General features: G+C 40.1%; 63 protein-coding genes and 1 pseudogene (2 of these 64 only partly in view). 23 read left to right on the forward strand and 41 right to left on the reverse strand.

Going from position 1 to position 56335, the window contains the following annotated elements:
* The 6 genes from K7887_RS17720 to K7887_RS17745 all read right to left on the reverse strand — a co-directional run.
* A protein-coding gene (locus tag K7887_RS17720) for a glutaredoxin family protein (protein ID WP_223490925.1) crosses the window boundary here: on the reverse strand, positions 1-134 show its 5' portion. It extends 106 nt beyond the left edge of the window; only the first 134 of its 240 coding nucleotides appear in the window; it begins with the start codon at positions 132-134; its stop codon lies off the left edge, out of view.
* 61 nt (positions 135-195) lie between these two features.
* Complete coding sequence (locus K7887_RS17725) at positions 196-828, reverse strand: response regulator transcription factor (RefSeq protein WP_223490926.1); 633 nt, start codon at positions 826-828, stop codon at positions 196-198.
* A 6-nt stretch (positions 829-834) separates the two neighbouring features.
* Positions 835-1878 (reverse strand): sensor histidine kinase, encoded by a 1044-nt coding sequence (locus K7887_RS17730; RefSeq protein ID WP_223490928.1) that lies wholly within the window; start codon positions 1876-1878, stop codon positions 835-837.
* Positions 1875-2600: a cell wall-active antibiotics response protein LiaF gene (gene liaF, locus K7887_RS17735; protein WP_223490930.1), complete on the reverse strand. Its 726-nt coding sequence runs from the start codon at positions 2598-2600 to the stop codon at positions 1875-1877. Before liaF ends, K7887_RS17730 begins: the two co-directional genes overlap by 4 nt.
* Positions 2601-2687: 87 nt before the next feature.
* On the reverse strand, positions 2688-3341 hold the full coding sequence (locus K7887_RS17740; RefSeq protein WP_223490931.1) for a PspA/IM30 family protein: 654 nt from the start codon (positions 3339-3341) through the stop codon (positions 2688-2690).
* 26 nt (positions 3342-3367) lie between these two features.
* Positions 3368-3715, reverse strand: coding sequence for a lmo0954 family membrane protein (locus tag K7887_RS17745; protein ID WP_223490933.1), 348 nt, complete (start codon positions 3713-3715; stop codon positions 3368-3370).
* A gap of 270 nt (positions 3716-3985) precedes the next feature.
* On the opposite strand from K7887_RS17745, the gene K7887_RS17750 reads away from it, so the two are divergent.
* Positions 3986-4960 (forward strand): S8 family peptidase, encoded by a 975-nt coding sequence (locus K7887_RS17750; RefSeq protein WP_223490935.1) that lies wholly within the window; start codon positions 3986-3988, stop codon positions 4958-4960.
* A 62-nt stretch (positions 4961-5022) separates the two neighbouring features.
* Here K7887_RS17750 and K7887_RS17755 read toward each other — a convergent pair whose 3' ends face one another.
* Positions 5023-5574, reverse strand: coding sequence for a DUF6944 family repetitive protein (locus tag K7887_RS17755; protein WP_223490936.1), 552 nt, complete (start codon positions 5572-5574; stop codon positions 5023-5025).
* Between the two features lie 22 nt (positions 5575-5596).
* A pseudogene (locus K7887_RS17760) lies at positions 5597-5722 on the reverse strand (multicopper oxidase domain-containing protein); the annotation flags it as partial.
* Positions 5723-5799: 77 nt separating this feature from the next.
* Between K7887_RS17760 and K7887_RS17765 the strand changes: the two are divergent.
* Positions 5800-7194 (forward strand): YjiH family protein, encoded by a 1395-nt coding sequence (locus K7887_RS17765; RefSeq protein WP_223490938.1) that lies wholly within the window; start codon positions 5800-5802, stop codon positions 7192-7194.
* Between the two features lie 61 nt (positions 7195-7255).
* On the opposite strand, the gene K7887_RS17770 is transcribed toward K7887_RS17765, so the two are convergent.
* Both K7887_RS17770 and K7887_RS17775 read right to left on the reverse strand, forming a co-directional pair.
* Positions 7256-8698 (reverse strand): DEAD/DEAH box helicase, encoded by a 1443-nt coding sequence (locus tag K7887_RS17770; RefSeq protein ID WP_399208648.1) that lies wholly within the window; start codon positions 8696-8698, stop codon positions 7256-7258.
* Between the two features lie 7 nt (positions 8699-8705).
* Complete coding sequence (locus K7887_RS17775; RefSeq protein WP_223493692.1) at positions 8706-9767, reverse strand: metallophosphoesterase; 1062 nt, start codon at positions 9765-9767, stop codon at positions 8706-8708.
* Positions 9768-10091: 324 nt separating this feature from the next.
* Here K7887_RS17775 and K7887_RS17780 point away from each other — a divergent pair.
* A protein-coding gene (locus K7887_RS17780; protein ID WP_223490159.1) for an IS3 family transposase occupies positions 10092-11449 on the forward strand; the annotation gives its coding sequence in 2 pieces (ribosomal slippage) (positions 10092-10563 and positions 10563-11449; 1359 coding nt in all).
* 705 nt (positions 11450-12154) lie between these two features.
* Here K7887_RS17780 and K7887_RS17785 read toward each other — a convergent pair.
* From K7887_RS17785 to K7887_RS17830, 10 genes are all read right to left on the reverse strand, one after another.
* A complete protein-coding gene (locus K7887_RS17785) occupies positions 12155-12424 on the reverse strand; it encodes a DUF3817 domain-containing protein (protein WP_263290308.1) in 270 nt (89 codons plus the stop codon).
* A 388-nt stretch (positions 12425-12812) separates the two neighbouring features.
* Positions 12813-13235 (reverse strand): hypothetical protein, encoded by a 423-nt coding sequence (locus tag K7887_RS17790; RefSeq protein WP_223490940.1) that lies wholly within the window; start codon positions 13233-13235, stop codon positions 12813-12815.
* Complete coding sequence (locus tag K7887_RS17795; RefSeq protein WP_223490942.1) at positions 13232-13537, reverse strand: antibiotic biosynthesis monooxygenase family protein; 306 nt, start codon at positions 13535-13537, stop codon at positions 13232-13234. Before K7887_RS17795 ends, K7887_RS17790 begins: the two co-directional genes overlap by 4 nt.
* A 100-nt stretch (positions 13538-13637) precedes the next feature.
* On the reverse strand, positions 13638-13775 hold the full coding sequence (gene sda / locus K7887_RS17800; RefSeq protein ID WP_223490943.1) for a sporulation histidine kinase inhibitor Sda: 138 nt from the start codon (positions 13773-13775) through the stop codon (positions 13638-13640).
* A gap of 380 nt (positions 13776-14155) precedes the next feature.
* The gene (locus K7887_RS17805; RefSeq protein WP_223490945.1) at positions 14156-14896 is read right to left on the reverse strand and encodes a LytR/AlgR family response regulator transcription factor; all 741 of its coding nucleotides are present in this window, start codon (positions 14894-14896) and stop codon (positions 14156-14158) included.
* A gap of 28 nt (positions 14897-14924) precedes the next feature.
* On the reverse strand, positions 14925-16586 hold the full coding sequence (locus tag K7887_RS17810; protein ID WP_223490947.1) for a sensor histidine kinase: 1662 nt from the start codon (positions 16584-16586) through the stop codon (positions 14925-14927).
* A gap of 566 nt (positions 16587-17152) precedes the next feature.
* Entirely contained in the window at positions 17153-18208 is a 1056-nt protein-coding gene (locus K7887_RS17815) for an alpha/beta fold hydrolase (RefSeq protein ID WP_223490948.1), read from the reverse strand.
* Entirely contained in the window at positions 18201-18644 is a 444-nt protein-coding gene (locus K7887_RS17820; RefSeq protein ID WP_223490950.1) for a hypothetical protein, read from the reverse strand. Before K7887_RS17820 ends, K7887_RS17815 begins: the two co-directional genes overlap by 8 nt.
* Positions 18645-18675: 31 nt before the next feature.
* Positions 18676-19452 carry an SDR family oxidoreductase gene (locus tag K7887_RS17825; protein ID WP_223493694.1) on the reverse strand — a complete coding sequence of 259 codons (777 nt, stop codon included), beginning with the start codon at positions 19450-19452 and terminating at the stop codon, positions 18676-18678.
* Positions 19453-19647: 195 nt separating this feature from the next.
* The gene (locus K7887_RS17830) at positions 19648-19845 is read right to left on the reverse strand and encodes a cold-shock protein (protein WP_010196375.1); all 198 of its coding nucleotides are present in this window, start codon (positions 19843-19845) and stop codon (positions 19648-19650) included.
* A 466-nt stretch (positions 19846-20311) separates the two neighbouring features.
* On the opposite strand from K7887_RS17830, the gene K7887_RS17835 reads away from it, so the two are divergent.
* Positions 20312-21472, forward strand: coding sequence for a dicarboxylate/amino acid:cation symporter (locus tag K7887_RS17835; RefSeq protein WP_223490951.1), 1161 nt, complete (start codon positions 20312-20314; stop codon positions 21470-21472).
* 57 nt (positions 21473-21529) lie between these two features.
* On the opposite strand, the gene K7887_RS17840 is transcribed toward K7887_RS17835, so the two are convergent.
* Positions 21530-21715 carry a hypothetical protein gene (locus K7887_RS17840; protein WP_223490953.1) on the reverse strand — a complete coding sequence of 62 codons (186 nt, stop codon included), beginning with the start codon at positions 21713-21715 and terminating at the stop codon, positions 21530-21532.
* Between the two features lie 500 nt (positions 21716-22215).
* Positions 22216-22401, reverse strand: a complete 186-nt coding sequence (locus K7887_RS17845) for an H-type small acid-soluble spore protein (RefSeq protein ID WP_223490954.1) — start codon at positions 22399-22401, stop codon at positions 22216-22218.
* 132 nt (positions 22402-22533) lie between these two features.
* On the opposite strand from K7887_RS17845, the gene K7887_RS17850 reads away from it, so the two are divergent.
* Positions 22534-22782, forward strand: coding sequence for an atypical membrane-integrating protein (Mistic protein) (locus K7887_RS17850; RefSeq protein WP_223490955.1), 249 nt, complete (start codon positions 22534-22536; stop codon positions 22780-22782).
* Positions 22783-23793, forward strand: a complete 1011-nt coding sequence (locus K7887_RS17855; RefSeq protein ID WP_223490956.1) for a potassium channel family protein — start codon at positions 22783-22785, stop codon at positions 23791-23793. It abuts the gene before it with no gap.
* On the opposite strand, the gene K7887_RS17860 is transcribed toward K7887_RS17855, so the two are convergent.
* The 3 genes from K7887_RS17860 to K7887_RS17870 form a co-directional block, all read right to left on the reverse strand.
* Positions 23790-24197: a YugN-like family protein gene (locus K7887_RS17860; RefSeq protein ID WP_088019340.1), complete on the reverse strand. Its 408-nt coding sequence runs from the start codon at positions 24195-24197 to the stop codon at positions 23790-23792. The genes K7887_RS17855 and K7887_RS17860 overlap by 4 nt on opposite strands.
* 293 nt (positions 24198-24490) lie before the next feature.
* The gene (locus K7887_RS17865; RefSeq protein WP_223490957.1) at positions 24491-25840 is read right to left on the reverse strand and encodes a glucose-6-phosphate isomerase; all 1350 of its coding nucleotides are present in this window, start codon (positions 25838-25840) and stop codon (positions 24491-24493) included.
* A gap of 190 nt (positions 25841-26030) precedes the next feature.
* Positions 26031-26279 (reverse strand): hypothetical protein, encoded by a 249-nt coding sequence (locus tag K7887_RS17870; RefSeq protein ID WP_223490958.1) that lies wholly within the window; start codon positions 26277-26279, stop codon positions 26031-26033.
* Between the two features lie 340 nt (positions 26280-26619).
* Here K7887_RS17870 and K7887_RS17875 point away from each other — a divergent pair, with 340 nt between their 5' ends.
* From K7887_RS17875 to mnhG, 7 genes are read left to right on the forward strand one after another with little or no spacing between them, the layout of a single operon-like run.
* On the forward strand, positions 26620-29031 hold the full coding sequence (locus tag K7887_RS17875; RefSeq protein WP_223490959.1) for a Na+/H+ antiporter subunit A: 2412 nt from the start codon (positions 26620-26622) through the stop codon (positions 29029-29031).
* Positions 29018-29440, forward strand: a complete 423-nt coding sequence (locus K7887_RS17880; protein ID WP_223490960.1) for a Na(+)/H(+) antiporter subunit B — start codon at positions 29018-29020, stop codon at positions 29438-29440. The genes K7887_RS17875 and K7887_RS17880 overlap by 14 nt, the downstream gene beginning before the upstream one ends.
* Positions 29440-29781, forward strand: coding sequence for a Na(+)/H(+) antiporter subunit C (locus K7887_RS17885; protein ID WP_060665572.1), 342 nt, complete (start codon positions 29440-29442; stop codon positions 29779-29781). Before K7887_RS17880 ends, K7887_RS17885 begins: the two co-directional genes overlap by 1 nt.
* Positions 29774-31255, forward strand: a complete 1482-nt coding sequence (locus K7887_RS17890) for a Na+/H+ antiporter subunit D (protein ID WP_223490961.1) — start codon at positions 29774-29776, stop codon at positions 31253-31255. The genes K7887_RS17885 and K7887_RS17890 overlap by 8 nt, the downstream gene beginning before the upstream one ends.
* Positions 31256-31261: 6 nt before the next feature.
* Positions 31262-31738, forward strand: a complete 477-nt coding sequence (locus tag K7887_RS17895) for a Na+/H+ antiporter subunit E (protein WP_088019347.1) — start codon at positions 31262-31264, stop codon at positions 31736-31738.
* A complete protein-coding gene (locus K7887_RS17900) occupies positions 31739-32035 on the forward strand; it encodes a Na(+)/H(+) antiporter subunit F1 (RefSeq protein ID WP_223490962.1) in 297 nt (98 codons plus the stop codon). It begins immediately after the preceding gene.
* Positions 32019-32411 (forward strand): monovalent cation/H(+) antiporter subunit G, encoded by a 393-nt coding sequence (mnhG, locus tag K7887_RS17905; RefSeq protein ID WP_223490964.1) that lies wholly within the window; start codon positions 32019-32021, stop codon positions 32409-32411. The genes K7887_RS17900 and mnhG overlap by 17 nt, the downstream gene beginning before the upstream one ends.
* Positions 32412-32458: 47 nt before the next feature.
* Here the strand turns inward: mnhG and K7887_RS17910 are convergent, their stop codons facing one another.
* Positions 32459-33622: an iron-containing alcohol dehydrogenase gene (locus K7887_RS17910; RefSeq protein ID WP_223490965.1), complete on the reverse strand. Its 1164-nt coding sequence runs from the start codon at positions 33620-33622 to the stop codon at positions 32459-32461.
* Positions 33623-33805: 183 nt separating this feature from the next.
* On the opposite strand from K7887_RS17910, the gene K7887_RS17915 reads away from it, so the two are divergent.
* Positions 33806-34039 (forward strand): DUF378 domain-containing protein, encoded by a 234-nt coding sequence (locus K7887_RS17915; protein ID WP_010196416.1) that lies wholly within the window; start codon positions 33806-33808, stop codon positions 34037-34039.
* Positions 34040-34633: 594 nt separating this feature from the next.
* On the opposite strand, the gene yugI is transcribed toward K7887_RS17915, so the two are convergent.
* Positions 34634-35041: a S1 domain-containing post-transcriptional regulator GSP13 gene (gene yugI / locus K7887_RS17920; RefSeq protein WP_010196422.1), complete on the reverse strand. Its 408-nt coding sequence runs from the start codon at positions 35039-35041 to the stop codon at positions 34634-34636.
* Between the two features lie 480 nt (positions 35042-35521).
* On the opposite strand from yugI, the gene K7887_RS17925 reads away from it, so the two are divergent.
* Positions 35522-35884 (forward strand): helix-turn-helix domain-containing protein, encoded by a 363-nt coding sequence (locus K7887_RS17925; protein WP_223490967.1) that lies wholly within the window; start codon positions 35522-35524, stop codon positions 35882-35884.
* A 124-nt stretch (positions 35885-36008) separates the two neighbouring features.
* On the opposite strand, the gene K7887_RS17930 is transcribed toward K7887_RS17925, so the two are convergent.
* The gene (locus tag K7887_RS17930) at positions 36009-37169 is read right to left on the reverse strand and encodes an aminotransferase (protein WP_223490968.1); all 1161 of its coding nucleotides are present in this window, start codon (positions 37167-37169) and stop codon (positions 36009-36011) included.
* On the reverse strand, positions 37166-37666 hold the full coding sequence (locus tag K7887_RS17935) for an Lrp/AsnC family transcriptional regulator (protein WP_263290309.1): 501 nt from the start codon (positions 37664-37666) through the stop codon (positions 37166-37168). The genes K7887_RS17930 and K7887_RS17935 overlap by 4 nt, the downstream gene beginning before the upstream one ends.
* A gap of 165 nt (positions 37667-37831) precedes the next feature.
* Between K7887_RS17935 and K7887_RS17945 the strand changes: the two genes are divergently transcribed.
* The gene (locus K7887_RS17945; RefSeq protein ID WP_223490971.1) at positions 37832-38665 is read left to right on the forward strand and encodes an alpha/beta fold hydrolase; all 834 of its coding nucleotides are present in this window, start codon (positions 37832-37834) and stop codon (positions 38663-38665) included.
* Positions 38666-38746: 81 nt separating this feature from the next.
* Here K7887_RS17945 and K7887_RS17950 read toward each other — a convergent pair whose 3' ends face one another.
* On the reverse strand, positions 38747-39010 hold the full coding sequence (locus K7887_RS17950) for a DUF1871 family protein (protein ID WP_223490973.1): 264 nt from the start codon (positions 39008-39010) through the stop codon (positions 38747-38749).
* 105 nt (positions 39011-39115) lie between these two features.
* Between K7887_RS17950 and K7887_RS17955 the strand changes: the two genes are divergently transcribed.
* Positions 39116-40285 carry a MalY/PatB family protein gene (locus K7887_RS17955; RefSeq protein WP_223490974.1) on the forward strand — a complete coding sequence of 390 codons (1170 nt, stop codon included), beginning with the start codon at positions 39116-39118 and terminating at the stop codon, positions 40283-40285.
* Positions 40286-40490: 205 nt separating this feature from the next.
* On the opposite strand, the gene K7887_RS17960 is transcribed toward K7887_RS17955, so the two are convergent.
* From K7887_RS17960 to K7887_RS17975, 4 genes are all read right to left on the reverse strand, one after another.
* Complete coding sequence (locus K7887_RS17960; protein ID WP_223490976.1) at positions 40491-41096, reverse strand: histidine phosphatase family protein; 606 nt, start codon at positions 41094-41096, stop codon at positions 40491-40493.
* 137 nt (positions 41097-41233) lie between these two features.
* Positions 41234-41809, reverse strand: coding sequence for a superoxide dismutase family protein (locus K7887_RS17965; RefSeq protein ID WP_223490978.1), 576 nt, complete (start codon positions 41807-41809; stop codon positions 41234-41236).
* A gap of 121 nt (positions 41810-41930) precedes the next feature.
* Positions 41931-42134, reverse strand: a complete 204-nt coding sequence (locus tag K7887_RS17970) for a hypothetical protein (RefSeq protein WP_223490979.1) — start codon at positions 42132-42134, stop codon at positions 41931-41933.
* 85 nt (positions 42135-42219) lie between these two features.
* Positions 42220-42981 (reverse strand): peptidylprolyl isomerase, encoded by a 762-nt coding sequence (locus tag K7887_RS17975; protein WP_223490980.1) that lies wholly within the window; start codon positions 42979-42981, stop codon positions 42220-42222.
* Positions 42982-43068: 87 nt separating this feature from the next.
* Between K7887_RS17975 and K7887_RS17980 the strand changes: the two genes are divergently transcribed.
* Positions 43069-43455 carry a kinase-associated lipoprotein KapB gene (locus tag K7887_RS17980; protein ID WP_317849220.1) on the forward strand — a complete coding sequence of 129 codons (387 nt, stop codon included), beginning with the start codon at positions 43069-43071 and terminating at the stop codon, positions 43453-43455.
* A 41-nt stretch (positions 43456-43496) separates the two neighbouring features.
* On the opposite strand, the gene kapD is transcribed toward K7887_RS17980, so the two are convergent.
* Positions 43497-44120, reverse strand: coding sequence for a 3'-5' exonuclease KapD (kapD, locus tag K7887_RS17985; protein ID WP_223490981.1), 624 nt, complete (start codon positions 44118-44120; stop codon positions 43497-43499).
* Between the two features lie 217 nt (positions 44121-44337).
* Here kapD and K7887_RS17990 point away from each other — a divergent pair, with 217 nt between their 5' ends.
* Positions 44338-45525 (forward strand): MFS transporter, encoded by a 1188-nt coding sequence (locus K7887_RS17990; RefSeq protein ID WP_264179318.1) that lies wholly within the window; start codon positions 44338-44340, stop codon positions 45523-45525.
* 73 nt (positions 45526-45598) lie between these two features.
* Entirely contained in the window at positions 45599-46300 is a 702-nt protein-coding gene (locus tag K7887_RS17995) for a DNA alkylation repair protein (protein WP_223490982.1), read from the forward strand.
* A gap of 34 nt (positions 46301-46334) precedes the next feature.
* Here the strand turns inward: K7887_RS17995 and K7887_RS18000 are convergent, their stop codons facing one another.
* Positions 46335-46718, reverse strand: coding sequence for a hotdog fold thioesterase (locus K7887_RS18000; RefSeq protein WP_223490983.1), 384 nt, complete (start codon positions 46716-46718; stop codon positions 46335-46337).
* 202 nt (positions 46719-46920) lie between these two features.
* Between K7887_RS18000 and K7887_RS18005 the strand changes: the two genes are divergently transcribed.
* Positions 46921-47235, forward strand: a complete 315-nt coding sequence (locus K7887_RS18005) for an ArsR/SmtB family transcription factor (protein ID WP_317849221.1) — start codon at positions 46921-46923, stop codon at positions 47233-47235.
* A gap of 56 nt (positions 47236-47291) precedes the next feature.
* Here the strand turns inward: K7887_RS18005 and K7887_RS18010 are convergent, their stop codons facing one another.
* Positions 47292-47924 (reverse strand): SIMPL domain-containing protein, encoded by a 633-nt coding sequence (locus K7887_RS18010; protein WP_223490984.1) that lies wholly within the window; start codon positions 47922-47924, stop codon positions 47292-47294.
* Between the two features lie 186 nt (positions 47925-48110).
* On the opposite strand from K7887_RS18010, the gene K7887_RS18015 reads away from it, so the two are divergent.
* Entirely contained in the window at positions 48111-48959 is an 849-nt protein-coding gene (locus K7887_RS18015; protein ID WP_223490986.1) for an SDR family oxidoreductase, read from the forward strand.
* A gap of 76 nt (positions 48960-49035) precedes the next feature.
* Positions 49036-49431, forward strand: coding sequence for a YuzC family spore coat inner layer protein (locus K7887_RS18020; RefSeq protein WP_223490988.1), 396 nt, complete (start codon positions 49036-49038; stop codon positions 49429-49431).
* 46 nt (positions 49432-49477) lie between these two features.
* On the opposite strand, the gene K7887_RS18025 is transcribed toward K7887_RS18020, so the two are convergent.
* The 4 genes from K7887_RS18025 to K7887_RS18040 form a co-directional block, all read right to left on the reverse strand.
* Positions 49478-52432, reverse strand: coding sequence for a carbohydrate binding domain-containing protein (locus K7887_RS18025; RefSeq protein WP_223490990.1), 2955 nt, complete (start codon positions 52430-52432; stop codon positions 49478-49480).
* A gap of 66 nt (positions 52433-52498) precedes the next feature.
* The gene (locus K7887_RS18030; RefSeq protein ID WP_223490992.1) at positions 52499-53833 is read right to left on the reverse strand and encodes a glycoside hydrolase family 30 protein; all 1335 of its coding nucleotides are present in this window, start codon (positions 53831-53833) and stop codon (positions 52499-52501) included.
* A gap of 334 nt (positions 53834-54167) precedes the next feature.
* On the reverse strand, positions 54168-55499 hold the full coding sequence (locus K7887_RS18035; RefSeq protein WP_223490994.1) for a GH1 family beta-glucosidase: 1332 nt from the start codon (positions 55497-55499) through the stop codon (positions 54168-54170).
* 40 nt (positions 55500-55539) lie between these two features.
* On the reverse strand, positions 55540-56335 hold the 3' portion of the coding sequence (locus tag K7887_RS18040; protein ID WP_010196480.1) for a carbohydrate ABC transporter permease. 35 nt of this gene lie beyond the right edge of the window; only the last 796 of its 831 coding nucleotides appear in the window; the start codon falls outside the window, past its right edge; its stop codon occupies positions 55540-55542.

Below are 56335 nucleotides of genomic sequence, written 5' to 3' on the forward strand. Positions count from 1 at the left end.
ACTTCCTCTTGGTAATCCCGGTTTGCCAGAAGATCTCTGACTTCAAAAGATACTTGATGCTCTTTTAGAAATTCCTTTACCAATTCACAATCTCTGCAGCCCGGTGCTGAGTAGACGATAAGTTGTTTGTTCATGTAAGAAGCCTCCCAAGATGAATTTTGTCTCTGTTATAAATAGTATCATAAAAAACACCCATTAGTTCACTAATGAGTGCTTAAATGCATAGATGACCGCCTGTGTCCTATCCTGCACTTGAAGTTTTGCTAGTATATTGCTTACATGTACCTTCACTGTCTTAAGTGCGATGAACAGCTCATCCGCTATTTCTTGATTTGTTTTTCCTTGTGTCATAAGAAGGAGTATCTCCATTTCCCTGTTGGTCAATTCCTCATGAGGAAGGATTTCAGTCTTCCTGCGCATCTTTTTCATCATTTTCCCTGCTACTTCCGGCTCCAAGATGGATTGTCCTTTATAAGTGGAACGAACTGCATTGGCTATTTCACTTGCTTTGGAAGTTTTCAGCATATAGCTGGTAGCTCCAGCCTCAAGTGCAGGATAGACTTTTTCATCATCAAGAAAGCTCGTAACAATAATGATTTTCGCTTCCGGCCATTGTTCCATGATTCTTCTGGTCGCTTCGATTCCGTCCATTTCCTTCATGACTAAGTCCATTAAAATAATATCAGGTTTATGTTCCAGTGCCAGCTCAATTGCAACAGACCCATCATCCGCTTCAGCAACAACTTCTATATCGGGTTGAGCTGACAGGTATGCCGTAACGCCGATCCTTACCATTTCATGATCATCTACAAACAACACTCTAATCATTTTAACTCAAGCCTCCTCTGCGTCTAGTTTGGGAACTTTCACTTCCAATCTTGTTCCCTCATTCTCTACACTTACTATTTTCAACGTACCGCCTAGCTCAACGGCACGTTCATGCATGTTTTGCAAACCATAAGAACCTGCCCTTGCCTGCTCGACATCAAAGCCTATTCCGTCATCCACTACGCGTAAAATAATGAAGTTCTCCCTTTGAATAAGTAATACCTCCACCGCATTGGCTTTGGAATGCCGTAATGTGTTGGATAATGTCTCCTGCAGGATTCTAAACAGATGATCCTCCACACCTTTATCTATAGAAAAACGTTCAATCTTCCAGGTGATGCTCATCGGAACTTTTTGGATTAGCTCTACTAATAATTCCTCTGCACCTTCTTGAAGCGTTTTTCCTTTTAATGCGACTGGTCGTAAATGAAGGAGTAATGCCCGCATCTCCAATTGAGATTGGTGAATCATTTCCTCCACTAATCGTAGTTGATTTGTTTCATTGTTTTCAGTGCCGGCTTCTTCCCTCGTTTCCGTTAATGCGGACATTAGCATCGAGGCCGCGAAGAGCTGCTGGCTGACGGAATCATGCAACTCTCTTGCCAGTCTGTTTCGTTCCTGTGAGACAATTTCCTGTATTCTATTCTCCAGATCTTCTGCCTTTTCGTTTGCAATCTTTTGGGAGATTTTTGCTTGTTCTTGTATCTGACTGTGCAGTTTCCATATGACTGTTTCCATTAGAACGATCTCTTGGGCATTGCTTTTTGAGACTTCTAAAACGCTTCTCCCTTGTTCCACAGCTTTTAGATCCTCGTAGACCGTATTAAGTTGCTTCTTCCAATACAGCCCCGAAAATAAGCCAAAGAGGATTCCCAAGCCAAGACTGACAATAGCTAAAAACAAAATGAACGGAAGATCCATCACTTTTAGTACCCAAAGAGCATCTAGACTGATTACCGGAAAAAAGAAATAAGTTATCGCGCCAATTACCAGGAAACTTATGAAAGAAATACAAGTTGCCCACAAAACTTGCCTTTGCAATATACTCATACCCTCTTCACCTCTATGCTGCCTACGAAGATCGAGGTGACGATTTTCACTCTATGTGTGGCTTCTTTATAATGTTCTGTTTGATAGTGTACAGTCTGGTTGAGGATGCTTTTCTCTTCTTTATCTAGAATGTGGATGGAACCCACCATCCCAGAGTGAACAATACTAAGTTCCAATTCGTAGGGAACCAATATCTGTATGTTTCCTATGACATTTCGAATAAAAATGATGGCTTCCCCTTTTGGCAGTACCGTATAACTTAAATCTATCTCCGTATCACTAATCCCACATTGAATATTCACATCATCCCATGTATAAGAGTGTTCAGGTGTTTTTTGGCTGCCAAACAGCTTGTTAGTAAACCACTTTTGCTCGTTTCTCACAATTTGCTCTTCCCGTTCAGGGAGTATGTTCGGCTGAATTTCTACAGGCTGTTTTTTGGCTTGCAGGAATTTGTACAAGAAATACAACACTGTTGCAAGCAGCAAGAAGTTGAATGTCATCATATTGAATACGGTAAAAATGATAGATAACAACCCAATGACAAATAATGCCTTTCCTATTAACCAATGCCATTTCTTCTTACCTACATATATTAGAAAACCAGAAAACAAAAAGGAAAAAATAAGGCCCGTATTGAAAAATAGGATTTCCAATAGAAAAATCAAGCTGGCCACCACTATAATAAAACTGAGATAATCAGATTTCATTTTGTTCAACATGCGCCTTATCCCTCCTTTTTTCTAGGATCCATCGTCTTCTACATCCCAAAAAGGCGCAACATGCACGCCTTTTTAGAATAGCAGTTTTCATTGTGAAAGAGAATGAGTTTTCTCTTCTGGTTGAGTAATTTCTTTTTCAAGCTGGGCAATGCGCGCATCAATAGTATTGTGATGATAGGCGGAATTCACTTGATGTTCTAATCGATCTAAATAGCTTTCCATTTCATTGAACTTGGTGTAGGAGTGTTCCGCTTTGTTCGCATCCACCACCTGATTCATACGATGTGTGGCACGGGCAACATTTTCCCTCCCCATTAATTCCATCCGCTTGATATACATATCCTTCAGGCGGTGCTTCATTTCTTCGTATTTTTGCTCAAGGTTAGTTAGATCCTCTGTAACCTTTTCTAAGGAAAGCTTCAATTTGTTGGCGCGCTCCTCATATTGTTGGTGCTCGCGTTTAGCAAATGCCTCCAGTTCTGTCTCACCAGCTTTTTCCGCAATGACCGCTTGGGAGTTGCGCTTCTCCGCTAGACTGCTTGCCTCGTGGTATTCCCTTATAAACTCTTCTTTAAGTAAATTCTGGCGTTCTACTAGCTTGCGCACTTTTTCTACTTCTTTTTCACAATCGCGTAAATACTGATTCAACAAAGCGATCGGATTTTTCTGCTCCTTTTTATCCAAAACCTCATGAAAATCTGCAGATATAGTCTGTTTAATTCTTGAAAATAAGTTGGCCATGATAATATTCCTCTCCTTATAATGTTTTATTTGTTCAATGAGTTCCACTGTTTTTCAAAATTAGTGAACGGGTCGCCAGCTTCAATGATGACGTTGTTTGCTTTCTCTTTGTTCCAGTTCTTATATACAACATATAAGATATACGCTGCTACAACTGCTAATACTGCCGGGACATTAGCGATTGAAAACGCGATGGCAATAAAAGCGATAAAGCCCCAAAGAATTTTTGTGCCAGTAGAATCCGTTTTTATGAATTCTTTAACCGCATAATAAGTGACTACCAAACTAACGGCCAATCCTAAAAGTGGACCAATGTTTGCAAGTAAAACAAAGAATGCGATAACACCTACTAAAAACAATCCAAATTTTTTCATTTGTTGTTCCTCCCTTCTATGTCTTTATCTTACCTCCGCAAGAGATTTCGTATAATGAGCCTGAGCCATATTTTAAGATAGGGCTTGGGGCTTAGTGCCGATAAGACCGATTTGAACAGTATTCACATCCATAGTTGATCCTCTTAGTCTATTAGCCACTTGAATTTTCAGAGGATTATTGATAGAATCTTCTGAAAGCAATACTTTAACACGCAACACCTTCTTTCTTTTTCACACTGTTTGAAAATAATGATTAGGAGGCGTTTTTGTATGCAAAAAGAGAAATTGGTCCATTTAATTCCTTACAAATTGGAAAACCAGTTATTTGAAACTCATCAAATCCCTGAAGGCATTGAACTTATCCAAGCACCGTCTATTTGGCAGGCTGGATATAAAGGGGAAGGTATGGTGGTAGCCGTCATCGATACTGGCTGCGATGCACAACACCCAGATCTCGAAGGTAGAATAATCGGGGGAAGAAACTTCACGGACGACGATAATGGAGATCCTGAAAACTTTACTGATTATAACGGCCATGGCACCCATGTTGCAGGCACGATTGCGGCAATCAATCCGGGTTCAGGTGTTATCGGGGTCGCCCCGGAGGCTAAGCTACTTATTCTCAAGGCACTTGGAGGCAAAAATGGGTCAGGCGAATATGAATGGATTATTAATGCAATCAACTATGCGGCTTCTCAAAATGTAGACATAATCTCTATGTCGCTCGGCGGACCTATCGATGTCACTGAACTTCACGATGCAATCAAAGCAGCCATTTCTTCTAACATTCTTGTCGTATGCGCTGCCGGTAATGAAGGAGACGGAAATCAATACACAGAAGAGTTTTCTTATCCTGCAGCCTATACAGAAGTCATCTCTGTCGGTTCTATCAATCTTCAACGTAAATCCTCTTACTTTACTAACTCGAATAACGAAATTGATCTTGTCGCGCCTGGTGAAAAAATCATTTCCACTATACCAGGAGGAAGATATGCTGTTTTCAGTGGTACATCCATGTCAGCCCCACATGTTGCTGGAGCGCTCGCCTTAATAAAGAAGCTTACAGAAAAGGAGTTTGGCCGAGTACTTTCCGAGCCTGAGCTATATGCCCAACTAATTAAAAGAACCATTCCCCTTGGCTATCCAAAAAGCCTTGAAGGCAATGGACTCCTCTATTTGACGACTCCACAGCTTTTGGCCGATTATCTACGACAAACCAATATTGCCGAAACCATTGGTGTGTAACATGAACGCATAACAACACAAATATTCCCCGATCCCAAATGATACATCACTGGATCGGGGAATTATTTTTTCCCTTCTAATGTTAAACCTACCGCCAAGAGAATGGTACCTAACGCTTGAATCCAACTTCCCGACGCAATGAGAACTTCATTGCTAACCTGGGAAAGACCAATCGCTTTTCTTTCTTCCTCGTTGAGTTCTCTCACTCCTCCAACTGCCTGTAAAGAGTTTCCTATCGCTTGGAGACTGTTCCCAATAACTATATAGGATTTGTCTGCACTCCCAAGTGCTGTTATAGCTCCCAAAGCTTGTATGAGATCGCCACTTATCACTAACCTTTCCTCGGTATCACCGGGAAAATCAATGATCAACCCTGCACTTACCATTATATTTCCTGTTGCTTGTATAATATTTCCTAGCTTTCCGTAGGTCAGTGTCGTTTCCGCATCCGCTTCAAGACCATTTCCTGTTGCTTGAAGTACGTTTCCAACCAAACCTAGCCCTTTTCTGCCGTTCTCATGAATTGGTAAAGAAGGGGTGCTCCCAATTGCCGCCACCACCGTACCTATCGCCTGTGTCCAGGACCCTACTAATTGTTTAGTACTTTCTCCCATATGCAATTCCGCCTATCTTTTTTTACCTTATCCCTATATACGGCTGCATCATTTCATAATCCTCATGCTCCAGCATATGACAATGCCACCCGTATAGTCCGGAATATGGACCAAATTGCAGAATAATTCTTGTGAATTTTTTAGGGTTGTATAAATATACGTAAAGTGTTATTTTTATTAATATTATAAACTATCATCCGAATTTTTCTAAAGGAGACAAAACGTATGAGTACACAATCTGCCAAACAAACAACTTATTCCAAACAAACAGAGGCACCAACTTATTCGATTTCACAAATCTTGAAATTTGCCGTTCCTTCTTTAATTGGAATTCTTCTTTTCCTGATACCGGTTTCTTTCAATGGAAATGTGACCATTGGACTTGGCATCATGGCGGACTGGGTATTGACTACCTTTGGTGGAGTAATTCCTACCTTCATGACAATCGTATTAGTAGCTTCCGCTGTGAGCAGTTTGCTAGTGAAGATTATTCCAGTATCTTTTATAAAAAAAGATAGTTTCTTAGACTCCTTATTAAACGTAGGAAGTATATGGCTTGCATTGCGTGTATTAGGTGCAGCATTTGCAGTAATGACGTTAACGAAAATCGGACCTGAAATGATTACGTCGGAATTCACAGGCGTCATTGTCCTATATGACCTTATCCCAGTACTTACTGTATGGTTTCTATTTGCAAGTCTCTTCATGCCGCTTCTGTTAGAGTTCGGTTTAATGGACTTCATTGGTACATTGGTTAGAAGAGTGATGCACCCTCTCTTCAAGCTGCCGGGACGTTCTTCCATTGATGCAATGGCTTCATGGATGGGGAGTGGGACAGTCGGGGTGCTGTTGACCACACAACAATACGAATCTGGCTATTATACGAAAAGAGAAGCGGCAGTCGTTGCCACCAACTTCTCCATCGCATCCATAGCTTTCAGCCTTGTCATTGCAAAATTTATTGGAATTGATCATATGTTTGTACCTTTCTACTTTACAGTGGTGGTTACTGGAATCATCGCAGCAGTTATTTGCCCGAGAATTCCACCTCTCTCCCGAAAAAAAGACACCTATTACGAGCCTGTTGGCCAGAAAATTGATGAGAAGGTACCAAACGGGGTTTCGAGTTTCCAATGGGGTCTGCAACAAGCCGTAGAAAAAGCAGGACAAGTGAAAAGTGCAAAGCAAGTTGTGAAAAAAGGAATATATAATGTCGTAGATATCTGGATGGCACTCATTCCACTTGTGATGGCTTTAGGAACAATTGCACTAGTGGTCGCAGAATTTACGGAAGTGTTCAACATTCTATCTTATCCATTCATCCCATTGCTTCAACTTTTGCAAATTCCAGAAGCCCAAGCTGCTGCACCAGCCATGATTGTAGGATTTGCGGATATGTTCCTTCCAGCAGTCATTGGAAGTGGAATAGAGTCTGAGCTTACGAGATTTGTTATTGCCGTTATGTCATTGACTCAGTTGATTTACATGTCGGAAATTGGAATTCTTTTGATAAAATCAAAAATCCCTCTGTCTATTTGGGAGCTGTTCATCATCTTCCTGCAACGAACCATCATAACATTGCCTATTGCAGCACTCATGGCTCATTTGTTTTTCTTCTAATAATAAAAATAAAAGCTCGCCATTTCCAAGGTTGGATTGGCGAGCATTTTTGTGTATTTGTTTAGTTCCGCGCCTCGTGCACTTTCAATTGCTTCCCTTTGACGGTGCGGTTTTTCATTTCTTTCAGAACGAGAGATCCCTTTCCATTCAAGATATCCACATATGTGTGATTTTCCTGGATGGTAATGATGCCAATATCTTCTGATGTGACGCCATCAATCTGACAAATGGTGCCTACGAAGTCCACCGCTCTAATTTTCTTTTTCTTACCGCCGTTAAAATAAAGTTTCATAATATTTCGCTCTAATTTGGCACCTTTGTCTTCTTTCTTTGTTGGTCTATTTTCCATTTTCACTAAAAAAGAAGTTTCAGCTCTTGCTACAGCATCCCGTTTTGGCGCTTCAGCTCTTGAAATTTCAATGCCAATAAAATCCTTAATTTCTTCTAGGTGATGATGTTCCCTATTTGAAATAAGGGTAATGGCCTTGCCAGATTTTCCAGCTCTAGCTGTTCGCCCGATACGGTGTACATATCGTTCTTTGTCAGAAGGAATATCGTAATTGATAACCAGGCTTATATCTTCAATGTCAATTCCTCTTGATGCCACATCCGTTGCGATCAGGTAACGGAATTCACCTCGTTTGAAAGCATTCATTACAGAAAACCTGTCTTCCTGTACCAGGCCGCCATGCAATTTCCCACAAGGATATCCCGCACGATAAAGTTTACGGTGAACCCTTTCCACTTCTTCTTGTGTAGCGCAAAAGACGATACAGCTATCTGGGTTTTCCACTACTGTAATATCTTTCAGCAAAACAAATTTCTCGCCTTCTTCCACCTCATACCAAACATGCTCTATTCGATCTGTCGTCAAACCACCGCTTTCTATTTCTATAAACACAGGGTTTGTCATGTATTGATTGGATAGTTGTTTAATGTCTTCCGGCAGGGTAGCAGAAAACAACATAGTTACCCTACTCTTGGGAAGCAGTTGGATGATTGCCTCCACTTGATCAATAAATCCCATGTTCAACATTTCGTCGGCTTCATCAATGACAAGATACTCAAGTCTGTTTACATCAAGCGTACCTTTTTCAAGGTGGTCCAGCACCCTACCAGGTGTACCTACCACTATATGAGACTTTTGTTTCAGTTCAAGCCTTTGCCTTTCAAAGGATTGTTTCCCGTAAATAGCGGTCGCCTTGATACGCTTGTAGCGGCCGATATTCGTCATATCGTCTTTCACCTGGGCTGCAAGCTCCCTAGTTGGTGTCAGTACCAATGCCTGTGGCTTATTTTCTTCCCAATGGACAAGTTCACATAAAGGGACCGCAAAAGCAGCTGTTTTCCCGCTTCCTGTTTGTGATTTAACAATGATATCTTCCTTTACTAGAGCTTTGGGAATCACTTCTTCTTGCACATTGGTGGGCTCTAGATAATTAAGGCTTTTCAAAGCCTTGACAATGTCTTCCCCTAAATTAAATTGCTGAAAAGTTCTATTCATTATTTTTTTACCCTTCTTTTTCTTCAAATTCTACGACAATCTCTAATACTTCTGATCTGCTACCAATCCTAAGTGGCGGACCCCAGAAACCGAACCCGGAGGAAACAAATGCATGCAACTGGCCTTTTTTCTTATAACCCCAATCCAATTCAAACAGCCTTCTGGTAATAAGGTGGTTTGGCGCCATCTGTCCTCTGTGGGTATGACCCGATACGATGATATCGATCCCATTTTCCTGCGCTTCTTCCAACTCTGCAGGCTGGTGATCCATAGCTATTAGAGGCAGAGATCCATCTAATTCGTTTACTAATTGATCAAACGACTTTCTTCTTGAATCTGTTTTATCTTTTCTACCTAACAGATAAAAGCTGTTTCCTATCTGAATCACTTCATCCATCAATATGCGGATATCCACCTTTTCCATTTCTTTAAGAAATGCCGGAATCTCTCTTCCGTAGTATTCATGGTTTCCAAGAACGCCATAAATACCGAGTGGAGCATGAAGCTGTTTCATGATAGCCCCCATGTTCTTCTTTTGGAAATGCTCCGGCTCATCATCAATAATATCGCCAGGCAGCAAAATGATATCGGGGTTGATGCGATTCATCATTTTCACAAGCCTTTTAGCATGGGCGATGCCCGATAACTTGCCGAAATGCATATCAGAAGCCACAGCTATACGAAGTTTTTTCATTTCGGTTTTTTTCGGTACGGTCACTTTGTATTTTCTGATTATCGGGCTATATGCATTGTAAAGGCCGGTGATGAAAATACCAGCAAGTATGATTGCGGTTACTGTCCCTACCACAACAATGGAAGTCTGTGCTTGAATACCCAATAAGCTAAGTACCCAGACCGCAAGATTTGCGATCGGAAATAACATCAGTCCGTACTGAATATATCCAAACCATATCGAACCTATAATAGATAACCAGGAGAGCGGTTTAACCATTCTGCCAAGGATATAGGCATACGATAAAATGGCAATAACTAGCCAATATAAAGCTTCTTGTTGGAACGAAAACATCGCTTTTAACCACACTAATCCGTTCCACCCAAGATAAAACATCAAGATATTATATAATGAAAAAAATGCAACGATCGATAATACCCGACCAACGTTCACGAAAGCAACTACTCCTTTGATACGTACAAGTATAGTCTACTCATTATAGCGAATAAAGCTGGGGAATGGGAAATCTGAACATCATAGAAACACTCTAAAAAAGCCGCCTCGTCTCTTTAACTCCATTACTTTTAGTTGATGGTTAAACGCCGCTGTTCCTTTTCGCAAATGGCTTCGCTTTCCACGGGGCGACCTTGAGCCTCCTCGCTTCGTACACTGCACCCCTATTGTTGGACACACGATCTAACAATAGGAGGTGTAGTCCGAATGACTATATTCACTAAGGAGGAAAAACTCCTTGCCGCAAGACGTTACTTGGATGAATTATATAGTTACCGTGAATTAGCTAAACAACTTGGAGTAGACGACTCTGTACTCCGATATTGGGTGATGTTAGTAAAGCACCACGGTGACCAAGCATTTGTGTTTCCCTATACAAACTATTCGCCAGCCTTTAAACTGAGGGTAATTCAAACTATAAAGGAATCGAATTATTCCATTCGAGAGGCGTCGGCGATTTTCCACATCCCAGATCCGTGTATGGTTCGTAGGTGGAAACGTAAGTGGGAGACATGTGGAGATGCCGCCTTTAACCCAAAAGAAAAGGGGCTATCTACTATGACTTCCAAACACAATAAAATATCCAATAACGACAAAGCTACCAACCCTTCCATGGAAGAGTTGAAAAAAGAATTAGAATATCTTCGTATGGAGAATGCGTATTTAAAAAAGCTGAAAGCCTTAGTTCAGGAAGAGAAATTACCAAAGAAATTAAAGCGAAAGTAATATATGAACTAAGGCATGCATTCCCTGTAAATCAATTGGCGAAGGTAGCTAATATATCTAGAAGTACCTACTATTTCATTGTTCAAAGCTGGGAACAACCTGACCCTGATCGTAAGTGGAAAAGACGTATTGCGTTCATATACCGTAAGCATCAAGGCCGTTTTGGTTATCGTCGTATTACCGATGTCCTACAGGAAAAAGGCTATATAATCAATAAAAAGAAAGTGTACCGTATTATGAGAGAACTAGGACTTCAATGCATCGTAAGGATGAAGAAGTACAAGTCTTATAAAGGAGAAATAGGAAAAGCTGCCGCAAACATCTTAGACCGTAATTTTAAGGCCGATAGGCCGAATCAGAAATGGGTCACTGACGTGACAGAGTTTAAGTTGTTTGGTCAGGAATTATATCTTTCTCCTATACTTGATTTGTTTAACGGCGAGATCATAACGTACACTATTCAATCAAGGCCCACTTATGATTTAGTAGGAAACATGTTAAAACAAGGATTAGAACGGCTAAATGAAGACGATAATCTTATCCTTCACTCTGACCAAGGGTGGCATTACAGAATGCCAAAATACAAAAGGACTTTAAACCAACATAATATTACCCAAAGTATGTCTAGAAAAGGAAACTGTTATGACAATGCAGTAATGGAGAACTTTTTCGGAATTTTAAAATCTGAATTATTGTACTTACAAGAATTTGATAGCGTCGCCCATTTTAAGGAGGAGCTAGAAGAGTACATCCATTACTACAACCACTTGAGAATAAAATCAAGGTTAAAACGGAAAAGTCCAGTAGCTTATCGAGCTAGTTTTGAGCAAGCTGCTTAGAATATATGTGTCCAGTTTTAAGGGTTCAGTTCATTCGCTGCGGGGTCTCAACATTGCCGCTACTCCCCCGTAGGAGTCTTCGCCATTTGCTCCAATCCACAGCTGAAAATTGCGTAAAACTTACGGTCATGCTTATTCAGTAATCTCGGTTAGATACCTTTTCATAAACCCTTTGATGAATGAAGCCATCTTGTTGATTGGAGTGGAAGGCGCGCAGACGCCCGCGGGAGGAAGGGACAGGTGAGACCCCGCAGGCGCAAGCCGAGGAGGCTCACGGACCGCCCGCAGGCAAGCGAAGCGCCTGGAACGGAAATCAACAGGATTTTAAACTTTCTTATCTTTCTTTTCACTAAAAAACTGACTCCCATCAGTACAGTCGGTTCACAAAAGAAGCTTTTAATCTCTTGGGACGTTTCTCGCTTATCGCATAGCTTGAAGTATTAGCCATGGCCGGATCGCTTCATCTTTGAAGATTTCAATGAAATTTCATTGTCACCAAGGTCTTCATATTGGTGATGAGGACCTCTCTCCTCCTTTTTCCTCGTCACTGAGGTCTTCATTACGGCTATGAGGACCTCTCTCCTCCTTTTTCCTCGTCACTGAGGTCTTCATCCCAACGAACAAGTATAGCTCTGAAGACTATTCCAGCATTCCATTATTTTGAAATTTCCTAAACACTAAAAAAACTGACTCCCATCACTAGAGTCAGTTCACAAAAGAAGATTTTTTTAAATAGTTATCAAATACAAAATTCCCGAATGGGATAAAAGCAACAACCACAGCCCCTGCCGCCCATTTTAAAGACCATCTTATTTTCCACGTGATATATGCAATGAATAAACAATAAGTGATGAATAAAAAGCCGTGTAAAGCTCCTACTACACTTACTGCTTGCGGGATGTCAAACCAATATTTTAATGGCATTGCTAAGAAAAGAAGGACAAGTAATGATCCCCCTTCTATTAAACCCATCATTCGAAATCTTCCCATAGTGTTTGTCATAATCTATCAGCCTTTCTTAATCAAACATGATTCCTTATATTATAAATCACTTCTATAGTCCCTCAGCCACATACCCATGACAATACTGTGAATATCCCATTTATCTTGTTCTTTTGGAATAAAACAATACAACTATCTGAACTACTAATGAAACCAAGATTGATAATGGAAAAAGGACCATGAATGAAGCTATGGAAGTTAGGCCCCCCCATTCTGGATTAGATAGATAAATATATACCGAATAAAGAGTGCAAACTGCGAAACCAATACAAATCCCATATAAGAACACCTTATACTTCTTCATATCTGTAAACCTCCACAAAAAGTAAAGACAGTGCCGTCAACACTGCCTTACTGAATCTTATTCACTTTCGCTATCTTGCTTATATTCATTAAGCGCCAGGATACCTTCATCCAAGTAGGATAAAAAGCTTATTTCTATTTCCTTGTCCAGCATTCCCACCATGTTTTCCTGAATTTTTTCAAAATTATAGATGATCATATCGGTTTTCAATCCTCTACTTACAAGTACACTGTTAAGCCACATCACATAGTCCACAAAGGTTTGGGTGTCACTGAGCTTATAAGCGGTGTGAAGGTACAAAAAGTGATAAAAATTGTCTTCAATGGTTCTCTCTTTTCCTTTTTCCCCAAACTTTTCCTCTAAGAAAGGAAAATCATTGTACATAGTTACCACGACTTTTTCCACAATCGGTCCTACGTCCAAGTCACCTATATCTGCTTTTATTTTTTGTACAGTTGATGACTGTGGTGGCATAATCATGTTGCCACCACCTTGAATTTTGTTATGGTTGGGATAATAGATGCAAGTTCTTGGTCTGGGTATTTCTTCTCGAGTTCATGAATTTTTTTATAATCTTCACTTCTAACCCATGAGATAAATTCTTCTTTGGAATCCCATTCCATGAAAACTGTAAGTTCACCTGCTTTATTTTCATTTTGTAGAAGAAGAAAGCGTTGAAAACCTTTCGCCTGTTCTACCATCCTAGATCTGTTGTGGTATATGGAAATAACTTCATCTGCTTTTTCAGATGGTACGATGAAAGTGGAATGAACAATGTACATACTTTATGTCTCCTTTAAATGTAATCATAAAGAAAAAAGATGCTGACTACTAACATCACATCTCTTTCCATCCTCTTCTATTTTATCGGTCTTTTCATTATTATATATTGGGTACAGGTATATCTATTTTTCTCCGCTTCATTTCATCCAATATCAGCTTTAAAAACTCTTCGTTCAAGTCATTTATTATCGCTGCTTCATATACTTCTATCAAAGATTCATCACTTAACAAATCCATTTAAAGCCCTCCCATATAACGGATATTTTAAGTATTGGATGTTTGCCACTTATTTAATTCTCAAAACGATTTGATTAATTTTTTGTTTATTTTAAATAAGATAGCCTATCATCATCTTTTTAAAATTCCCATCTTTTATATGTGAAGTAAAGGATTCGTCAATTATGTCTATTACCATAGATATCTTTATTTAGCATTCTAACGAAAATCGTTCCTCTTTGTCCAATTTTTCTTATACCTTTGAGCATTTCATTATTGCTTTTCGGTGCACTACTTTGCCATTTCAACCGTAAAGATTCAACATTTAAGAACATTATTGGAATTTTTATGAAAAATGAAATATTGCAAAAAAGAAAGCTCAAACCACGAAGTTCTAAAGGTTAAGATTTCGTGATTTGAGCCAATAGCTCCTGTACTTCATTGATTTTCAATTTTGAAATATGAGCATATTTCTCATGATTAGTAAAGTAGGCAAAATATGTTTCATTTTTAGGTGTAATATGCGATAACATTCTTAGGTTAACAATATAAGATCGATGTGTCCGATAAAAATTCTGATCCAACTGTTTATATATATCACTGATATTTTCATAGGTTTCAATGGACTGGTTGGTTGTATATATGATGCATTTCTTTCCTGACTTTTCAATAAAAATGATATCTTCAAAAGCTATGTAGTAGAAGGAACTATTGGAACGGACTGATAACCTTTTATTCTGATTATTTTTTTCGTCCGAATCCGCAGCCTCAGTAAGTAGCTGGGCTTTGGCACGTTCCAACGCTTTGTATAATCTGATTTTCTCAATCGGCTTTACAATATAGTCGACTGCCGAAATTGCAAATGCCTCCACTGCAAATTCGTTATAACCTGTCACAAAAATAAACTTTAATTTAGGAGAGAACTCAAGGCATTCTTTTATTGCATCCAAGCCACTTTTCTTTGGCATATTTATGTCCGCAATAACAAGTTCCACCTTGTTTTTCATCACACTATCAATTAATTCTTCACCGCTATTACACGTATCTATAATTTGAAACTCTTTCAGTTCTCCAATAAAAAACTCCAATATTTCAAGAGAATTCTGATTGTCATCAACAATAACTACATTTATTGGTTTCAATCGAAGAAAACCCCTTTCTTTCGATGTATTATATCGGCACCTTAACCCAGAAGGTACTCCCTGTTCCCTCTATGCTTGAAACGCCAACGGTCCCTTTCATTTCTAGAACATTCTGCTTTACAAGAGTCAAGCCTATACCTGTCCCTTCAACTCCTGGAATGGCATGGTTTACCCTGTAGAAAGGCTCAAAAATATTATCTTGGTGACTTTGAGGGATGCCAATCCCCGTATCTTTTACAAAGATAGCTAAGTACCTGCCATCCACTCTCCAATAAAGCGTGACAGTTCCATGCTTTTTATTGTACTTAATAGCATTATTTAATAGATTGACCATTACTTGTTGAAAACGTATAGGATCGATTTCAATCGTAATATCTTCCACATCTTTTTCAATGTAAAGGGATATCCCTTTTTCCTTTGCATTATTGCTAACGGAATGCAAGCTATCCCAAACAGCATCTTTTATTCGAATTGGTTTTACATTTGTTTTAATTGTTTCTGGATTTGTATCAATACGAATTAGTTCTAAAATGTTGTTAATTAGTTGCAGGAGATGCCTGCTTGAACTCAGAATTTTGGCAAGTCTTGATTTTTGCTTTTCTGTGAGTGGATCTTTTTGATCACTCTCTAAAACTTGACTGTATCCTATAATAGAATTTAACGGCGTCCTTAACTCATGACTGATCATTGCCAGGAAATTCGTTTTGGTTTTACTTTCTCTCTCTACTTCATTTTTTTCAATGATAAGTCGTAATTTTCTCTCATTTTCTTTTAAATGCAAGTTTGCTACTTCCAATGTTTCTGTGTTTTGGGTCAACTCGTCCACTTTTGTCATTCGATCCAGCACAATAGTTACCTGATGGCAAATGGAATGAATTAAATCAAGTTCTTCTGATGTAAAAGTGGAACGTTTTTTGGAACCGAAAGAAATGGTACCGACAAGTTCCCCAAATGATAGTAATGGTTCACACACATAAGCTTTAATTCCTAGCGGACGAATCAAATCTAATAGCTCATTTCCGCACTCATCCACATGCTCAAAAACCATTCTTTCTTTATTTTGTGCGACGGTACCACATACAGCTGTTCCCTTAACTAGAAACCTGAACTTTTCCGCCTCTTCTTTGCAAATTCCCTGATGGTTTGTTAATACTAGGCGATTCTGTTCCTTATCCCAACTATAATTAATATAGATATCTAGGTCCAATAAATTTGATAGCCTACAAAATAATGAATCTAAAAGTTGTTTCGGATCCTTGATGGAGGTCAACATGGCAGCAGATTCATTTAAAACGTTGAACTTTTCTTTGTGTCTGAAAAGAGCAGCTTCTGTCTCTTTCTGCCTATTTATATCCAAAAAGAGCATAGAAAAGTGGATTGCATCTATTGGGTAGATAATGACTTTAAACCACCGAACCGGATTTTCCGAAAGTTTCAATTCATGTTGTACAAAATTGCCTTCTTGTATTACACTGTATGTATATTTAAGCAATATATTAAATGCATCTTTTTTTAAAAGATCAGAGAGTAGCATTCCCGATACCGATTGATTGGTGAGTCCTAGTAAATCAATCGCCACCCCATCAATGACACTGACTTTGAGGTCAGAATCGAACAGGATAAATCCCTTAGATGCATCGAGCGATTCACGTTCACTTTGTATTAAACTATTAACACCGATTGTTTCCAACCTCCTTACTTAACTTTACTTATTGAAGGGGGTGCCACAAATCATATAAGAAACGTATAATTAGCAAGACTTACCTTCAAATAAGAAAGGTTAAAGGTAAGTGATGTGATCATCACATATACCTGTAATTTTTTGCAAGGAAATAGCACATTAGTACTTGTACTATATGCATTATAGCTTTTATACTCGATTATTTGAACCTTATGTTTCTCATATTCAATATGTATGCTTTGCTATTTTACATCTAAACACTATTGAACAACCACTCAAAACAGCACTTTTCATGTAGCTTTTCCCCTCCTTTCACACCGAAAAACCCTTATTTCACAAGCTTTTTTCTACTTTTTGATAAAGATACAAAAATATCATACTCTTTATTAAAATAATGTTTCTTACATGTAAACTTAACAATATTTACCGGAATTTACATACAAAAAAAGAGAAGCAAAAGCCCCCCTAATGGTTTTCTTTTAGACTTATTAGAAATTGCATAAAAACGGTTGCTCCTATCCCCATATATTCTATATACGGGTTCATATCCCATTTAGGGTTCTCATGTAAGACATTCATATTCTATCCCTCCCACTCTGTGAATCTATTGGTTCTGACCTTTCATGCAACCAATTATCCAGATATTCAGGTAGTTTGCCATTTTTAACAGATGTACCTGTATGTCCACCTGTTAAAATGTGAGATGTCTTATCAACACTTCCCACCTCTTCCATAATTGGTAGAATGTGATCAAGCGGTACAAGCCGATCCCCCTCTGTACCTACTACAAATAGATTCGCATTAATATTAGATAGCTTGGCTTCTTGGCCATTTATTTTACTCTCATTTTTAATTAGCTTGTTGTCCTTTGTAAAATCCCCAATGATTTGCTTGGCAACACCACCGGTTAAAGGAATGTGTCCTTTTGTCCAAGCATTAAACCGGTGCCATTTGTCTACATAAGCTTTATTATCCCGATTCAATAAAAGAGATAGATAAGGAGTAAAATAAATTGGTGATGTAACCATACGTATACCCGCTTCAACATAAGACGCTGGAATAATTCCAAGCTCATCAATATAACGAGAGCTGTCCCATTTATCTTCTCTCAAAGCTTTTACCCATTTATCAAAATAACTAGGAGTGCTGAAGTCAACAGGCGTGACAAACAGGACTAGATTTTTAATTGGTTCCTTTGCTATAGAAGCATACATAGCCGCAAGTGTACCCCCAAGACAATAACCAAAGATGGTCATTTCTTTCGCACCGGAATGCTTAATTGCCTGCTTAAACCCACTTTGAATATACTCTGTAATAAAGTTATCTAGTGTCATGTCCCTGTCTTCTAGCCCTGGCTTTCCAAAATCAATCATATAAACATCAAAACCCTTTTTCACAAGTGCTTCAATAGTACTCCCGCCGGATATCATGTCTAGGATAAATGGCTGATTAATCAAAGAATAGATGATAAAAATTGGCACGTTGTATTTTCTTACAGGTGCTTTGTAATACCAAAGGGTAGCTTTGTTTTTTCTCCAAATAGATTGTCTGGCCGTTACTCCATCCTTAAATGGCGTTTCATTATAATGCATCATTTCCTTTTTCCATGCATCCAGCTTAAAATCATTCATCAAGATCACTTACTAGAGAACGGACAATCTTTTCATCATGTCCAAGCAATGAAGATACTATTGCTTGGCGTTCAGCCATGTCCTCCAAAATCACTTTTACCACATTTCTTTCCTGGGTTTGCCCCGAAGAGGCCGTTCCTTCCTGTAACTGCCCTTCAAGGCGATCAATTTTATCTTCTATTTGAATAAGCAGCTTAGCAATATTGGCAACGTCATTTTTAGTAGGAAAGTTATATTTTAAAGAAAGCACTTCTACTTGTTCTCGCACCTTTTTTAACTTTTCTGCTTCTAACTCACTTTCAAGCCCTACAATGCGAAATACCGACTCCTTGTTCAAACCGGACTTTATCGCTTCATTCCACTCATTCTCTATTTTTATTGCTTTAACTTTTAATTTTTTGTTCCTTTCATCTTTATTATTGCTTGAATGCAACATCGTTGGTTCACCCTTTCATTCCAATTCAACCTCATATTAAGGAGGTCATTCCTCCATCTACCACCAAAATGTGTCCCACACAGTAATCGGATGCATGAGAAGACAAGAACACCGCCGCTCCCTTTAAATCATGTTCGCCTCCGAAACGTTTTGCAGGTATTTGTTCTTTTAACATTGGAGCAGAGTGTTCTATTATTTTTTCGGTGATTTTAGTAGGAAACATTCCAGGTGCGATGGCATTTACTTGTATATTATATGGAGCGAGTTTTACAGCAAGGTCTTTGGTAAACGTAATGACCCCTCCTTTGCTTGTATTATAAGCAATGGTGTCCATTAGTTTTGGATCTGTCCCACCCATTCCAGAGACAGAAGCAATATTGATTATTTTTCCGTTACCTTGCTTCTGCATGACTCTTGCAGCTTTTTGGCTAAATAAAAACAGTCCCTTCAAGTTCACATTCATCACTTTATCCCACTTGTCAGCTGGCAAATCCAATGTTGGCGCCATCCAAGAGGTTCCACTGTTGTTTACAAGGATATCCAACGTTCCAAAGTGCTTCACCGTTTCCTCAATGACATGTTGAATTTCTTCCTCTTTTGTTACATCACACGTAAATGCCAGTGATTTTACGCCTTTTTGTTTCAATTCCTCGCTAACTTTTTGGCAAGAGGCAAGATCACGTGAACATACAACAACGTTCGCCCCCGCTTCAGCAAGAGCATTTGCCATTTGTGCCCCAAGCCCCTTTCCTCCCCCAGTCACAATTGCCGTTTTGTTCTCTAGATTGAACAAATCTTTTACTTCCATCATGTGTCCCCCTCTTTGTTTGCTAGTTTCCTTTTTCAGTCTAGTAACAATTAATAGATTCCATATAGTATAGTAGGGAAGCACTCAAGGTGTGTATAAAATGATGAATTGGTGGAGGTGGAAAATACATTTATTCAAAAAAAGCATAAAAAAAAGACCCTCCAGATGGAGAGCCTTTTTCAAGCTATGTCAAAATTACTTTTGAACGTTAGTTGCTTGAGGTCCACGAGCGCCTTGCTCGATTTCGAAAGTTACTGTTTGACCTTCTTCTAAAGATTTGAAACCTTCGCCTTGAATAGCGGAGAAATGTACGAATACATCGTCTTGTCCGTCTACTTCGATGAAACCGAATCCTTTTTCAGCGTTGAACCATTTTACTTTACCTTCTAACATAATGTTTCCTCCTACAGTGGAACTTTTCCACAATTGTATTACCATTCTTGCTCTGCATAATCTTTCAAGACGAAAAACATTGAAGTAAATTCCTTCTATCAGCCTTACCGAACAAAAACAATTAACTTAATCATAGAGGTTATGTATCAAAAAATCAAGTTTTATTTGGTTTTGCTAGTAACTTCCATTAGAAAAGTGTACTTTGTTACGGGTGAAGACATACAAGATTTGCTGCAACGATGGTGATTTTCTGTAGTAGTGTACCCATTTCTCAACTTTTTATAAACCTATATTTTAAAATTTTTTTCTATATACCACTTCTTCATGGTTGAAGTAAGCAGCCACTGGAAAATACTTTTTTAAAAATAAACCATTTAGTACTTTTCTTTTTCCGATTGTTTTTGTAAGATAGTACAATATTCAACAACAATAGACAAATGTATTTTTAGGGAGGACACTGGACACCATGAGAAAATTCGGACTTTTACCTAGAATTATCCTTGCCATTGTATTAGGTGTAACTGTTGGAAGTTTTGCACCTGAATGGTTCGTTAAAATATTCGTTACGTTTAACGAGATCTTCGGAAACTTTTTAGGATTTGCAATTCCATTAATCATTATTGCATTTATTGCGCCTGGTATAGGGGAAATTGGAAAAGGGGCAGGAAAGTTTCTTGGTTTGACTGCATCCATCGCCTATCTGTCTACCATTGCAGCAGGCGTCTTAGCCTATTTCGCTGCCAGTACGTTATACCCGACCATATTAAAGAACGCTAGCCTGACAGGAACAATGGAAAACCCAGAGGAAGCATTATTAAAGCCTTTCTTAGAACTTGAAATTCCAGCACCCTTTGAAGTGATGACTGCCCTGATTATTGCATTTACCCTGGGACTTGGAATGTCCGCAATCAAAGGGGAAGCATTAAAAACAGCAATGATCGAGTTTAGAAGCATTATTGAACTTGTCATCTCCAAAGTGATCATTCCGCTTTTACCTATTCATATTCTTGGTATATTCGCAAACATGACTTACGGAGGGCAGGTTCAAACGATTATCAATGTATTTGCAAAGGTCTTTGTATTGATTATTTTATTACATCTGATCATGCTAATCATTCAATATTCCGTAAGCGGTGCTATGTCTAGAAAAAATCCTTTTGCGATGCTTAAATCTATGATGGCTGCCTATTTTACAGCTCTTGGAACTCAGTCTTCTGCTTCGACCATTCCAGTTACCCTTGAGCGCACTAAGAAAATGGGGGTAAGAGAAAAGACAGCAGATTTTACCGTTCCATTGCTTGCAAACATCCATCTGTCAGGTAGTACGATAACGATTGTTTCGTGTGCGATGGCAATCATGTTTATCAATGGAATGGATTATTCCTTGTTTATCGTCCTTCCTTTCATTATGATGCTTGGTGTTACGATGATAGCTGCCCCTGGCGTACCAGGCGGGGCTGTAATGGCTGCTATCGGTCTGTTACAGACAATGCTTGGATTTGATGCAACAATGGTATCTTTGATGATCGCTCTTTATCTTGCTCAAGATAGTTTCGGAACAGCATGTAATGTTACTGGTGACGGTGCCATTGCAAATGCTGTGGACAGGCTTACTGTCCCTAAATAACAAAGAAAAAGGTGGTGCCCATCTTCAACAGGGCGCCACCTTTTTTGTCTAGGTAATTTATTTGAGCGCGCAAGCTACCCTATCGTAGCCAAATTGCTCTAAGAATTCGTTGTATGCTTCTATTTTGCCAAGGATTACTTCATGTTGATTCTCTCCTGGAGTGGTCGCCTCCATCTCTTTGCAATACTCCTTAATCCTTGATTCCACATAAGAAATAATCGCTGTTTCATTAAAAGAAGTCATTTCCTATCACCTCACTTATTGATAGTAGGTAAATACCCTCCTTCTAAATACAACAAACAAGAGCTAGCACATCCATTTTTACAAAATTTTTATCTGATTGGTTAATCACCGCTGTTCCTTTCCGCAAATGGCTTCGCTTTCCTAGGGGCGGTGCTTGAGCCTCCTCGCTTCGCTGCGGGGTCTCAAGCTACCGCTATCTCCCTCAGGAGTCTCCGCCATTTGCTCCAATCCACAGCTAGAAATTACGTGAAAGAATAGTTATTGGCTTTTCAGTAACTCAGTTAGAAATTTTTTAATCTTAAGGAGAATGAAGTCACCTTGTTGATTGAAGTGGAAGGCGCGTAGACGCCCGCGGGAGGAAGGGACAAGTGAGACCCCGGAAGGCGAAGCCTGAGGAGGCTCACGGACCGCCCGCAGGCATGCGAAGCGCCTGAAACGGAAATCAACGGTATTATAAAGTTTCTTACTAAAAAAGAGACTCAATTTTGAGTCCCGTCTGGTTATTCTCCTAATTCGACTAAATCGGAAACAGCAACTTGGGTACGTTCTTCTCCGGGACCGCGAAGGTGAACGGTCGCCGTTTTTCCATCCTCGCTTAGTGAATCAATCCACACCTTTGTTCCTTCAAAGGTCACCTCTATCGTTGCGGAAGAGGTTAGTATTTGTCTTGCACGTGTTTCATCCATTCTCTTCACTCCCTAATCCATTATTCATCCATCACATGATTCAAGCTTATTCTTCCAAAAACAGGCCGTTTTATCCCTTTGAAGTTTAAGTTTCAAGGTATTTTGTCAACAATGAAAGAAGAGGTGAATGAGATGAAGTTAAGGAAGGAAGAAAAAGAACAACTGAGCGAAGCCATTGATCAGATGAATGAAAGCCTGGACAGGTTCATTGAATTTTATAATGAGTCAGAAGACGACAAACCTATCATTTCATTCAATGATGAGGTAATACAATTGATTGAAGCAGGGAAACAGAAATACGGGGAAGAGGCATTAACACAAAAGATTAATTCCATTGTGAAAGAAGTGCTCTCTTTTATTTCCACTGAGGATGAACGGTAGATGGATAGGATCAAGGAACAGACTTCCCTTATATTCAGGTTTGTACATTGGCCTTTAATAGCAAGGATATTAGTCATTATTTTTGTCATAAATATTACTTTCGGATTTCTCATTCATTACATAGAACCAGCTGAGTTCCCCTCTATTTTCGATGGAATATGGTGGGCAATTGTCACTACCGCAACTTTGGGTTATGGAGATTATGTGCCGGTTACTGTTACAGGAAGATCGTTAGCTATTATTCTCATATTATTTGGTACAGGTTTTGTCACTACATATTTTGTATCACTGGCTGCAAGCGCCATCGCAACACAAAATGATTACTTGGAGGGCAAAGTGGATTATCGAGGATCTGAACATATTATCGTCATTGGTTGGAATGAGCGGGTAAGAGAAACTTTAAGGCAAATCAATTCTATGAGCAATAAACCATTATCTATTGTTTTAATTGATTCAACACTTGAGAAAAACCCTCTACATGATCAAAACGTCCATTTTATTAAAGGAAACCCCTGTAATGATCAGACCTTGCTTTCGGCTAATGTAAAGAGTGCCGGTTTTGTTGTCATTTCGGCGGATCAAAGCAAGGATGAAGTTCAAGCGGATATGAACTCTGTGTTAACGCTGCTGGCTGTAAAAGGGTTAAATCCAGATGTGTATACAATCGCGGAGATCTTGACGTCTACACAAGTGAAGAATGCACAACGTGCTGGTGCGGATGAAGTAATTCAAACCAATATGTTTACAAGTTATGTGATGACCAACAGCATGATGTCAAATGGGATGTCCAATACATTGTTAAATATGTTAGATCAGCTGAAAGGCAGCAAACTGAAGTATCTTGAAGTAGAGAAAGATATGATAGGAACAACATTTGAAAAGCTGAGCAACCAGATGCTTCAAAAAAAAATTCTAATCATCGGGATAAAAAGAAGAGGGGACACCATGGTCAACCCTCCTCTTTACACGCTAATACAAGCGGATGACTGTCTGCTTGTCATTAAAGATTAATCTCTGCCAAGCACTGCTTCTAGTTCATGTACAAGTGTATGACCAAGCTCAATAAACTCTTTTGGAAAAGTGGCATCTGGATCTTCCGGTTCTGAGAACTGGTCAAATGATGCCGTTCTGTTCCATACATGTACGTTGTCATCTATTCCAATCTGGTATTTGTGTGAGAGCAAGAACGGTCTGCCGAGCTCGACTGTGGTCCCTTGTGAATCCAATTGACCGTCTACAGACTGGAATGGGACTCTCAAGAATTGATATCCGACTTCATCATCTATTTTGTAGTCGAAATAGCCGTGGTCATAGTCCCAGTTTCCTCCGATGGAATATCCGATGGCTTTTAGTTCCTGCTCTAATTTATATAACTGAAACTCCGCACCTTCGATTTTTGAAGGAATAGGAATCATAGCAATCCCTCCTTTTATATGGGTAGGTTTCCCCATGGAGGGGTTTTCATGCATGTTGAAATAGGGATAGTTCCTTATAACCTGATGGTCGTAGGAACTATCCCTTTTTTAAAAGTTGGGTTATACACCGCTGTGGATTTCCGCAAATGGCTTCGCTTTCCTAGGGGCGCTGCTGGAGCCTCCTCGGCTTCGCCTGCGGGGTCTCCACCTAGCGCTATCTCCCTCAGGAGTCTTCGCCTTTTGCTTCAATCCACAGCTATGTGGTCCATAATCCAATATATAAACTTTTTAACTTATTTTAATCGTTTTTCTAGTTCTGCTTTGACTTCTTCGAAACCTGGTTTGCCTAGAAGTGCGAACATGTTTACTTTGTAAGCTTCTACTCCAGGTTGGTCAAATGGGTTTACTCCAAGAAGATATCCGCTCATTGCGCATGCTTTTTCAAAGAAGTACACAAGGTAACCGAATGTGTATGCGTCCATAGCAGGAATATTGACCACAAGGTTTGGCACTCCACCATCCGTGTGCGCAAGCAGCGTCCCTTCGTATGCTTTCGTATTAACAAAATCAACTGTTTCCCCTGCAAGGTAGTTCAGGCCATCCAAATCAGACGCTTCTTCCTCTACTGTCAACTCATGACGAGGAGTGTCTACTTTGATAATCGTTTCAAAAAGATCTCGACGTCCTTCTTGTACATATTGACCCATTGAATGAAGGTCTGTAGAGAAGTTGGCAGACGCTGGGAAGATACCTTTTTGGTCTTTCCCTTCACTCTCTCCGAATAATTGCTTCCACCATTCAGAGAAGTATTGAAGTCCTGGTTCATAGTTGATCAGCATTTCAATCGTTTTTCCTTTGTTGTAGAGAACATTACGAACGGCTGCATATTGATAAGCTGGGTTTTCTTCCAACTCAGACTTAGAGAAGTCACGGCTTGCATCTGCTGCACCTTTCATCATCGCCTCGATATCCGCTCCTGAAACTGCAATCGGCAATAACCCTACTGCTGTAAGTACAGAATAGCGTCCACCTACATCATCCGGAATGATAAAGGACTCATAGCCTTCTTCGGTTGCAAGTGTTTTCAAGGCTCCACGTGCTTTGTCTGTTGTAGCGTAAATGCGTTTACGGGCTTCTTCCTTTCCGTATTTTTCTTCTAAGATCTTGCGGAAGATACGGAAAGCCAATGCTGGTTCTGTTGTGGTACCCGATTTAGAAATCACGTTGATAGAGAAGTCTTTTCCTTCTAAAAGGTCCATTAGATCTCTCATGTAAGTAGAACTGATGTTATTCCCAACAAACACAACCTGAGGAGTTTTACGTTGCTCCTTTGATAGAGCGTTGTAGAAAGAATGATTTAGCATTTCTAGAGCTGCTCGGGCACCAAGGTATGATCCGCCGATACCTACTACTAACAAAATGTCTGAATCGTTTTTGATTTTCTCTGCACTCTTTACAATTCGTGCAAACTCTTCTTTGTCGTAATCTGTAGGCAGGTCAATCCAACCAAGGTAGTCATTACCCGCCCCTGTTTTTTCATGTAATGAATGATGGGCAACCTTTACCGCATCACGTAAGTATGTAATTTCATGTTCGCCAAAAAAGGATAAAGCTTTTTTATAATCAAAGCGAATATGTGTCATATATATTAACCTCCAAAAAACATATTTGCATGCCAATTTTCACTTTACATAATACTGTCCGATAATTCAAGGATTCCTCTGTTCTGTAAGCGGATACAATTAAAATATTTCATTTCTTCTTGCTTACTCTCACAAGAAAACGGCTATACATAGTGTATAACCGCTCTCCATCTTCACTTTGTCTTCACCATCAAGTCGGTTCGACTTCGACTTCTTCATTTTCCTTTTTTGCCACGACAATTCGGATGTATTCCCGTGGCTTAAATGGTTGGATGACATTCGAGCTTCCCTGTTGATTAGATCCAATTAGCACTATGGATGAATCTCCATTGTAATAATGGTCCACATAATCTCTTTTTTGCTCAACACTCAACCACCATGCACCAGCAAATAAAGTAGAAAATATGGATAGTGCAACAGCTGCTTTTCTTTTCACCATATCTACCACCACCTATGACTAGGATGGCTAAAAAATCGACATTTTATGCAATTGGAAAAAATTTTTTCAGGCCTGTTTTGACTAGTTTCTATCATATTTAATATGCAGGACAAAATCGGTCCATACTAACAAACAGTAAGGATGCAAGCGGTTATGATTTAGTATATAATTTGATTTAGTAATTTTTCTTTACAAATAATAATTCCTTTTTACACGTAACAAGGCAGGTACCAAACGGATAGAGTGACACTATCTTAGAAAAAAATGGTATTTGGCGTTGTTTTCTTATGTTTAGAAGGGAACACTATTATTTATAGAAGAAACAGAGGAGGTTTGTGTCTTGTCACTGATTCATTTAGTGATTTTATCGCCTTTCTTGTTGGCGATTCTTGTGCCCTTTGCGCATAAGTATTTCAAAAGCATACATACAGGGTGGTTTGTATTCGTATTGCCACTCGTTTTGTTCATTTACTTTCTCCAATTTTTAAGCACCACCATGAACGGGGAAACATACACAAGCACCATGAAATGGATTCCTTCCATTGGGATAGATTTCGTTGTTTACCTGGATGGACTAGGACTGCTCTTTGCCCTGCTAATAACAGGTATCGGTGCGTTGGTCGTTCTTTACTCCATTTATTATCTATCTAAAGAAAAAGAAGCATTAAATACGTTTTATGTTTACTTACTCATGTTTATGGGTGCGATGCTTGGGGTTGTACTTTCGGACAACCTACTTGTTATGTATTCCTTCTGGGAGTTGACTAGTATTTCTTCCTTCCTGTTGATCAGTTACTGGTATCATCGCGAAAAATCTCGCTACGGTGCACAGAAGTCTATGTTGATCACAGTGTTTGGTGGATTGGCAATGCTCGCTGGAATCATCCTCTTATATTTGATGACTGGATCGTTCAGCATTCGAGAAAACATCGCGAATGTGGATGTAATCACCAGTCATGAACTATTTGTACCGGCACTTCTTTTATTTTTGCTTGGTGCCTTCACAAAATCAGCTCAATTCCCATTTCACATCTGGTTGCCGGACGCAATGGAAGCCCCGACACCTGTCAGTGCATACCTTCACTCCGCAACCATGGTTAAGGCGGGTATCTATCTTGTAGCTCGTATGAGTCCTGTCTTCGCAGGTGCGCCGGAATGGTTCTGGCTTGTATCAGGATTCGGTATTGTGACATTGTTCTGGGGATCATTCTCTGCCGTTAAACAAACGGATTTGAAAGCAATTTTGGCTTTCTCTACTGTCAGTCAACTTGGTCTGATTATGTCCTTGCTGGGTATCGGTAGTGCAGCAGCACATTATGATTACATTGGAGAGAATGCTTATACGATTGCAACCCTTGCAGCGGTATTCCATTTAATCAACCATGCAACCTTTAAAGGAAGCTTGTTCATGGTTGTCGGAATTGTCGATCACGAAACAGGAACTCGTGATATACGAAAGCTTGGCGGGTTGATGAACTTAATGCCTATTACTTTTACTCTGGCAATAATCGGAGCATTCTCGATGGCTGGTTTACCTCCTTTTAACGGATTCTTGAGTAAAGAGATGTTCTTTACCGGGATGTTGCAAGCAACAGAGATAAGTGCTTGGAATATGGAAACTCTCGGTATGATTTTCCCAGTGCTTGCCTGGGTTGCAAGTGTATTCACATTTATTTATAGCATGGTTCTAGTTTTCAAGACTTTTACAGGGAAATACCAGCCTGAGAAGTTGGATAAAAAGCCGCATGAAGCACCGATTGGCATGCTTATTCCGCCAATCATCCTGGCTTCATTAGTCGTTATTTTCGGTTTCTTCCCAATGTTGTTAAAAGGGGTTATCGAGCCTGCACTATATTCCATTCTTCCATCAAATGTTCTATCTGTAGAAGTGAAAATTTATCATTGGCACGGCTTTAATACAGAGCTGTTCATGACAATTGGAGTAATTCTTGTAGGGGTTCTTCTCTACCTTACAGTGGCAAAATGGGGAAAAATTTACGACTGGTTCCCACAAAGGCTTACACTTAACAGATTGTATGATGGTGGGTTAGTAGCATTGGATAGGGGTTCTTCTGCCTTTACCAAATCACATATGACAGGCTTTATTCGTGACTACCTTGTTATGATTTTTGGATTCATGATTATATTGCTTGGAGTTCTGCTGTTTTCCACCGATGCATTTAATGTGAATCTGACAAATGTGGCGCCTGCAGGAATTTATGAAGTAATTTTAGCACTTGTTATGGTCATTTCAGCGGTAACCATTCTATTTGTAAAATCTAGACTGGCAGCTATCATTGCACTTGGTGCAGTCGGATATTCTATGTCCCTGTTTTTCGTATTGTTTAGAGCACCGGATTTGGCATTAACTCAATTAGTTATTGAAACAGTCTCGGTAGCGTTGTTCTTGTTGTGTTTCTATCACCTTCCAGAGCTATCAAAGAAGATGGACAGACTTCGCTTTAAAGTGACGAATTTCATCATTTCACTAGGTGTTGGTCTTATAGTCATCTTTATCGGTCTTTCCGTTAACAGCTCAAAGTTGTTCGAATCAATATCCAGTTATTTTGAAGCAGCTTCTTATAAAGAGGCTGGCGGAAAAAACATGGTTAACGTAATACTGGTTGATTTCCGTGGCTTTGATACATTATTTGAAATTGCCGTACTTACCATAGCCGCTTTTGGTATTTACGCGATGATTAAGCTAAGACTTGCAGATAAGAAGGGAGGAGTAAAAGGTGAAAGTAAATGATTTAATCTTACAAACCACCACTACCCTTTTAACGTTTATCATCTTAATCTTCTCTGTCTATCTTTTCTTTGCTGGACACTACACACCAGGCGGAGGATTTATCGGCGGGTTGATGACATCTGCTGCTCTGGTGTTGCTTTTACTTGCTTTTGACAAAAAAACCGTACAAAAAGCACTACCATTCAACTATCTATCGATTGCAGCGGTGGGATTAATGATATCCATCATTACAGGGGTCATTGCTCTTTTCTTTGATGTACCTTTTCTAACCCATACCTTTGGTTATGTGGAGTTGCCCTTACTTGGTGAAACCGCATTAACTTCTACTTTACCATTTGATTTGGGTGTTTATTTAGTAGTAGTAGGGATTGCAATGACCATTATTCAAACGATAGGAGAGAGTGAATAATGGAGATTATTATGACGATCGTAGCGGGTGTATTAATTGCAACCGCTACTTACCTAATGTTATCCCGAAGCATTTTACGGATTATTATCGGAACAGCACTATTATCCCACGGAGCCCATTTGTTGTTATTGACCATGGGGGGATTAAAAAGAGGGGCTGCACCTTTACTTGGCCAAGAAGCAGATGCATATACCGACCCGTTGCCTCAAGCTTTAATATTAACGGCAATCGTTATTGCATTCGGTGTCACTTCCTTTTTATTAGTTCTTGCCTATAGGGCTTACCAAGAACTAAAAACAGATGATATGGATCAATTAAGGGGAAATGAAAATCATGAATAACTTAGTAATATTGCCGATACTGATCCCTTTAATCACCGCAACACTATTATTGCTCATACCTAAAAAGGTAAAGCTTCAAAAAGTGATCAGCGTCATTTCGTTAACGGCTACAACCATTGCAGCAATGGTTCTTGTCCATACTGTATATCTTAATGGCATTCAAACATTGGAAATTGGAAGTTGGAGGCCGCCCTTTGGGATCGTGCTCGTAGCAGACATGTTTGCCGCTCTCCTTGTACTAACTGGTGTGATTGTGAGTTTCACTTGCGTCCTATTCTCCTTTCGCAATATTGGGAAGGACAGAGAGAACTTTTTCTTCTATGCATTTACACAATTTTTGATCACAGGGGTTATGGGCGCATTTCTTACAGGCGACCTGTTCAACCTATTCGTATTCTTCGAGGTTATGCTAATGTCCTCCTATGCATTGATAGTGCTTGGAGGTACTAGAATTCAACTTAGAGAGTCTATCAAGTATCTATTGGTTAACATTATTTCCTCTGCTTTATTCGTTATAGCATTAGCTTATTTGTACGGATTAGTAGGGACACTGAATATGGCAGATGTGTCAAGTAAGATTGCACAATCCGGTCAAACGGACATAGTGACAGTAGTGGCAATTCTGTTCTTAATTGTATTTGGATTAAAAGGTGGAATATTCCCGTTATACTTCTGGCTGCCTGGTTCCTACCAAGCTCCACCATATGCCATTACAGCCATTTTTGGGGCTTTGTTAACAAAAGTCGGTGTGTATTCCATCTATAGAATATTCACGTTGATTTTTTATCACGAGCCGCAAATCACTCATCAAATTATTGCTGCTTTAGCCATCATCACCATCCTTATTGGTGCTATCGGAGCAATCGCTTATTGGGACGTTAAGAAAATATTGATTTATAATATTGTTACAGCAGTTGGAGTGATCATTTACGGAATCTCCATTGCTACTGAAACCGGTTATGCAGGCGGAATTTATTATCTTGTTCATGATATGGTCATAAAAGGCGCTCTGTTTTTATTGGCAGGAGCGATGTTTACCATTACAGGGACTGATAATATAAAGAAAATGGGTGGATTGATTAAACGTCACCCACTATTGGGATGGATGTTCTTCACCGCATGCCTGGCGCTTGCCGGAATTCCTCCTCTAAGCGGTTTTGTTGGGAAAATTCTACTAGCTCAAGGCGGTTTAGAACAGGAACATTATATATTCGTAGGAGTCATGCTTTTCAGTAGTTTGCTGGTATTGTATTCCGTAATGAAAATATTCATGAACTGTTTCTTTAGGGAAGAAGTATTAAGTCCAAAAGAAGAAAAAGGTACAACCAAGGGCCTTGTTTATCCTTCGGTCATTTTAATCGCACTCTCTGCTTTCCTTGGTCTAGGAGCAGAATTCGTATATCCATACGTTTTTGAGGCGGCAGAAACATTGATGGATCCATCCATCTATATCCAAGCAGTTTTAAAGGAGTAGTTTCGCATGGCTTTTCAAATTTTGATAAATGTAGTAATTGCATTCAGTTGGATGTTTCTTAAAAATCAATGGGCCTTCCCCGACTTCATCATTGGATACTTTTGGGGGCTTGTTATCTTATTTTTAATGAGAAGGTTTCTTCCCGGCAGGTTTTATTTTGAACGGGTGCTGGCAGCCGGAAGACTATTTTTCCTGTTTTTGCGGGAACTCGTTCTTGCAAACGTACAAGTAATTCGTGATATTCTGCGTCCTAAACTAAAAATAGAACCGGGAATTTTCGCCATGCCGACAGAGCTGAAAAGCGAATGGGAAATCACGTTGCTCTCTCTATTAATAACTTTAACTCCCGGTACATTAGTAATGGATATTTCTGATGATAATAAGATTCTTTATATCCATGCCATGAATATCCCAGATGCAGATCAGGCAGTGGCAGAGATAAAAAACACCTTTGAAAAAGCGATCATGGAGGTGACCCGTTAAATGATTGAAAGCACATTTGACTTATTGCTATCCATCAGCTTAATTATCATCTCCATCGCAACTTTAGGACTGGTATATCGGGTTATCAAAGGTCCTTCCGTACCGGACCGTGTAATGGCATTAGATTCTATTGGAATCAACCTAATTGCCATTACAGCCATCACCTCCATCATGTTAAGAACAGATGCCTTCTTAGAAGTTATCCTTCTAATCGGGGTCATTGCTTTTGTAGGTACCGTTGCGTTTTCTAAATTTCTGCAAAAAGGAGAGATAATTGAGTATGACAGAGACAATTAACATATTCATTGGCGTTGTCGTACTGCTAGGTTCTCTTCTTAGCTTAGTAACGACCATTGGCTTGATTAGACTGCCAGATGTTTATACACGCAGTCACGCAGCCTCCAAGAGCGCCACGCTTGGTGTCTTGTTGATTCTAGTTGGTGCTTTACTATATTTCTGGTTTGCAGACAATTATTTTAGTGCACGCTTGGTACTTGGAATAGTGTTTGTCTTTATTACAGCCCCTGTTGCAGGTCATCTCATATCAAGAGCAGCCTATTACACAGACGTCCCTCTTTGGGGAAAGACAGTTCAGGATGATTTAAAGACAAAAGAACGCCCTAAAACAAAAAAAGAAGTAGAAAATAGACAAAAGGTCCATACTGAGGCATAAACAAAAAGCTGGCAAAACCGTATTCGGTTCTGCCAGCTTTTTTTATTTTATAAAGATGCTTTCAAAATGGAAGTGACATCTTCATGTGAAAGTGATTTAAAATTCCCTACTGCTCCTTGTGACATAACATGATCAGCCATTTTATCGATATTCTTATCATCAATATCATAATCGGCTAAACGTGTAGGAGCGCCAAGGCTTGACCAGAATTCACGAAGTCTGCGAATGCCCTCCAGTGCTATTTCCTCGTCTGTTGAACCATTATCCTGTACCCCAAACACCCTAACAGCCAACTGTTTGAATCGACTTAAGTTTGCACCCATAACATGTTCCATCCAATTCGGGAACAGGATAGCCAATCCACCAGCATGAGGGATGTCATAGATGGCAGAAACAGCATGCTCAATGCCATGAGTCGCCCAGTCGCCACGATATCCCATCTGCAGCATACCATTAAGCGCGATGGTTCCATTGTAAAGAATCGTTTCGCGGTGTTCATAGCTCTCCAGGTCTTCTAATAGCTTGGGAGCCGTTTCCATCACAGTGGTTAGAACAGCCTCGCACATACGATCTTGCAGTGGTGTGTTAGTTGTCTGATGGAAATACTGCTCTAATACATGTGACATCATATCAACAATACCGTAAACAGTGTGATCTTTTGGTACAGTAAAGGTATTGACCGGGTCTAGAATGGAGAACTTCGGAAACGTCACTGGACTGCCCCAGCCGTATTTTTCATTCGTTTCCCAATTGGTGATAACAGATCCTGCATTCATTTCAGAGCCTGTTGCAGCAAGTGTCAATACTGTTCCAAACGGCAGAGCTTCTGTTGCAATTTGCTTTTTAAGTACAATATCCCAGACGTCGCCATCATATTTAGCACCGGCAGCGATTGCTTTCGTACAATCGATTACACTTCCGCCACCAACGGCCAAAAGGAAGTCGATTTGATTTTCTTTGCAAAGCTCGACACCTTTTCTTACTGTTGATAATCTAGGATTAGGTTCCACTCCTGCAAGCTCCGTTACCGTTGCACCTGCTTTATGTAAAGTGTTGATCACATCATCATAAAGCCCGCTTCTCTTAATACTTCCTCCACCATAAACAAGGAGAACGTTTTTGCCGTAAGCCTCCATTTCCTGTGGCAACGTTTCTAGTTGCCCTTTTCCGAAAATTAGCTTTGTTGGATTATAAAAAGTAAAATTATCCATTACTATTACCTCCCTTTTGCCATGATTATGGATTATTTTTTCCTTGCATGCAAAGAATTAGCTTCAAGGATGAGACTTCTCACTTTTATCATGCTTCTACAAAAAAAATTTATAAATGAATAATTTCTGTTCAGTTACAAAATATATGGAGGAAAGCACTTATATTCTCAAGGAGGGAATGTTATGAGTACTATTCAACGTATCGCACTAGTACTGACTATTGTCGGAGCTATCAACTGGGGTTTGATTGGTTTCTTCCAATTCGATCTTGTAGCAGCTATTTTTGGCGGCCAAAGCGCAGCCTTGTCCCGTATCATATACGGTCTGGTTGGAATCGCTGGACTAATCAATCTAGGACTTCTTTTCGTCCCATCTGAGCAGCACGAAAGAGAAATCGAACCAAGAACAACTCGATAAACCACAAAAGACCGCCTCTCACCGGGGGCGGTTTTCATTTTCTTAGCAAAATTGTGGAACAGGTGAGTGGATTGTTACTTTTCGGAGGTTGATTGTAACTAATTTGCTGGGTATTGTAACTAATTCGGCTTTGATTGTGACTTTTTTATGGGTTATTGTGATAATTCGGAAATCGAAATGAAATTTTAGTTGTTGGTTAATCGACGCTGTTTCTTTCCGCAAATGGCTTCGCTTTCCGCGGGACGGTGCCTCCTCGCTGCGCTGTGGGGTCTCAATCTACCGTTACTCCCCCGCTGGAGTCTCCGCCATTTGCTCCAATCCACAGCTAGAAATTACGTCAAGAACAGACAACCCGGTTATACGCCTTTTCATAAAGTCAAAGTTTAATGAAGTCACCTTGTTGATTGGAGTGGAAGGCGCGCAGACGCCCGGGGGAGGAAGGGACAGGTGAGACCCCGCAGGCGCAGCAGAGGAGGCTCACGGACCGCCCGCAGGCAAGCGAAGCGCCTGGAACGGAAATCAACCGTATTTTACTTACCTCCTGTTAATCATAAAAAAAAGACACCCTGCACAGGATGCCTTTAGTTAAGAAGATTACTTCTTGATTAGGTCGTTACGGTTGGATTGCTCGATCCACTCTTCTAATTTGTCTTTAAGCGTGTTGAAACCGCCAGGAGCTGCTTCTGTGTGGTTTTTCACTACAGTAGCTTGACGCTTCTTAGGCTTTCTTGGTGCAGCTGCTGGAGCTTCAGCAGGAGCTTCTTGAGTAGCTTTGATGGACAAGCTGATTTTGTTGGACTTTTCGTCAACAGAAAGAACCTTTACTTGAACCTCATCGCCCATTTTTAAATGTTCGTTTACATCTTTCACATAACCGTGCGTAATTTCAGAAATATGAACAAGACCTTGAGTTTCTTCGTCAAGCGCAACGAACGCTCCGTAAGGTTGAATACCCGTTACTTTCCCAGTTAATACACTTCCAATTTCGAATTTATCAGACATGAAAACACTCCTAAATAATTTAATTTTTATACACATTGAACGCAATAAAAGATTATACCACAAATCCGATATTTAATCAAAAATACTTTTTTGCTTACTTGGAGTCCTTTTTATTATTTGTGCAATTTGTCGCTAATATCCTCTGAATTTAGAAAATAACCATTTGTTCATGAAGGCTGTTTTCGTATTCTTTGTTGCTTTTTCGAATATTTGAACCAACCGTTATATTACTTACCTGTCGCGCTCTTTTCCCTGTTGCACTAAGAATACTACTTGCAAATTCTAAAGTTGTAAGCAGTAAAAAGTCCAATTGCCGACTTTTTACAAGTAAATAGCAACAATCTTTGAGAAAAGAGCCTTCATGAAGAACACAAAATGTTTATAAACTAATATAGAAAGAGTAAAAATATGTTCAAACTTTCTCTAGATTAAACATGGTATGATAAAAGTAAGAAATTGCTTACATTGGAGGTAATCGGAATGAGAAATATTGGGGAAAACATCCGCTTTTATCGGGAACGCGCAAAAATGACCGCTGCCGAGCTTGCTTTGAAGATCCGAGTTGGAACCGGCACCATTGAAAAATATGAAGCCGGCCTGCAAACACCTGACATGCAAACCATACTAAAAATTTCAACGGTTTTAGATGTACCTGCTTCCGAACTATTAGAGTCCTTTACTTCCAAAAATTCTACAGGCCTAGATCCGGAACTGGAGGAATTAATCAAAGAAGTAGGGGTTAAAAGAGCGAAGTTAATTCTCAGGAAAGCTAAAGATTATACAGATGAAGACTTCTTAAATGTAATGCAAGTATTGTACGAAAAGAAATATAGCACTCAATAAAGAATTTTCTTTAAAATCAGGTTTTAAAAATAAAAATCATGGGAATACTTATACCATCAAGGCTTTCTAGTATTCCCCCTTTTGTTAGGACCAAATCCACGTTGGATTTGGTCCCTTTTTTTTCCTAGCGAAATTGTTTTACAAAACGCTCCATTCTTTTTATCGCTTCCTGTAATTGTTCCAATGACGAAGCGTAGGAGCATCTCACATATCCTTCTCCACTTTCTCCGAACACATTGCCAGGAACGACCGCCACCTTTTCCTCCAACAATAATCTTTCTGCGAATTCTTGTGAGCTAAGTCCGGTCTCTTTTACAGAAGGGAAAGCATAAAATGCTCCACCAGGATTATGACAGTGCAGCCCTAACTCGTTCAGTGAAGCCACAAAATAATTTCGTCTCCTGCGATAACTTTTTTTCATTGCTTCAATATCTTGACGACCGTTCTTTAACGCTTCAATTGCACCATACTGTGCCATGGTTGAAGCGCACATCATGGCATACTGATGGATTTTCAGCATTGCTTCTATAATGTCTGTCGGCCCGGCTACAAAGCCCAAGCGCCACCCCGTCATGGCAAAGCCTTTTGAAAAACCAGAAATCAGGATGGTTCTTTCCTTCATTCCAGGAAGAGTTGCAAAGCTGGTAAACTTCTCGTCAAAGCTGAGCTCTGCATAAATTTCATCCGATAAAATCAGCAAGTCATGTTTTTCTACAAGACGACTCACTTGGATTAGTTCGTCCTTTGAAAGCATGGTACCAGTCGGGTTGTTTGGAAAACATAGAAGTATCGCCTTCGTTCTCTCTGTAATGGAGCTTTCCAATACGTCAAAGTCGATGCTGAACCCTTTCTCTGCATCTGCTCCGACTCTAACGGCAGTGCCGCCAACCAATTCAATAAGCGGCGCATAGGAAACGAAACAAGGTTCAATGACAATCACTTCATCCCCCGGGTCAACAATCGCACGGATGGAGAGATCCAACGCCTGACTTGCCCCCACTGTGACAATCACGTCGGTTTCAGGTCTATACTCTACTTCAAATTGCTCGACCAAATATCGGCTGATTTCATTTCTTAATTCCAGCAATCCTGCATTTGCTGTATATGATGTATGACCATTATGTAAAGAAGCAATGCAAGCTTCCCTCACTCCCCATGATGTTACGAAGTCCGGTTCGCCCACACCTAAAGAGATAACACCTTCCATATTCGCAGCTAAATCGAAGAAACGACGAATCCCAGAAGGCTGAAGTTTTTGTACATGTTGTGCTACTCTGTTTCTCATGGGGACACCACAATTCGGCGGTCATCTTCTCCCTGATCAAAGATGGTTCCATCATGCTTATATTTCTTTAAAATAAAGTGGGTAGTTGTAGAGATTACCGAGTCCAGTGTAGAAAGCTTTTCAGAAACGAAATTTGCAACCTGGGAGAGTGATTTCCCTTCTATTACGACTGATAAGTCATACGCTCCCGACATCAAATAAACAGATTTGACTTCAGGGAACCGATAAATATTTTTAGCTATCTCATCGAAACCTACCTCACGCTTCGGAGTCACCTTCACGTCAATCATCGCTGTCACACCTTCAAAGTTGTCGACCTTGCGCCAATCTATCACCGCCCCATATTCAACGACGATTCTTTGTTCTTCCAACTTTTGCAGCATATTCTCAGTTTCCGCTTCTGTCAGTTCCATCATTTTGGAAAGTACATCTATATTCATTCTTCCGTTTTCTTCAATAATCTGGAGCAAGTCCAATTCTTTTTCCGTTAATTGCATACGCTCATCCCATCTCCTTCATATAAACATTGACTCATTATAGCAAATATTCCGCCTTAATGTATTACGATTATTTTACAGAACACATTCAAAAAAATACACAGGTTTGAAATAGCAAAGAGAGGATAAAATACCTATAACTATTCAAACTCAGGAGGGACAGAGATGCAAACCAATCAATTTACGACTAATATTGCAGGAATCAATGTGTTTTATGAATTTCACCATGACTCTCCCTTTATCAATAAACCGACACTTGTCCTTATCCATGGGTTTCTTTCTTCCTCCTTCAGTTTTCGTCGCTTAATTCCATTGTTGACGAAAGAATACACAGTACTCGCCATTGATCTACCGCCATTTGGCAAAAGCGAAAAATCCAAAAAATTTGTTTATTCATATGAGAATATGGCTAAAGTGGTGATTTCCCTTCTTGAAAAGCTGGGGATAAACCGCACTGTTTTAATCGGTCATTCAATGGGGGGACAGATTTCTTTAAATATCAGCAATCAGAAACCCGAACTTGTAGAAAAAGTCGTCCTGTTGTGCAGTTCAGGCTATTTAAAAAGGATGAGCAGGTCTGTCATCTACTCTTCGCGAATCCCATATTTCTATATTTGGTTGAAATATTGGCTGGCGAGACAGGGCCCAATCCAGAACTTATTGAACGTGGTATATGATCATTCTTTAATTGATGAGGAGATGATCGCAGGATATACGGAACCTTTCTATGACGATCAAATTTTTGTGGCCTTGACTAGAATGATTCGCGATCGGGAAGGTGATCTTGCTGCGGAGATATTAAGAAAGATTGAAACACCGAGTCTTTTGATATGGGGGGAAGAGGATAAAGTTGTTCCTTTAGAGGTCGGAAAGAGACTCCATAGAGACTTGCCAAATTCCAGGTTGATCACCTATAAAAAAACGGGGCATCTTCTACCTGAAGAAAAGCCGCAAGATGTGTTTGATAACATTCTGGACTTTCTGCAAACTTCCCCATAAGGAAAGGAGAAAAGCTCTCAATGGCTTTTCTCCTTTTTATGACGAAGCTAATTTTCATGACAATTATGATTCCAAGGCTTATTATAGAGAACAAGAATCCTCTTCATTTTTTATCATCATTAGCTCTTTCGCTTTGTCCTTGCATTTGGAAATGGGAATAAATTGCTCAAAGGAGAATTCATAAATAGCTTGAATTTTTTTGGCTAATTGGTCTATATCATCAAGTTCATGCACTGCTTGTACAACATCCACACATTCCGTATCGTAGGCATCCACACCATACCCAAGTGGATCCCATTGCAATAAGTTTTCCATTAACCTAACATTCACACTGGCTTTTATCATGAAACTTTCACCTTGCTTTCAAGAACATTTACTGCATATTATACCTTGTTTTCACCAAATTGTTTAGCAGACTAGATTCTAACTGATTGGAGGCGACAAACACATATGAAATCCTATGACTTCAATGAATCCATCAATAGGAAAAATACTTCTAGTGTCAAATGGGACGAAACTGGTCGCGTTTTCGGAAGTAGCGATGTATTGCCGATGTGGGTTGCAGATATGGACTTTCAGGCACCACAGGAAGTAACCAAAGCAATTATGGATAAGGCACAGCATGGAATATACGGCTACACAGCCATTTCCACGTCCGTTGACGATGCTGTTTCAAGCTGGTTTCAAAAACAACACGGCTGGGAGCTTAAACAAGAGTGGCTTACTTATATTTCAGGTGTGGTTCCAGCACTAAGCGCGACCATCCAAACCTTTTCAAATCCAGGTGATAAGGTCATTGTTTTTTCTCCTGTCTATTATCCTTTTTATGACATGGTTACATATAATGACCGTAAACTGATTACTAGTCCGATGGAATATAGAAATGGCCGTTATTACATGGATCTTCAGGATTTTGAAGCGAAACTAGATGGCGATGTGAAACTCCTTTTATTATGCAACCCTCATAACCCGGGTGGAACAGTATGGACTCGGGAGGAATTAGAGCAACTTGGAAAGATCTGTGTAAAGCACAATGTAATCATCGTTTCCGATGACATACATGCCGATCTAGTATTTGAAAATCACACATATAATGCCATTGCCTTTATTTCTGATGATATTGCCAGGCAGACTGTTACTTGTATTGCTCCGACCAAGACTTTTAACATAGCTGGATTACAGGCTGCCGCTATGGTCACTTCTAATGATTCTTTCCGTGAAAAGTTGGAGCTTTTCATGAAAAAGCAGGGCCATTTTTTGTTGAACATGCTAGGTGTTTCAGCAATGGAAGCAGCTTACAGGCATGGGAAGCCGTGGCTTGACGAAGTGTTGGATTATATAGAAGACAACATGGATTACGCAGTGGAATATATTCAGAAAGAGATTCCTGGTGTTGACGCAAGCAAGCCGGAAGGGACTTACCTGCTCTGGATTGATTGCAGGAAGCTAGGATTAGGAGAAGAAGAATTAAAGCGACTCCTCCTTCATAAAGGAAAGCTGGCCCTTGAGTCCGGGGGCAAGTTCGGAAAAGAAGGAAACGGCTTTGTTCGGATGAATGTCGCCTGCACAAAAACCACCCTACAAGAAGGCCTCCTAAGACTAAAAACTGCCCTGAGTTAATAGAATGAGTTTGAAGAAACCCTAGCTGATAATTGAAGCAAAAGGCGAAGACTCCTGAGGGAGATAGCGCTAGGTGGAGACCCCGCAGGCGTAGCCGAGGAGGCTCCAGCAGCGCCCCTAGGAAAGCGAAGCCATTTGCGGAAATTATCAGCGGTGTTATATAAAAAAAATAAGGGTTATGCAGCACGATGCTTGCATAACCCGATTACATATTGTATAAGTGCTCAGAACAATTCAACGAAACAACAGACAATCCCTCGTCATTTTTCCTTATAATATGCATTCCTGTATCTCCTGTCGGGAACCTGACGTTCGTATGAACAGGCAACTGCAATAGTGCTCTCAATAAATTGGATATGGTCCCCCCATGCGAGACAATAGCAATCCTCACAACAGCTGAACTTTCAGCCAAGATCTTGGATAATGCCGTTTCGACTCTCATGCGGAATTCAATTTCAGACTCCCCGTTTTGAATTCTTTCATGAGGTTTTCTTCCTCCCGGCGGCAATGGATATTTTGTCGCTGCCACTTCTCTAGGCAAGCCCGCCAAAACCCCATTGTTATATTCCATCAGACTTGGTTCTTTAATTAACATGCAGCCCACTTCCTCGGCCAATATGGCGGCCGTTTCTGACGCCCTTTTTAATGTACTTGTCCATATGATATCTGGAGGACAATGCTCGTTTAATCGGCAAGCCAGCCTTTTTGCCTGCATCCTGCCAAGTTCCGTTAAGGGATAATCGGCTCTCCCCTCATGAACTTGGAGAATATCTGCTTCTGATTGTCCATGCCTTATTAATAGTATCTCCAAAGATGCAACCCCCTTTATCTATAAATTTAAAATTATCTCAAAACTATGAACTATGTCAATAAGATTACGAATATTTCTTTAATAATACAAAGTGAAAGTAAAAAAACACACCCCATTGAGTGTGTCTTTGATTGAAGTTATTTTTCCTCAGCTTCGTCAACTGGTTCTTCTACCGCTTCATTTTTCTCTGCTACTTCTTTGGTTATAACACCGCATGCTATTCTCTCTCCAGAGTCACCTGCAGGCTGCGTCATGCCATCATCAATGTTTTCTGTAATGATAATAGCTGTTCCATCTTTCCCAAACAAAGAGGTCTTTCCTTCCTCCAACGTTGCTTGAGGTGCCATTAATTCTGCAATGACCGTCCCGTCATCTTCCACAATGATATTTGGCAAATCTCCCACATGTGCTCCTTCAGGATGCATTAAGCCATGCTGTTTGTCATCAGGGTTAAAGTGATTGCCTGCCGTTTTAAAATCCGGTGCATCGCATAAACCTGTTTCATGAATATGTACAGCATGCTCTCCAGGAGGAAGCCCCTCTAGATTTAATTCAATCTTGACACCATTTGGGTCTTCCGAAACTTTTGCCACTCCAAGGGAGTCACCAGTACCATTAAATATCTCTACATCAAGTGCCGTTATCTTGCTCTCCATACAACCTGTCAGGATTAAGCATATTAAAAAAGTCAGGGTAAATATTTTAGCTCGCATAAACTAGTTGACCTCCAATTAGTCGTTTACCAGAGTTTCCCCGAAAATGATGGGGAATATGTTTTTCTATAACAAAAAAAGGCTCACTCACCAATTTCGGTGAATGAACCTCTACACTTTTTCAATCTTTAATAACTTTTTCTCTTCGCAACTGTTCCTCTAATGCTTCCGCCTTTTGACTTTCTCTTTTGGATACTTTAACTATATATCGGAAAACGAATATGGCAGCAATAAAGAAAATGACAAAGGTTATCCCTGCAGGAATATACTCTGTTTTATCTTCTGGAAAATATAAGAATAGTTGTAACATAAAGAAATTAAGCATCGTTACCACACGACCTTTCGCAGGTTATGAACCTATTCATTATAGCAAAAGTTACAGCAAGGGACCAACCTTGAACCCCACTTCCTTATTTTACTACGGTCATTTTCTCAATCACGACATCTTCCACCGGCTTGTCCGCTTCTCCAGTTTCCACTGTTGCAATGGCGTCCAGCACCTCCATGCCTTCCACTACTTGTCCGAATACTGTATGTCTAAAGTCGAGTCCAGGTGTTCCGCCATTCTCTTCATATAATTCAATAACTTCTTCAGGGTATCCTGCTTTGATCATGGATTCCATTGTTGCCTCATCTACCTCTTTAGCATGAACAATGAAAAATTGACTTCCGTTTGTATTCGCTCCAGAGTTTGCCATGGAAAGAGCCCCTCTGAAGTGCAGCATTTCTCGACTGAACTCGTCTTCAAACGGCTGTCCCCAGATGCTCTCTCCACCCATACCTGTACCTTCAGGATCTCCGCCTTGAATCATGAAATCTTCAATGACACGATGGAAAGTCAATCCATCATAGTAGCCGTCTTCTGCATGTGTAACAAAGTTCTCTACCGCTTTTGGAGCTGCATCAGGATAAAGGTTTACGACCATTTTACCTTTGTTTGTTTCTATTTCCACTGTACGGATGGTTTCACTAGTGTTTGTAAACTGTTGAAATTCGCCAACCTCCACCTCTTCTGCATTTCCTCCATCTCCCGTTTCTTGTCCTGCATTTTCTTCAGACTGTTGTTCATTTGTTGAATTATTGCTAGTTGCATTTTCATCATTTGTACTTGACCCACAACCTGATACAATAAGAATTAGAGCAAGCATCATTATCATCGTCCATTTTTTCACGTGTTTCACACCCCATATTTTATTTACTTAACAAGATATTACTAAATATAACAAAAAAAATCATCATTTGAATGCGAAAGGGGACTTATGATGGAGAAAATAGAGGTTGGCAGCATCGTAACCGGGATTTATAAAACTGGAAAATATATTGGGGAAGTAACAGATATTCGCCCTATGCACTATTTGGTTAAAGTAAAAGCAGTATTGAAGCATCCGCAGCAAGGAGATCTACATGCACCTAAAGAAGCAGACGTTCCGCTTTTTCATGAGCGTCGGGCACTGTCATTCCATGAACAGACCAACATTCCAAAAAATATGGTGAAACCATATGAAGGAGAAGTCCTTGATTACAAGGAATCATTGAAAATAGCGCTTCATGCAGCCACTCAAGCACTCGAAAATGACGACAGTCTTTGGGCGAAAAGAAGCATGGAAAACTTTTCAATCCTAAAAAAAGACTATAAATCATCCTGACAAATTAAAAGCCAAATCACCTATATAGGGGATTTGGCTTTTTATAAGGCATATTTGTTTATTATTTTCGAAAGGTCTATTCGGTCCCCGATCGTAGTAGGTTCCGGTTTTGCGAGGTAACTTTTATCCTTTTCAACGAGGCGAAAGATATTAAATGTCGTCAGCGCATCATCAAGGGCCCGATGGTGTTTACCTGTTCCTTCCTTCCCGTATTCTTGCACTGCTTTCCATAAACCTGTTTGATTTTGGTCACCAAAGAACTTTTTGTATTCCATCGAAAGATCAACATGCTTGCACGTCAATGGAAAGGGTACTCCGTGATACTCACAATTGTTCCTTAATACCTTCATGTCCATATTCCCCCATGTTACGACCGTGCCCCTCTCTTGGACGTTATATGAGTTCAAAACATCGATCAATTCCACAAAACTTGCACCGTTATGGACATCCCTTTGAGAAATGTTCAAGAAGGATTTGCATCTGTTTGTTAAGGTTGGAAATGCGGATGGACGAATATAGTTCGAGTATTGCTGGATTATTTTATCTTTTTCCACTGCAACAATTCCAGCTTCAATGATTTCGGGGAAGAATTTTTTTGGATAATTTCTATTTTCCGGCATGGTAAATTCAAAATCGATAAAAAGGTGTAACGGTGTAACCTTCATGATTCCCCTCCTCTTTAATTTTCAGAATTTTATTACTATATTATATCATGGTGAATAACATTTTTAGCACGCAATTCACTCATTTTTCCAAAAATAAAGTTTGTTTTGTTGATTTTTCTTGAGGATGCGTTATTATTTAGTTATACGAAATATTTATAATCCGAAATTTTAGAAGAAGGTGACAATCATTTCCATATCAGGACGAAACTTGTTCATCATGTGGATTGCGAACTTTTTCGTTGCTGCTAGTGCTACTATGATTCTCCCTTTCTTATCCTTATTCATTGAGACGTTCGGGAATTACTCTGATTCCTATGTACAGCGCTGGTCAGGATTTATTTTTGGCATCACTTTTCTCACCGCGTTTTTCGTTTCACCGATTTGGGGGCGAATTGGGGATAAATATGGCTTTAAGCCGATCTTATTGTTAACAGGTACAGGTATTGCCACAAGTATCCTGTTGATGAGTGTAGTCGATTCGGTACATGGACTGTTCATTCTTAGGATGTTCATGGGATTGGCAACTGGATTCATTCCGACTTCTATGGCTTTGATCTCCTCTCAAGCACCAAAAGAGATTGCAGGAAAAACACTCGGAACCTTGCAGACCGGTACAGTTTCAGGAGGACTCCTCGGTCCATTGATTGGCGGTATGCTTGCGGATTCCTTCGGCTTTGCCTACACATTTTTCCTTACATCAGCTCTAATCTATCTGGCTGTGATTCTAGTGGCATTTGGCATTAAAGAAAAGAAGAAAAGTTCTGCAAATCAAAAAGAAAAGAAATACTCTCGAAAAGAAGTACTGCAATACATCATACAAAAACCGCTCTTGCTTAAGATTATGTTCTTGTCCATGTTCATTCAGGCGGCTAATTTCAGCATCCAGCCCTTACTTGCACTTTATGTGAATGAGTTGACAGGCGGTACCGCAACAAATATCGCCTTGCTTGCAGGGTTCGCATTCTCTGCTACTGGCTTTGGCAATTTGTTAGCGTCAAGGAACTGGGGAAAACTTGGGGATAACATCGGTCATGACAAAGTCATCGTCATCCTTATGCTCGCAAGCTCCATACTCTTTATTCCTCAAGCACTTGCCACCTCGCTTTGGCAGCTTGTCCTGTTCCGCTTTTTATTTGGAATGGTAGTTGGAGGCTTGATTCCATGTATGACCGCTTATATCCGCAATGTAGCCCCTTTATCCATGCAGGGAGAAGTGCTAGGCTATAACGTCAGTTTCCGTTTCTTAGGGAATGTGATTGGACCGGTGATGGGTGGAATGATCGCCGGCTTTTACGAGATATCTACCGTATTTTATATCACCAGCTTTATCTTTTTATGCTCAGGAGTGATGTTGCTCTATAGCATTCTTCATTCAGAAAGTGCGAAGAAAACGGCAGAATCCTAATTAAGCTTTGTTTCATCGCCTCCCAATTTCCTGTATTCTACTAGTAGAAGATCAGGATATGGGAGGTTTTTTTATGGAAGCCGTTACTTTGGAAACGTATCAAGATGAGTTAATCGATTGGTTTCGGTCAAACAGGAATGAATCGAACAGAAAGCCGATGGAAGATTATATGCGCAACCACTTTTCATTTTTAGGTATAAAATCGCCTGAGCGAAAAGAGTTATTAAAAAAATTTTTCGTGGAACATGGGAAACCAAAACAGGAATGGATTAAGCCGCTTGTTACCTTTTTATATGCGCAACCTGAACGGGAATTCCATTATGCTGCCCTTGCGATGATTGATGTTCATATTAATAAGCTTGATGCAGAGTGGCTCTCCTTTTTGGAAGAAATTATTATTACAAATTCCTGGTGGGATACAGTAGATCATATTGCTCCACATCATGTAGGAGCCATTTTGTTGAGGGAAAAGGCAAGTATTATCGATTATCCAGATAGGTGGATCAAGTCGGATAATTTCTGGCTCCAAAGATCGGCTATTCTCTTTCAATTGAAGTATAAGGAAAAAACAGATGCTCAGAAGTTGTTTTCTTATATAGAGGCGACCAAAGGGTCTAAGGAGTTTTTTATTAGGAAGGCTATCGGCTGGGCGTTAAGGGAATATTCCAAGACCGCTCCGGATGAAGTATTAACGTTTATTAAGTCTACGGACCTGGCACCACTTAGCAGGCGTGAAGGGCTGAAACATTTAGTAAGGAGGGGAATGGAGGTTTAAATAAAACCTCCATTCCCCTGCTCTTTGTCTTGCATTATCTTTTCTTCAAAATTGCCATGGTACAACGGGAAATACATATCAACGCTTCATTCTCATCTACAATTTTAATATCCCATACCATTGTCGTTTTTCCTCTGTGCAACGGAGTTCCTATCGCCGTAACCACCCCGTCTTTTTTCCCTTTAAGGTGGTTTGCATTTATCTCCAGCCCTACACAGATTTCTGTTTCCTTGTCGATCAGATTAAAAGTCCCGATGCTTGCAATAGTCTCAGCCAAAGCCACGGACGCTCCACCATGCAGCAATCCAAATGGTTGGTGCGTGCGCCTATCTACAGGCATGGTTGCCACTGCTCTTTCCTCCGACAGTTCCACGATTTCGATTCCAAGTAAGTCTATTAGTGTGTTTTCTAGTTCCATTCCTGGTTCCTCCTTTTGTCACTGCTTATCTCTTAATAATACTACTGCAAAAAGAAAATACACAGAAAATAATACAAAAATAGGAATAAGTGCCGACCAATCTAGCATAAATCTCCCCTCCTTTAACTGCAGTTATGTTGAGTCCTGGCTATCTATCGCATATAATGAATTTAAAATTAGAGAGTACTAGAGGTGAAATTAGTTGAAAAAAGAAATCCCTCTACAAGATGTGTCCTTAGAAAAAATGTTTGAAAAATATGAAGCAAAATACAAAGCCGTTGCTGACAAAAAGCGACTGCACATTATGAACATTCTATGCCGCCAAGGAGCTATGTGTGTATGCGATATGGTTCCGCTGATCGGGATGCCCCAATCTAAACTTTCCTATCATTTAAAGATATTGTTGGATGCGGAAATCATTATTAAAGAAACACGAGGAACATGGAGTTATTACTCTTTGAACCAAAAGGAAGTAGACAATCTACTATCTGAGGAATTATGTTGCATTTTCCGCTAAAGGTGTTAAAAACAGACCGCCATCTTCCAATCTGGAAGATGAAACGGTCTGTTTTTTTAATATAGATATTCAAGATTAACGGACGCATTAATGGTTATTTCTTGTGGTTCAATGGGTGTGCTCGCTTTCTCTTGAACAGCAAAAGAGGCATAACGCGGACCTCCAAATACCTGTTGGGTGACTTCTTCCACCTTGATTGGAACTGGAGAAAGGCAAACTTGTAGAGTTACAGCCATTGCATGTGCCTTTTTCGCCCCATCCACCACAGCAAGCTGCAGGACATGACGATAGATTTCGTTATAATTAGAGACTTCAAAGGATACACTCTCCGAAATATTCGCTCCATTTTCAAAAGCCACATCCACGATGGTGCCTGTTTTTGTTATATCTCTGACTTTTATTCGGAAAATATGGCGTACTTCATAAGTAGAAAGGACAGACTTACCTGACGAATCTGTTTCATATCGCGGAAAAGAAGTATAAGAGGAAGTTTCAATGTCTTCTTGAGGAATGCCTGCTGCTATTAAAGCTTGAATCATTCGGTTTGCTATCAATCTATTTTCTTCTTGGGCACGTTGGACATTGGGATTGGTGGTTACCACTCCCAATTGAAGATACGCAATATCCGGCTGCACTTCCTTTTTCGCGTTTCCCTGAACAAGCATCGTTCGTTGCAAAATGACCACCATCCCCCTACTCATTTGTTCCTATTCTATGAGGGGACTTGCACATATATACATTATCGACTTTTCAAAAAGATGAATATAAGCTTTAATCAGCATATACTCCTTGTATTGTATTTATTCCTTTTATACTTATTAGATAAACTAGCAAACTCTTTGCTAAATAATTCAAATGAACGGGAGGCTGTTTCCATGCAAAATAAGACTGTCATCATCACAGGTGCTTCAGGAGGTTTCGGAAAAACATTTACAAAAGCTTTTCTAGAAGGAGGTTATCACGTAGTCGCAACGATTAGGGATAAAGCAAAAAAGTCCGTGCTATTGGAAGGATTGACCCCAAAGGAAGCGGAAAATCTGAGTTTTGCTTTATTGGATGTAGCAGACGAAGAATCCGTGAATAATTTTGGTAGTTTCGTTCAAGGACTAGAACGTGTGGATGTTCTCATTAATAATGCTGGTTTTGCTGTGGCTGGCTTTGCAGAAGAGTTGAGCACAGCGGAATATCAGTTCCAGCTGGAGACAAACCTTTTGGGAGTAATGAGGGTAACGAATCATATACTTCCGAAAATGAGACAAAAAGGCAGCGGCAGAATTATCAATATTAGCTCCATCAGCGGGTTAATCGGCTTCCCCGGCCTTTCCCCTTATGTGTCATCCAAATATGCCTTAGAAGGGTACAGTGAGAGTCTCAGACTGGAGTTAAAGGAATTTGGTGTAGATGTGGTCCTTATCGAACCAGGCTCGTTTCAAACGAATATATGGTCATCCGGCACCCATATGTCCTCCAATGCGGGAAACTCCAATTCTCCATACCTTGAGATGTTTAAGGGGATGAATAAAAGACTTCAAAAAGATCGAGAATCGTATGGAGATCCAGTTGAAGTTGCTAAACTGATATGGAAGATAGCCGAGATGAAGAAAACCCCCACCCTTCGCTATACCGTCGGAAAAGGTGTAAGGTTCTCTCTACTTGCCAAACGTCTACTGCCTTGGAGAGTATGGGAAAAGATTGTTTTAAGCCAAATAAGGAACAAAGACTAAATAAAAGGCTGACAACTCTCCATTCCCATTTTAATTACATATAGTACTGTACTGATGAAAAAATGGAGGGTTCGTCATGCATTATTATCCACCCCCTTTCCACCGGCCTGTCTATTATCCTAGAAATGTTTATTTTCCTGTTTATACGCATGGAGTGCCAAGAACATATTTCCGAGTTTACCCTGAAGTGGATCCGACCGTTTTTACTGAATCCGCAGAATCCATGCAGCAATTGATGAAAGAGGCTAGCATCATTTTGCAAAAACTTTCTGAATCTAAAGAGTTCGCTTCGGAAGTAATGCAAGCAGCTCAGGAAGGAAATAAAGAAAAAGTGTCTCAACTTTTACTGTCAACAGGTGTGCATTCTGGTGTGCAAGTGGACTATACTCCGGATGGCATTAATTTGAATATGACGTCGGAAATTGAAGGGAAAGATTGCTGCCATCTGACCATCAGTTTGAGATGGGGATGACAAAAAGGATTACAGGGTGGCCTGTAATCCTTTTTGTTGTTATTGATTATTCAGTTGCAGCATCTGTACCTTCAAGCTGCTCCAGGAAGGCTCTAGCGCCTTTTGCTTCAAGTTTCACTTCTCTAAAGTCGATGTGATGTTTCTTCTTAGAAACGCCATCCATCTTGCCTAAAAAGAACTTTAATCCAAGCTTTGCGTCTTCTGGCTGCTCCAATTCAAACTGGTAGTTGTTCGGTTTTGGACCAATCTTCACTTTTTCTTCAAAGAATCTGTGATAGTAAGGGACGCCATTATCCACTACAACTTCCATATTTCTAGGGTGATTTGATCTTGTTTCCACTTGCAGCTCATAAGTCATTCCTCCTGCAAGCTCAAGATTTTCCTGGAAAAACATGATATCCCAAGGGTTCTCACCTAGGTTTTCTACAGTTACAGTGGCATGTTCGTCCTTTGCTTTCACTTTCGCATTGGATGTATTGTCATCATACTCTCCCTGTACATGTAGATTCCAATGTTCTATGCTAGCAGCAAGCTCACCATTTTTAAGAGGGAACAGCTTCTCTCTTTTCCCTGCAACTTCCACTCTTACATTATCTATGATCACTTGGTGCTCTTCATCAGTAATTTCATTACCTGCTACGTTTCCGAGCAGATATTTAAGACCAAGCTGCTTATCTTCATTAAGCGCTACCTCAAAAGTGTGGGTAGTTGGCTCTGGAGTAAGAGAAATCACCTCTGACAGAGAGCGGTTATACGAACTGTCCTCTAATACCACTTCCATATTTCGTTCCAAGCTGGAAGAAGCATCAAAGGAAACAAGATACGTGTTTCCGCCTTTCATCTGCAGGCCTTCTTGCATGAAGATGACATCCCATGGGTTCCATCCCACATTATTAATCATTGTTACCGCTTTTCCATCTTTCACCTCAAAGCTAGCATCAGAAGGTCCATCATAAATCCCTTGGACATGGTTATTCCAATGTTCAAGACCAAAGTTGAACTTCCCGTTTTTTAGTGGGAAAATATCTTCAAAAGTTAATGCATCTGCACGCAGTTTCTTCGCAAACATGGATACGTTATCCAATGTTATGGATCCTGCATTCCCACCAAATAAAAATACTAGTTTTGCTTCTGAGTCATCTGCATTTTCCGGTTGGAAGCTAAACGTTTTGTTCTCTCCTGTAGAAGAAAGGGAAATAGTCTCCCAGCCGGAATAATTTTCACTTCCGTCTGCATTTACAACAGCAACTTGAATGTCTCGTACCTCTGCAGCACTAGCATCAAAGGATAGTGTATACTCATTGTTGCTCTTTATGGAAATACCTTTTTGTACAAGTTGAACGGAATCAGGCGATCCGTTTTCTTTTACTTCCACCGTCAGTGCTCTTGTATCTTCTTCAACATATGCTTGTGCATTTGCTCCATCTGTTATAAAATTCCAATATGTCATCCGATCCATTCGACCCTGGTCAAAGGTCCCATTATAAATATGGTTGCCATTACGTAGCGGTGGCTTCGCTGCGTCTTCGTTGTATGGATCGATGGCATCTATTTCTTCTACTTTCACATTACCAATCCAAACAGAACTATTATTCAAACCCATATTAAATTCCAGACGGGCTTTCGCATCTGACTCTGCTTGCATTTGATACGTATATTCATAGCTTTGTAGTTCAGGAGTTAAGGCTACCTCATAATTTGGTGAATATAGAGACCAGCCCCGCTCTTCTCCGCCGCTTACTTTAAGATTCATGTTCCTGTTAGAAGCAGCTTTTGCATCAAAGCTAATTTTGTACGTTCTGCCTACTCCTGCAGGTACATTCTGAATCAGCTGAATGGAATGCGGTTGTGAACCGGCTTGACTGATATCAATCTTAGCAAATCCATCTTCCACTGAAGCGCTTCCATTTCCTCCAAAATCATTTAAATGAACAAAGTTCCATCCTTCTTCATTGAATGTTTCCGTTCCATCCTTGATTTCCGTAAATCCATTTTCGTAAGCAGTATCATAAATGTAGTTCCCATTCACAGGTTCTTTAGATCCTTCCGGAAACTCCTCTTTTTCAAAAACAGGCTCTACAGGCTCACGATATTGATGTTCGTCTAATTCATACACTTTTACATAATCCACTTCCATTTTCCCAGGAAACTCAGTGGAATCATCTGGACCTCCACCATACCAGCCTCCGATTGCCAGGTTAAGAATTAGATAAAATTCCTGATCAAAAGGTGCAGGATAAGCAAATTTCGTGCCATTTTCTGCATTAAAACTTGTCCAGTTATTCAGCGTTTGAAAAAGTTCTCCATTAACATACCATCTGATTTCTCCCGGCTCCCACTCTACAGAGTAGACATTGTAATCTGTGATGTCTGAGCCTTCTCCAAAATGATAATCTTTTGCGGTATACGTATTATTCGGCCATTGACTTCCATAATGAATGGCGCCGCCTACTTTATTCAAGTCGCCCCCAGCTGCCTCCATGATATCAATCTCACCTGATGCAGCCCAGCCGCCGTATTTGTCTTCCTCTGGCATCATCCAGAAAGCAGGCCAATATCCTTGTCCGGCAGGCAGTTTGATCTTCGCTTCAAACTTTCCATACTTTTGGTTGAACTTCCCCTTTGTATGAATTTTTCCGGAAGTGTAGTCGTATGTTCCGTGCTCATCCGTAGCAGTTTCATTTTTTCCAGTAAGGACAAGCTTCCCATCCTCAATTGTCACATTATCTTCGGAATAATACTGAAGTTCTTGGTTCCCCCAGCCAGGTACATAGTTACCATCTGGCTGTACAAAGCCATTGCCAGTGTCATAAGACCATTTGGTTTGATCCAATTCTGGATCTTCAAAATTATCTTCCCATACTAACTGCCAATCTTTCTCTCCATCTGCCATTGTCTGATCTACCTCGCCTTTCCCTACAGCATCATTGGAATATGCCGGAGAGTACCCCGTTGTCAGTAAGCATGCTGCCAACATGACCGTGAATCCTTTTTTTAACACATTTCTTCCTCCTCATCCTTTTGTGTTTTTCTTCCTTAGAGTTAGCCCATCACCTCCTCAAAGTAATTAATTGAATACAACTGTCGTAATAGATCTTGCAGGAATAGCTAAGTCCATTCCTTCCCCTTCAAGCTCTATCGACGTTTCTTTATTGGCTTCTGTTTCATTTAAAAGAACGACCGCAATGCTCTTATCTTCATTTTTGAACGCCACAAGTGAAACATCTGCAAGCTCTGTTTCATGAGCAATTCTTTTCGCACCCGGCTTGATGAACTTACTAAAGTGTCCAATATAATAGTAAGAACTGTTGAATTGTACCTCATCTTTTTCTGTGTCTGCTATGATTGGCGCATCACAGTAATTTCCTACATGATTCGGTCCACCTTGCATATCAAGTACAAGATTCCAATCAATGAACCCTTCTAGCCAGTTGTTCATATCCCCGATGATGTTCCTCGCATAGCGCTCCCCTGTATGCCATGCACCAAGCTTTACTCCACCTTCAATACAGCCTTCTGTGAACAATAAATGCTTGTCTGGAAATGCTTCATGTACTTTTGACAGGTTCTCAAATTCCTCTGATACATACCAGTGGTTGCCTGTTCCCCATACATATTTAGCTGCTTCAGGATCGGATAATACGGTTGTTGCTCTCTCCACGATTACATCACGGTTGTGATCCCAAATGATGATCTTTTTATCGCCAAGACCGTTCTTTTCCATGATTGGACCTAAGAAGTTCTTCACAAAATCTCGTTCTTCCTCTGCTGTATAAATACAGGAATCCCACACCTGTGTCGCTTCCGGTTCGTTTTGCACGGAAATCCCCCAAATCGGAACACCTTCCGCTTCCATCGCCTTAATATATTTCACATAATAATTGGCCCATGCTTCCCTGTACTTTTCTATTAATTTGCCCCCATGATTCATTTCACCATTTGTTTTCATCCAAGCTGGCGGACTCCAAGGCGAAGCCAGAATAGTTAACGTTTCTTTCGCTTCCGATTCTGCTTCTTTGATAAATGGAAGGACATATTTCTGCTCTCGTTGGATGTTGAAGGAATCCAGGTTCACATCTCCATCTTCCACGTATGTATAGTTACCAAGAGCAAAATCACTGCTATGGATGGCCGTGCGACCAAGGTTATATCCAAGACCTGTTTCTTTATTGAAATAGGCATTGATTATTGCTTTTTTGTTGGCTTCAGATAGCTGTGACCAATTAAAAGCGGCTGCTTCCGTAAAAGCTCCCCCGAAACCAAGCCACTCTTGATATTGTTGTTCTGGTAAAAGCTTTAACGAAACAGTTTTGTCACCTTTACGTTTCCATTCGATGTTGCTTACTCGTTCCCATGGTCTTCCTGCCTCTTTTTTCGTTTGAATAACCGTTATCTTTCTCATAAAATGACCTCCTATTAGTGAGTTCGTGCCAAAATGGGGGGAGTTGATGCGGAAATCATGTGAGTTCATGCCAAAACGCACCAAGTTCATGCCAAAATCCCCCGAGTTCGTGCCAAAACCATTTTCCCTTTCAAAAAAAACCACTCAATCCTGAGTGGTCAGATGTGTAGATTTTGTCATAAAGGATAAGCAGTCCCAATTTGATCGCAGTGGAAAGCGCGCAGACGCCCGCGGGAGGAAGGGACAGGTGAGACCCCGCAACGGAGTGAGGAGGCTCACGGACCGCCCGCAGGCAAGCGAAGCGCCTGGAACGGTGATCAACAGTTAAATGGGATTATATACTTCTTGAACTAATAATCTCCTGGTATCTCTTTGCACTATCTTTCAAAATTCTTTCTTGCGTTTCAAAATCCACATATACCATGCCAAAACGCTTGTCATAACCAAACGCCCATTCAAAATTATCAAATAAAGACCACAAGAAGTACCCAGCGATATTCATGCCTTCTTCATTCAATTCAGCAACAGCAGTAATATGCTTCTCTACATAATCTTTACGCTCATTATCATGCACACAACCGTCCACAACTACATCGTCATAAGCCGCACCATTTTCCGTGATGTAGATTGGTAGATCGGTATAGTTCTCACGAAGTCCTCTAATCAATTCCTTGAACTCCTGTGGAGAGATATCCCAGCCCATGCCAGTCTTCGGATAGTCAGAGTATGCACCTTTGTTTAGCATTGGAGAACTTGGATCAAACTCCACCAAGGATCTTGCGTAATAGTTGATTCCGAAGAAATCGCATGGTGTTGAGATCGATTCCAAATCGCCTTCTTTAATGAAATCAAAGTTATGAATCAACTTGGAAAACAGATTGATCATATCCATTGGATAAGAACCTTTGAAAATTGGATCTAGGAACCATCTGTTGGCATAGCCGTCTGAATTGTTTCTTGCAATCTGGTCATTGATTGAATCTGTTGGAGCATAAGACGGTGCAAGGTTAAGTGTAATTCCAATCGGTGTAGAAGACCCTAATTTACCTTTTAACAATTTAACCGCTTCACCATGTGAAAGTAGGATATGGTGGGCTGCCTTTACACCTTCTTCAAGATTTGTATGTCCAGGAGCGTGATGTCCAAGGTGGTAGCTCAAGAAGCTTGCACACCATGGTTCATTGTGCGTAATCCAAGAGTAAACTAAGTCATCTAACTCTTCATAGCACTTCTCTGCAAACTCAAGGAACCATGCAACTGACTCGCGGTTTACCCATCCGCCCTGTTCATGCGCCCACATCGGCAGGTCCCAGTGATATAACGTAACCATCGGCTTGATACCTGCATCCAATAGCCCATGAATTAACTTTTTATAGAAGTCCATTCCTTCTTGGTTATAGACGCCTTGTTGCGGGAAAATTCTTGGCCAAGCGATTGATAGACGATAAGAATCTACCCCAAGGCTTTTAATAATATTGATGTCTTCTTCATAACGGTGGTAATGGTCACAAGCTACATCTCCTGTGTCTCCATTCCACACTTTCCCTGGTGTTCTTGAAAAAGTATCCCAGATGGAAGGAGTACGACCTCCTTCATCGTGTGCACCTTCTATTTGGTAGGAGGATGTTGCTGTTCCAAAAATAAAGTCCTTTGAAAAATTTAACATGCCGTTCACCTCTTCTATTAATCTAGTTGCTTATTATTATCTATTCTTTTACAGAACCTGCTGAAATACTGCTAATGATGTATTTGGATAGGAACAAGAAGATGATCATGATTGGTACAACAGATATCGCGATACCTAAGTACATAGAACCTAGATTTTCTGCTACCTTTGATCCTCTCAAGAAGCCCATCATGACAGGTAACGTGTACTTTTCCGGACTGAAAAGAACTACTAAAGGAACGATATAGTTATTCCAAGATCCGATAAAGGTGAAGATACCCATTGTAGCTACTGCCGGCATCATGATAGGTAAGCCGATCGTATGGAAAATTCTTATTTCACTTGCTCCATCCATTCTTGCAGCTTCCAATAATGTTGGATGCAGGGTGGAGACAAGAAATTGTCGTAGGAAGAAAACAACGAATGGACTTGCTATAGCCGGAATGATTAATGGGATATAACTGTCCAATGTACCTAATGTTTTGTTTAAGTCATAGAATCCGATTAGACCTAATTGGCCTGGTACCATCATCAAAATTAAAACGGAAACGAATAGAAAGTTTTTACCTTTGAAGTTATAAATCGCAAACCCATATGCCGTCAGTGCGGAAAAATATGAGCTTAATACAGTTACACAAATTGCTATAAATACACTGTTACCGAATCCTTGCCAGATATTGACGAAACTTATTAGTCTTTCATAGTTTTCCATGATTGCGCTACCTGGTAAAAGAGTGAACCCTTTTTGGAGAATTTCCGAATTGGATCTCGTAGCGTTGATAATCATCATATAAAATGGGATAAAGCTAATAATCGCAAGCAATATTAAAAGCCCG

The organism is Sutcliffiella horikoshii (genome assembly GCF_019931755.1).
Classification (GTDB): Bacteria; Bacillota; Bacilli; order Bacillales; family Bacillaceae_I; genus Sutcliffiella_A; species Sutcliffiella_A horikoshii_E.

Excerpts from the sequence above, each read along its gene's own strand:
- K7887_RS17740 (WP_223490931.1), bottom strand. The coding sequence starts at position 3,341 with ATGGCCAACTTATTTTCAAGAATTAAACAGACTATATCTGCAGATTTT.
- K7887_RS17815 (WP_223490948.1), bottom strand. The coding sequence starts at position 18,208 with ATGAATGATTTTAAGCTGGATGCATGGAAAAAGGAAATGATGCATTAT.
- K7887_RS17890 (WP_223490961.1), top strand. The coding sequence starts at position 29,774 with ATGAATAACTTAGTAATATTGCCGATACTGATCCCTTTAATCACCGCA.
- K7887_RS17930 (WP_223490968.1), bottom strand. The coding sequence starts at position 37,169 with ATGAGAAACAGAGTAGCACAACATGTACAAAAACTTCAGCCTTCTGGG.
- K7887_RS17750 (WP_223490935.1), top strand. The coding sequence starts at position 3,986 with ATGCAAAAAGAGAAATTGGTCCATTTAATTCCTTACAAATTGGAAAAC.
- K7887_RS17870 (WP_223490958.1), bottom strand. The coding sequence starts at position 26,279 with ATGGTGAAAAGAAAAGCAGCTGTTGCACTATCCATATTTTCTACTTTA.
- K7887_RS17955 (WP_223490974.1), top strand. The coding sequence starts at position 39,116 with ATGAAATCCTATGACTTCAATGAATCCATCAATAGGAAAAATACTTCT.
- K7887_RS17900 (WP_223490962.1), top strand. The coding sequence starts at position 31,739 with ATGATTGAAAGCACATTTGACTTATTGCTATCCATCAGCTTAATTATC.
- K7887_RS17730 (WP_223490928.1), bottom strand. The coding sequence starts at position 1,878 with ATGAGTATATTGCAAAGGCAAGTTTTGTGGGCAACTTGTATTTCTTTC.
- K7887_RS17910 (WP_223490965.1), bottom strand. The coding sequence starts at position 33,622 with ATGGATAATTTTACTTTTTATAATCCAACAAAGCTAATTTTCGGAAAA.
- K7887_RS17925 (WP_223490967.1), top strand. The coding sequence starts at position 35,522 with ATGAGAAATATTGGGGAAAACATCCGCTTTTATCGGGAACGCGCAAAA.
- yugI (WP_010196422.1), bottom strand. The coding sequence starts at position 35,041 with ATGTCTGATAAATTCGAAATTGGAAGTGTATTAACTGGGAAAGTAACG.
- K7887_RS17935 (WP_263290309.1), bottom strand. The coding sequence starts at position 37,666 with ATGCAATTAACGGAAAAAGAATTGGACTTGCTCCAGATTATTGAAGAA.
- K7887_RS17980 (WP_317849220.1), top strand. The coding sequence starts at position 43,069 with ATGATGGAGAAAATAGAGGTTGGCAGCATCGTAACCGGGATTTATAAA.
- K7887_RS17950 (WP_223490973.1), bottom strand. The coding sequence starts at position 39,010 with ATGATAAAAGCCAGTGTGAATGTTAGGTTAATGGAAAACTTATTGCAA.
- K7887_RS17945 (WP_223490971.1), top strand. The coding sequence starts at position 37,832 with ATGCAAACCAATCAATTTACGACTAATATTGCAGGAATCAATGTGTTT.
- K7887_RS17795 (WP_223490942.1), bottom strand. The coding sequence starts at position 13,537 with ATGTACATTGTTCATTCCACTTTCATCGTACCATCTGAAAAAGCAGAT.
- K7887_RS17785 (WP_263290308.1), bottom strand. The coding sequence starts at position 12,424 with ATGATGGGTTTAATAGAAGGGGGATCATTACTTGTCCTTCTTTTCTTA.
- K7887_RS18000 (WP_223490983.1), bottom strand. The coding sequence starts at position 46,718 with ATGGAACTAGAAAACACACTAATAGACTTACTTGGAATCGAAATCGTG.
- K7887_RS17915 (WP_010196416.1), top strand. The coding sequence starts at position 33,806 with ATGAGTACTATTCAACGTATCGCACTAGTACTGACTATTGTCGGAGCT.
- K7887_RS17830 (WP_010196375.1), bottom strand. The coding sequence starts at position 19,845 with ATGTTAGAAGGTAAAGTAAAATGGTTCAACGCTGAAAAAGGATTCGGT.
- K7887_RS17765 (WP_223490938.1), top strand. The coding sequence starts at position 5,800 with ATGAGTACACAATCTGCCAAACAAACAACTTATTCCAAACAAACAGAG.
- K7887_RS17840 (WP_223490953.1), bottom strand. The coding sequence starts at position 21,715 with ATGACTTCTTTTAATGAAACAGCGATTATTTCTTATGTGGAATCAAGG.
- K7887_RS17775 (WP_223493692.1), bottom strand. The coding sequence starts at position 9,767 with ATGTTTTATCTTGGGTGGAACGGATTAGTGTGGTTAAAAGCGATGTTT.
- liaF (WP_223490930.1), bottom strand. The coding sequence starts at position 2,600 with ATGTTGAACAAAATGAAATCTGATTATCTCAGTTTTATTATAGTGGTG.
- K7887_RS17835 (WP_223490951.1), top strand. The coding sequence starts at position 20,312 with ATGAGAAAATTCGGACTTTTACCTAGAATTATCCTTGCCATTGTATTA.
- K7887_RS18020 (WP_223490988.1), top strand. The coding sequence starts at position 49,036 with ATGCATTATTATCCACCCCCTTTCCACCGGCCTGTCTATTATCCTAGA.
- K7887_RS17845 (WP_223490954.1), bottom strand. The coding sequence starts at position 22,401 with ATGGATGAAACACGTGCAAGACAAATACTAACCTCTTCCGCAACGATA.
- K7887_RS17970 (WP_223490979.1), bottom strand. The coding sequence starts at position 42,134 with ATGCTTAATTTCTTTATGTTACAACTATTCTTATATTTTCCAGAAGAT.
- K7887_RS17755 (WP_223490936.1), bottom strand. The coding sequence starts at position 5,574 with ATGGGAGAAAGTACTAAACAATTAGTAGGGTCCTGGACACAGGCGATA.
- K7887_RS17850 (WP_223490955.1), top strand. The coding sequence starts at position 22,534 with ATGAAGTTAAGGAAGGAAGAAAAAGAACAACTGAGCGAAGCCATTGAT.
- K7887_RS17825 (WP_223493694.1), bottom strand. The coding sequence starts at position 19,452 with ATGGAAGTAAAAGATTTGTTCAATCTAGAGAACAAAACGGCAATTGTG.
- K7887_RS17885 (WP_060665572.1), top strand. The coding sequence starts at position 29,440 with ATGGAGATTATTATGACGATCGTAGCGGGTGTATTAATTGCAACCGCT.
- K7887_RS17790 (WP_223490940.1), bottom strand. The coding sequence starts at position 13,235 with ATGATTATGCCACCACAGTCATCAACTGTACAAAAAATAAAAGCAGAT.
- K7887_RS17860 (WP_088019340.1), bottom strand. The coding sequence starts at position 24,197 with ATGATTCCTATTCCTTCAAAAATCGAAGGTGCGGAGTTTCAGTTATAT.
- K7887_RS17770 (WP_399208648.1), bottom strand. The coding sequence starts at position 8,698 with ATGAATAGAACTTTTCAGCAATTTAATTTAGGGGAAGACATTGTCAAG.
- K7887_RS18015 (WP_223490986.1), top strand. The coding sequence starts at position 48,111 with ATGCAAAATAAGACTGTCATCATCACAGGTGCTTCAGGAGGTTTCGGA.
- kapD (WP_223490981.1), bottom strand. The coding sequence starts at position 44,120 with ATGAAGGTTACACCGTTACACCTTTTTATCGATTTTGAATTTACCATG.
- K7887_RS17725 (WP_223490926.1), bottom strand. The coding sequence starts at position 828 with ATGATTAGAGTGTTGTTTGTAGATGATCATGAAATGGTAAGGATCGGC.
- K7887_RS18035 (WP_223490994.1), bottom strand. The coding sequence starts at position 55,499 with ATGTTAAATTTTTCAAAGGACTTTATTTTTGGAACAGCAACATCCTCC.
- K7887_RS17855 (WP_223490956.1), top strand. The coding sequence starts at position 22,783 with ATGGATAGGATCAAGGAACAGACTTCCCTTATATTCAGGTTTGTACAT.
- K7887_RS17895 (WP_088019347.1), top strand. The coding sequence starts at position 31,262 with ATGGCTTTTCAAATTTTGATAAATGTAGTAATTGCATTCAGTTGGATG.
- K7887_RS17965 (WP_223490978.1), bottom strand. The coding sequence starts at position 41,809 with ATGCGAGCTAAAATATTTACCCTGACTTTTTTAATATGCTTAATCCTG.
- K7887_RS18010 (WP_223490984.1), bottom strand. The coding sequence starts at position 47,924 with ATGGTGGTCATTTTGCAACGAACGATGCTTGTTCAGGGAAACGCGAAA.
- sda (WP_223490943.1), bottom strand. The coding sequence starts at position 13,775 with ATGGATTTGTTAAGTGATGAATCTTTGATAGAAGTATATGAAGCAGCG.
- K7887_RS17745 (WP_223490933.1), bottom strand. The coding sequence starts at position 3,715 with ATGAAAAAATTTGGATTGTTTTTAGTAGGTGTTATCGCATTCTTTGTT.
- K7887_RS18030 (WP_223490992.1), bottom strand. The coding sequence starts at position 53,833 with ATGAGAAAGATAACGGTTATTCAAACGAAAAAAGAGGCAGGAAGACCA.
- K7887_RS17995 (WP_223490982.1), top strand. The coding sequence starts at position 45,599 with ATGGAAGCCGTTACTTTGGAAACGTATCAAGATGAGTTAATCGATTGG.
- mnhG (WP_223490964.1), top strand. The coding sequence starts at position 32,019 with ATGACAGAGACAATTAACATATTCATTGGCGTTGTCGTACTGCTAGGT.
- K7887_RS17865 (WP_223490957.1), bottom strand. The coding sequence starts at position 25,840 with ATGACACATATTCGCTTTGATTATAAAAAAGCTTTATCCTTTTTTGGC.
- K7887_RS17990 (WP_264179318.1), top strand. The coding sequence starts at position 44,338 with ATGTGGATTGCGAACTTTTTCGTTGCTGCTAGTGCTACTATGATTCTC.
- K7887_RS17820 (WP_223490950.1), bottom strand. The coding sequence starts at position 18,644 with ATGTTGCATTCAAGCAATAATAAAGATGAAAGGAACAAAAAATTAAAA.